This window comes from Vibrio sp. MEBiC08052 (assembly GCF_001506075.1).
Lineage (GTDB): Bacteria > Pseudomonadota > Gammaproteobacteria > Enterobacterales > Vibrionaceae > Vibrio.
Map to the genome: position 1 here is coordinate 2,576,938 of NZ_KQ947475.1, position 57,671 is coordinate 2,634,608.

42 protein-coding genes and 1 other annotated feature (2 of these 43 only partly in view) are annotated in these 57,671 nt (G+C 46.3%); of the genes, 17 read left to right on the forward strand and 25 right to left on the reverse strand.

Features of this window, described 5'->3' with window-relative positions:
* Together argA and VRK_RS21285 are read left to right on the forward strand one after the other, a co-directional pair.
* Nucleotides 1-960: the 3' portion of an amino-acid N-acetyltransferase gene (gene argA / locus VRK_RS11270; protein WP_059121458.1), read on the forward strand. 384 nt of this gene lie to the left of the window's left edge; 960 of the gene's 1,344 nt are visible here — the last part of the coding sequence; its start codon lies beyond the left edge, outside the window; it ends in the stop codon at nt 958-960.
* A gap of 248 nt (nt 961-1,208) precedes the next feature.
* Nucleotides 1,209-1,394, forward strand: coding sequence for a hypothetical protein (locus VRK_RS21285; RefSeq protein ID WP_059121459.1), 186 nt, complete (start codon nt 1,209-1,211; stop codon nt 1,392-1,394).
* A 58-nt stretch (nt 1,395-1,452) separates the two neighbouring features.
* Here VRK_RS21285 and recD read toward each other — a convergent pair whose 3' ends face one another.
* The 3 genes from recD to recC form a co-directional block, all read right to left on the reverse strand.
* The gene (gene recD, locus VRK_RS11280) at nt 1,453-3,537 is read right to left on the reverse strand and encodes an exodeoxyribonuclease V subunit alpha (protein WP_059121460.1); all 2,085 of its coding nucleotides are present in this window, start codon (nt 3,535-3,537) and stop codon (nt 1,453-1,455) included.
* Nucleotides 3,534-7,163: an exodeoxyribonuclease V subunit beta gene (gene recB, locus VRK_RS11285; protein ID WP_059121461.1), complete on the reverse strand. Its 3,630-nt coding sequence runs from the start codon at nt 7,161-7,163 to the stop codon at nt 3,534-3,536. The genes recD and recB overlap by 4 nt, the downstream gene beginning before the upstream one ends.
* Nucleotides 7,164-7,489: 326 nt before the next feature.
* On the reverse strand, nt 7,490-11,005 hold the full coding sequence (gene recC, locus VRK_RS11290) for an exodeoxyribonuclease V subunit gamma (protein ID WP_059121462.1): 3,516 nt from the start codon (nt 11,003-11,005) through the stop codon (nt 7,490-7,492).
* A gap of 137 nt (nt 11,006-11,142) precedes the next feature.
* On the opposite strand from recC, the gene VRK_RS11295 reads away from it, so the two are divergent.
* The 8 genes from VRK_RS11295 (at nt 11,143) to VRK_RS11330 (ending at nt 20,155) form a co-directional block, all read left to right on the forward strand.
* Nucleotides 11,143-12,039 carry a LysR substrate-binding domain-containing protein gene (locus VRK_RS11295; RefSeq protein ID WP_059121463.1) on the forward strand — a complete coding sequence of 299 codons (897 nt, stop codon included), beginning with the start codon at nt 11,143-11,145 and terminating at the stop codon, nt 12,037-12,039.
* Nucleotides 12,040-12,106: 67 nt separating this feature from the next.
* Nucleotides 12,107-12,418, forward strand: coding sequence for a YebG family protein (locus tag VRK_RS11300; protein ID WP_059121464.1), 312 nt, complete (start codon nt 12,107-12,109; stop codon nt 12,416-12,418).
* Nucleotides 12,419-12,621: 203 nt separating this feature from the next.
* Complete coding sequence (gene dapD, locus VRK_RS11305; protein ID WP_059121465.1) at nt 12,622-13,653, forward strand: 2,3,4,5-tetrahydropyridine-2,6-dicarboxylate N-succinyltransferase; 1,032 nt, start codon at nt 12,622-12,624, stop codon at nt 13,651-13,653.
* A 336-nt stretch (nt 13,654-13,989) separates the two neighbouring features.
* Nucleotides 13,990-15,003, forward strand: a complete 1,014-nt coding sequence (locus VRK_RS11310; RefSeq protein ID WP_059121466.1) for an adenosine deaminase — start codon at nt 13,990-13,992, stop codon at nt 15,001-15,003.
* 31 nt (nt 15,004-15,034) lie between these two features.
* Entirely contained in the window at nt 15,035-15,589 is a 555-nt protein-coding gene (locus VRK_RS11315; RefSeq protein ID WP_059122745.1) for a gamma-glutamylcyclotransferase family protein, read from the forward strand.
* Nucleotides 15,590-15,816: 227 nt separating this feature from the next.
* Nucleotides 15,817-16,818, forward strand: coding sequence for a substrate-binding domain-containing protein (locus VRK_RS11320; protein WP_059121467.1), 1,002 nt, complete (start codon nt 15,817-15,819; stop codon nt 16,816-16,818).
* Between the two features lie 172 nt (nt 16,819-16,990).
* Complete coding sequence (locus VRK_RS11325) at nt 16,991-18,136, forward strand: HD domain-containing phosphohydrolase (RefSeq protein WP_059121468.1); 1,146 nt, start codon at nt 16,991-16,993, stop codon at nt 18,134-18,136.
* A 303-nt stretch (nt 18,137-18,439) separates the two neighbouring features.
* Entirely contained in the window at nt 18,440-20,155 is a 1,716-nt protein-coding gene (locus tag VRK_RS11330; RefSeq protein WP_059121469.1) for an AMP-binding protein, read from the forward strand.
* 58 nt (nt 20,156-20,213) lie between these two features.
* On the opposite strand, the gene VRK_RS11335 is transcribed toward VRK_RS11330, so the two are convergent.
* Complete coding sequence (locus VRK_RS11335) at nt 20,214-20,420, reverse strand: DUF1127 domain-containing protein (protein WP_059121470.1); 207 nt, start codon at nt 20,418-20,420, stop codon at nt 20,214-20,216.
* Between the two features lie 100 nt (nt 20,421-20,520).
* Here VRK_RS11335 and VRK_RS11340 point away from each other — a divergent pair, with 100 nt between their 5' ends.
* On the forward strand, nt 20,521-21,459 hold the full coding sequence (locus VRK_RS11340; RefSeq protein ID WP_059121471.1) for a LysR substrate-binding domain-containing protein: 939 nt from the start codon (nt 20,521-20,523) through the stop codon (nt 21,457-21,459).
* Between the two features lie 131 nt (nt 21,460-21,590).
* On the opposite strand, the gene fusA is transcribed toward VRK_RS11340, so the two are convergent.
* Both fusA and radA read right to left on the reverse strand, forming a co-directional pair.
* On the reverse strand, nt 21,591-23,678 hold the full coding sequence (gene fusA, locus VRK_RS11345) for an elongation factor G (protein ID WP_059121472.1): 2,088 nt from the start codon (nt 23,676-23,678) through the stop codon (nt 21,591-21,593).
* A gap of 177 nt (nt 23,679-23,855) precedes the next feature.
* Nucleotides 23,856-25,235, reverse strand: a complete 1,380-nt coding sequence (gene radA / locus VRK_RS11350) for a DNA repair protein RadA (RefSeq protein ID WP_059121473.1) — start codon at nt 25,233-25,235, stop codon at nt 23,856-23,858.
* A 136-nt stretch (nt 25,236-25,371) separates the two neighbouring features.
* Between radA and VRK_RS11355 the strand changes: the two genes are divergently transcribed.
* On the forward strand, nt 25,372-27,720 hold the full coding sequence (locus tag VRK_RS11355; RefSeq protein WP_059121474.1) for a PilZ domain-containing protein: 2,349 nt from the start codon (nt 25,372-25,374) through the stop codon (nt 27,718-27,720).
* Between the two features lie 72 nt (nt 27,721-27,792).
* On the opposite strand, the gene serB is transcribed toward VRK_RS11355, so the two are convergent.
* Nucleotides 27,793-28,734 (reverse strand): phosphoserine phosphatase, encoded by a 942-nt coding sequence (gene serB, locus VRK_RS11360; RefSeq protein WP_059121475.1) that lies wholly within the window; start codon nt 28,732-28,734, stop codon nt 27,793-27,795.
* A 102-nt stretch (nt 28,735-28,836) separates the two neighbouring features.
* On the opposite strand from serB, the gene VRK_RS11365 reads away from it, so the two are divergent.
* Nucleotides 28,837-29,448, forward strand: coding sequence for a YtjB family periplasmic protein (locus tag VRK_RS11365; RefSeq protein ID WP_059121476.1), 612 nt, complete (start codon nt 28,837-28,839; stop codon nt 29,446-29,448).
* Nucleotides 29,449-29,491: 43 nt separating this feature from the next.
* Here VRK_RS11365 and deoD read toward each other — a convergent pair whose 3' ends face one another.
* From deoD to VRK_RS11400, 7 genes are all read right to left on the reverse strand, one after another.
* The gene (gene deoD / locus VRK_RS11370; protein ID WP_059121477.1) at nt 29,492-30,211 is read right to left on the reverse strand and encodes a purine-nucleoside phosphorylase; all 720 of its coding nucleotides are present in this window, start codon (nt 30,209-30,211) and stop codon (nt 29,492-29,494) included.
* Between the two features lie 35 nt (nt 30,212-30,246).
* The gene (gene deoC, locus VRK_RS11375; RefSeq protein WP_059121478.1) at nt 30,247-31,026 is read right to left on the reverse strand and encodes a deoxyribose-phosphate aldolase; all 780 of its coding nucleotides are present in this window, start codon (nt 31,024-31,026) and stop codon (nt 30,247-30,249) included.
* A 213-nt stretch (nt 31,027-31,239) separates the two neighbouring features.
* Nucleotides 31,240-32,502, reverse strand: a complete 1,263-nt coding sequence (locus tag VRK_RS11380; protein ID WP_059121479.1) for a NupC/NupG family nucleoside CNT transporter — start codon at nt 32,500-32,502, stop codon at nt 31,240-31,242.
* Between the two features lie 702 nt (nt 32,503-33,204).
* A complete protein-coding gene (locus tag VRK_RS11390; protein ID WP_059122746.1) occupies nt 33,205-34,017 on the reverse strand; it encodes a TatD family hydrolase in 813 nt (270 codons plus the stop codon).
* On the reverse strand, nt 34,001-34,144 hold the full coding sequence (locus tag VRK_RS21290) for a DUF5363 family protein (RefSeq protein WP_197413094.1): 144 nt from the start codon (nt 34,142-34,144) through the stop codon (nt 34,001-34,003). The genes VRK_RS11390 and VRK_RS21290 overlap by 17 nt, the downstream gene beginning before the upstream one ends.
* A gap of 19 nt (nt 34,145-34,163) precedes the next feature.
* Nucleotides 34,164-34,937, reverse strand: coding sequence for a peroxide stress protein YaaA (yaaA, locus tag VRK_RS11395; protein ID WP_059121481.1), 774 nt, complete (start codon nt 34,935-34,937; stop codon nt 34,164-34,166).
* Nucleotides 34,938-35,092: 155 nt separating this feature from the next.
* On the reverse strand, nt 35,093-36,520 hold the full coding sequence (locus tag VRK_RS11400) for an alanine/glycine:cation symporter family protein (RefSeq protein ID WP_059121482.1): 1,428 nt from the start codon (nt 36,518-36,520) through the stop codon (nt 35,093-35,095).
* 671 nt (nt 36,521-37,191) lie between these two features.
* Here VRK_RS11400 and VRK_RS11405 point away from each other — a divergent pair.
* Nucleotides 37,192-37,371, forward strand: coding sequence for a DUF3545 family protein (locus VRK_RS11405; RefSeq protein WP_038183314.1), 180 nt, complete (start codon nt 37,192-37,194; stop codon nt 37,369-37,371).
* 39 nt (nt 37,372-37,410) lie between these two features.
* Here VRK_RS11405 and VRK_RS11410 read toward each other — a convergent pair whose 3' ends face one another.
* From VRK_RS11410 to nfo, 3 genes are all read right to left on the reverse strand, one after another.
* A complete protein-coding gene (locus tag VRK_RS11410; protein ID WP_059121483.1) occupies nt 37,411-37,962 on the reverse strand; it encodes a hemerythrin domain-containing protein in 552 nt (183 codons plus the stop codon).
* Nucleotides 37,963-38,064: 102 nt separating this feature from the next.
* Entirely contained in the window at nt 38,065-38,742 is a 678-nt protein-coding gene (gene ung, locus VRK_RS11415) for a uracil-DNA glycosylase (protein ID WP_059121484.1), read from the reverse strand.
* A 265-nt stretch (nt 38,743-39,007) separates the two neighbouring features.
* Nucleotides 39,008-39,886, reverse strand: a complete 879-nt coding sequence (gene nfo, locus VRK_RS11420; protein WP_059121485.1) for a deoxyribonuclease IV — start codon at nt 39,884-39,886, stop codon at nt 39,008-39,010.
* 303 nt (nt 39,887-40,189) lie between these two features.
* On the opposite strand from nfo, the gene grcA reads away from it, so the two are divergent.
* A complete protein-coding gene (gene grcA / locus VRK_RS11425) occupies nt 40,190-40,567 on the forward strand; it encodes an autonomous glycyl radical cofactor GrcA (protein ID WP_059121486.1) in 378 nt (125 codons plus the stop codon).
* 102 nt (nt 40,568-40,669) lie between these two features.
* On the opposite strand, the gene thrC is transcribed toward grcA, so the two are convergent.
* From thrC to VRK_RS11450, 5 genes are all read right to left on the reverse strand, one after another.
* Nucleotides 40,670-41,953, reverse strand: a complete 1,284-nt coding sequence (thrC, locus tag VRK_RS11430) for a threonine synthase (protein WP_059121487.1) — start codon at nt 41,951-41,953, stop codon at nt 40,670-40,672.
* Complete coding sequence (gene thrB / locus VRK_RS11435) at nt 41,950-42,921, reverse strand: homoserine kinase (protein WP_059121488.1); 972 nt, start codon at nt 42,919-42,921, stop codon at nt 41,950-41,952. Before thrB ends, thrC begins: the two co-directional genes overlap by 4 nt.
* Nucleotides 42,922-42,925: 4 nt before the next feature.
* Nucleotides 42,926-45,388 (reverse strand): bifunctional aspartate kinase/homoserine dehydrogenase I, encoded by a 2,463-nt coding sequence (gene thrA / locus VRK_RS11440; protein WP_059121489.1) that lies wholly within the window; start codon nt 45,386-45,388, stop codon nt 42,926-42,928.
* Between the two features lie 27 nt (nt 45,389-45,415).
* Nucleotides 45,416-45,532, reverse strand: a sequence feature (Thr leader region).
* A gap of 185 nt (nt 45,533-45,717) precedes the next feature.
* Nucleotides 45,718-46,203: a putative 4-hydroxy-4-methyl-2-oxoglutarate aldolase gene (locus VRK_RS11445; RefSeq protein ID WP_059121490.1), complete on the reverse strand. Its 486-nt coding sequence runs from the start codon at nt 46,201-46,203 to the stop codon at nt 45,718-45,720.
* A 110-nt stretch (nt 46,204-46,313) separates the two neighbouring features.
* Nucleotides 46,314-46,718, reverse strand: a complete 405-nt coding sequence (locus VRK_RS11450; RefSeq protein WP_059121491.1) for a DUF3293 domain-containing protein — start codon at nt 46,716-46,718, stop codon at nt 46,314-46,316.
* Between the two features lie 314 nt (nt 46,719-47,032).
* Here VRK_RS11450 and arcA point away from each other — a divergent pair, with 314 nt between their 5' ends.
* Entirely contained in the window at nt 47,033-47,749 is a 717-nt protein-coding gene (gene arcA / locus VRK_RS11455; protein ID WP_059121492.1) for a two-component system response regulator ArcA, read from the forward strand.
* Nucleotides 47,750-47,809: 60 nt separating this feature from the next.
* Here the strand turns inward: arcA and arcB are convergent, their stop codons facing one another.
* From arcB to VRK_RS11470, 3 genes are all read right to left on the reverse strand, one after another.
* The gene (gene arcB / locus VRK_RS11460; RefSeq protein ID WP_059121493.1) at nt 47,810-50,191 is read right to left on the reverse strand and encodes an aerobic respiration two-component sensor histidine kinase ArcB; all 2,382 of its coding nucleotides are present in this window, start codon (nt 50,189-50,191) and stop codon (nt 47,810-47,812) included.
* A 90-nt stretch (nt 50,192-50,281) separates the two neighbouring features.
* Nucleotides 50,282-51,679, reverse strand: coding sequence for a GGDEF domain-containing protein (locus VRK_RS11465; RefSeq protein WP_059121494.1), 1,398 nt, complete (start codon nt 51,677-51,679; stop codon nt 50,282-50,284).
* A gap of 154 nt (nt 51,680-51,833) precedes the next feature.
* A complete protein-coding gene (locus VRK_RS11470; protein ID WP_059121495.1) occupies nt 51,834-52,778 on the reverse strand; it encodes a tRNA modification radical SAM protein MnmL/YtqA in 945 nt (314 codons plus the stop codon).
* Nucleotides 52,779-53,375: 597 nt separating this feature from the next.
* Here VRK_RS11470 and gltB point away from each other — a divergent pair.
* Nucleotides 53,376-57,671: the 5' portion of a glutamate synthase large subunit gene (gltB, locus tag VRK_RS11475; protein WP_059121496.1), read on the forward strand. 237 nt of this gene lie beyond the right edge of the window; 4,296 of the gene's 4,533 nt are visible here — the first part of the coding sequence; it begins with the start codon at nt 53,376-53,378; its stop codon lies beyond the right edge, outside the window.

Sequence of the window (57,671 nt, forward strand, 5' to 3'; positions counted from 1 at the left end):
AGTGGTAACTTTGTCATTGCCCAGCCTTTAGGAATTGATGATGGGATTGATTACTGTCACAGCGGACGAGTGCGCCGTATCAATATCGATGGAATCAACCGGGCTTTAGAACAAGGCTCTATCGTCCTGCTCGGCCCTATCGCCAGTTCAGTGACCGGCGAGTGTTTTAATCTGCTGTCGGAAGAAGTTGCCACGCAAGTCGCCATTCGTCTCAAAGCTGACAAACTGATCGGGTTTTGTTCCGAACAAGGTATTATTGATGAGCACGGCAATGCGATTGCCGAACTGTTTCCGGCCGATGTCGAAGCGCTACTGAATCGAATGGAACCCGATCCCGAAGACGAAGAGCAACAGGACAATCATACCGGCAGAGTTCGTTTCCTCAGAGCAGCGATTTCAGCTTGTCGTGCCGGGGTGCCTCGCAGCCACTTGGTCAGCTACAAAGAAGATGGTGCGTTGATTCAAGAGTTGTTCTCTTTTGATGGTATCGGGACTCAGGTCGTCATGGCCAGTTCAGAACAAATTCGTCAGGCGACCATCGACGATATCGGTGGTATTTTCGATTTAATTCAACCGCTGGAAGAGAAAGGCATTTTGGTTCGCCGTTCGCGAGAACAGCTTGAACAAGAGATTCATCGCTTCACCATCATTGACCGCGATGGCCTGATTATCGGCTGTGCTGCGCTTTATCCCTATGCAGAAGAGAGCATGGCAGAAATGGCATGTGTCGCCATTCATAATGAATACCGGGACAGCAATCGTGGACTGATGCTACTGAATCATATGAAAGGTCAGGCGAAAAACATGGGCATTAAATCGATGTTCGTGCTCACCACGCATAGCCTGCACTGGTTCAGAGAACAGGGATTTGTCGAAATGGATGTGAGTTCACTGCCAGCGATCAAACAAAACCTGTACAACTATCAGCGCCGTTCTAAAGTTTTGAGTCTCGAACTGTAATGGCTGTGAATGGTCAAAGCTTGGAAAATCACTTGATGCGACCAATCATGTTGCTACATCCAAGCCAGTTCATTGCACTGAAACTGAACAGATAACAAACAGCTTTACTCTCTTTTCAAATTGTGTAAAATTCCCCCAATCAATTGAGGCATGTGATTTTTGCAATATAGGTCACAGTATTTACTCAAGATGAGATGTAATGCAAGGATGCTTTTAGTCACTAAATTAGTCATTAAGAGCACAGAAATATGAAAACGGTTATCTGTAATTCACTCCAGAGCTTTTGGGATATGGGAGACCATCAGTTTTTAGAAGGTCATAACGTTCATTGCGTTTTCCCGATGAGCGAACAAGTGAAAAATTTTATTCTGGAGTTCAAGTCTCGTTATAAAATTCGCACCATCACATTTACATCAATCCCCTTAAGCCAATAAGTGATGTTCATCGATTTGCAGGCTAATTCCGGCATTTACCGGAATTAGCCTAAGCATATCACTTTGCCATTTGTTCTCTTAACCCACTCACTCGTTGTGTTTTTACCCGGACCGCAGCCTGCAAAATTTTGGGTGATGTAAACAGTGCCAACTGCTTCCTCGCCCGTGTAATGCCGGTATAAACCAACTCTCGCGTCAAAAGCGGTGTATGATCCGGTGGCAACAGCAGCAATGTAAAATCAAATTCACTTCCCTGCGACTTATGGATTGTCATGGCATAAGCGGTTTCATGTTGAGGAATCCGACTCGGCAGAAAACCCCGAACATGGCCGTCAAATTGCTCAAAATAGACCTTCAGCCGCTCGTCCTGAGGATCGCGCATACAGATGCCAATATCCCCATTATATAACTCAAGATGGTGATCATTACGGGTGATCATCACCGGACGACCTTCGTACCACGGCTCATCACTGTTACGAATCAACTGATGACGGCTTAAGGCGCGCTCAACTCTCTGATTGACGCCTGTAACACCAAAGTCGCCGTCTCTAACCGCACACAATAATCGACAGCGGTGAAATAAATGCAGCACATATGCCGCTTTTTTCTCAGGGGGCGTCCCCTCATCAACTGCGGATTGATCCGTAATCGCATGCAAATAATGAGCGTACTCCGCCACCAGTGTCTGTAACATCTGATGATAACTTTCGCTATCCAAATCATGAATTTGCACATCGGCGTAGCTTTGTTGAGTCAACTGCAGAAGCTGAGATACATCCCCTGCATTGACGGCTTTGGCCAGTTGTCCGATCCCGGAGCGAGCATGAAAACGGTAACTTTTCTGCAATAGACATAAACTGTCTGCCAGTGCCGGCACATCTTGATGAGGGAATTGTGGCTCAAATTGGTATCCCGTTAATCGGGCTAACTGAGCCATTTGACTCCGGCTGTAGCCCTGAGTCTGAAACGCACAGATATCCCCTAAAACCGCTCCGGCCTCGACAGACGCTAACTGATCCTTATCACCCAGAAGTACCAAGCGGGCATGATTAGGTAAAGCCATCAACAATTTATACATCATCGGCAAATCAATCATCGACGCCTCATCAACCACCAGCAGATCGACATGAAGCGGATTGTGCTGATGATGACGAAACTCAGCACTATTCGGAATTGCGCCTAATAACCGATGTAATGTACTTGCCTGAGCCGGTATCAGTGCTTTCATCTCAGGGGGAATGGTCAATCTTTCAACCGCCTGCCCGATAGATTCAGTCAATCGCGCAGCCGCCTTTCCGGTCGGAGCAACCAGTTTAATCACCAACTTTTGCTGAACCGAACTATTTTGACTTACCAATGCCGCCAGCAACCGCGCGACGGTGGTGGTTTTCCCCGTCCCCGGCCCACCGGAAATCACTGCGAAACGGCGACTCAACGCAATCGCAGCTGCGACTTTCTGCCAATTCAGACATACTGACTCCGGCACCAACGTATCCAGCCCCGAGAGTGCTGAACTACTTGATGCTTGCTGTAACAAGTCGTCAATCGACGCCCAGTCCAACACAGATTCCCGGACGACATCCAAAGATTCACAAACCAGACGCTGCCGCTCTCCCACCGATGCCACCTGCTGTAGTGCCTGAAATAAAGCGTCATAGGGACGGGGAAATAATTGATTTAATGTTTCAGCTAAATATTCAGTTTGCGCCGTGTCGATCGAGACGGGTGATGACAGCATCTTCAAGCGTAACGCCAACTGGTGTTCATAAAACCAGTAACGCTGGAGATAAAGTCGCTTTCCGTCAAAAATCAGTGGCAGATAGCTACCCGGCTCACCAATCAACGGACAGCGCTCAATCACCACCAACCAATCGAGGGATTCGACACACGCTCTGATCACGTGCAACTCAGCCACAGCATGGCCGAATAATAATGACGCAAATGCCACTCGCCCTTCGTCGTCCACCAACGGCACACAAATGTGTCCCCGGCCCAGTTCATAACTGACCAGCGCAGCTAACCAAGCCACCGCTGCCTGATCCTGTGAACACTGGTGAGCAATAAACCGGGCAAATTGTTGATCCAGCGGACGGATTACACGTTTTTCAGCTAACAATTTCAGCGACTGAGCCAGTTGTGTCATAAGTCAAGCTCCATCTGTCCTTCCTGCGTTGTCCGCATATTGTCATCTTCTCCGGCAAAAAAACGGTCTAATGCACTAATCAGGGCAAACTTTGGACGATGGGCAAACACCCCCGATGAGGTCTGCCCGTCCATACCACGCAGAAACAGATAATACACACCGCCAAAATGCTGTTCATAGGTATAGTCAACCAAACGACTCGCCAAAAAGCGATGCAGTGCCAACGTATAAATTTGATACTGAAAATCATATCGGTGTTCAACCATCGCCGCGTTGAGACGAGACGGACTATAATCTTCGACCTGATTTCCCAAATGGTTTGATTTCCAGTCCAGTACGTAATATCGCCCCTGATATTCAAACACAAGGTCGATAAATCCCTTCAGCATCCCTTCGACTTGCGCAAAATTCAGCTCCCCGGCTTGAGCGGATAAAGCATCGTATCGTTTCAGAATCCGGTTCAACAGCGGTGAGCGTAATTTATCGATCGGCAACAGAAACTCCATTTCAACCAAACGCTGCTGTGCCGGTATCTGCCCCAATCGCAATTTTTTACCATCTAATGGCGTCTGTAATACATGCGTGAGCATTTGCTGTAGCACCGGCTGCCAAGACTCGGCAATAGCGGCTGAGTCCATCAAATTTTGTATCATCGTGACATTCGCTGCACTGTCCGACCCCTCGGTGAATTCAATCTGCTCAAACAAACTGTGTAGAAATGTCCCCGCGGTAGCACCTTTCGGAAAGGTAAAAATCGTCTGTTCTTCAGGATCGAATAGATATTCGTCCACTTCTCCGGCCGAATCGAGATCGAATCCCGGCACTTCCTGCGTGGCATCGAGAAAAGTCCCATGTCCGGACTGCTTGACCAAATTAGAATAGCTGGTCATGCGCCAGGCCCGCTCAATCGGATGGCGTTTCTGTTGTGCCGTCAACGTTTGTTGCGGAGCATCAACCCGCGACAGAGGCGACTCAGGCAGTTGCGGAGGCACATCGACCACCGAGTGTCCGTCCGGATCACATTGCAATGCAATTCCCTGCCTCAACAATCCGGCATCACCGGGTTCGCCCTGCTGTAACAAATAACCAATTGCAGATAGATGAGCGCTGCTCGGTCCCTTGCCTGAACGCCCTTTCAATGAGGCAATCCCGACATAACAACCATACACAGAACGGGTTAAAGCCACATACAACAAGCGTAAATCTTCAGCCAGTCGTTCTTTTTCAGCTTTGGCGAGCGCCTCTTCTTTGCGGGTCATATCCAGTACAATGCGGTCCTGTGTTTCATCGTAGTAACGCGCTTCTTTGGCCTCACGAAAGCTCATCACAAACGGAAGAAACACCAGATCATATTCAAGCCCTTTCGACTTATGAATCGTCACGATTTGCACCAGATTTTTCTCTGACTCCAACCGCTGGATCGACGTTTCCGGATGACTCCCCTGTGCCACATCAATCATCGATTGAGTCAGCCATCGCAACAGACCATGGTCGCTTTCGATTTCAGCGCCCGCTTGCTGTAACAGCTCACCGATGTGCAAATAGTCCGTCAACAGTCGCTCTCCCCCCTTCAGGGCAAGCCAGCGCTCAGCAAGATGGCGCTGATAAAGCACTGCGCGCAACATTGGCAAAATACCGCGTTCTGACCAGATGGTTCGGTAGTGGCGAAACTCCTGTACAACCCAATCCCATAACGATTCATTGCGATTTAATGCATCCAAATCGTGAATCTCCAGCCCGAATAAGGGAGACGCCAGCGCAGCCCGTAACGGCCGTTCCTGCTCCGGTGTCAACACGGCCTGTAACAATCGCTGAATATCTACTGCAATGTCACTGGCAAAAACACTCTCCCGATTAGACAGATAGACACTGGCAATGTCCTGACGCGCCAATGCTTCTTTGATGAGCCGTCCTTCACGTCCCGTACGAACCAGTACGGCGATGTGTCCGGGCTCAATGTTTTTCTGTCCATTCTTGGTATAAAGGTGGCCTTCCCCATCCTGCGCAGCCTGTAGAATCATTTGGATTTGGGCGGCGGTCGCATTGGCCATGACTTGTTCGTATTCACCTTTGGTCATCACGGCATCCGGTTCAACATCCTCCGGCCACCAGTAAGTCATGGCGGGTTGCACCTGCTGGTACAGTTGCCATTGGCGTTGCTGCGCCTCGGGTGGTGCTGAGACCTGAATGAACGGAATATCCGCATCATGGAGAAAAGGACTGTCAGACGATGCAAACAATCGATTCACCGCATCGATCATCGACTGCCCGGAGCGCCAGTTAGTCGCCAAGGTAAAATGGGAACGTACCTGACGACGCGCTTTGATATAAGTGAAAATATCCGCTCCGCGGAACGCATAAATCGCCTGCTTCGGGTCACCAATCATCAACAAGCCACAGTCCGGATGCGATGCATAAATATGACTGAAAATATGGTATTGCAACGGATCGGTATCCTGAAATTCATCAATCATCGCGACCGGGTATAACATGCGAATCCGCTGCGCTAACAGGCCTGAGGTATCAAGATCTAAAGCAGATGAAAGCTGAGACAGCAAATCATCAAACGATAACCACTGCTGTTCAGACTTCGCTTTCGCCAACAAATAACGACAGGTTTCAATCGCATGGGCTTTCAACGGTGCTTCAATCGACACCGGTGTCGCAAGAAAGTCATCGATGATCTCAAATAACGGATGCTCCGGTGGTGTCCCGGTCGGCGTTTTCTCATACAGCACTTGTTGCGAAAAACGAGATAACTGTTCGGGAACCCGGTAACTGTCGGTCTCTGCTTCAGCCCATTGGGACACTTGCTCAATCCACTGCGGCCGGGATTTTTTGGTATAAACCCGCCTATTCACACCAGATTCGGCAATACATGCATCAATCTCAGACTGATACCGGCGCCACTGCGTCTTCATCTCAACGATACGTTGCAAGTTATCTTGATGCAGTTGTGCAAGGCTGGCATCCATCGCGCTGACAGAAAGAGACAGCGGATGACCACTCAGATAGGAGCCAATTTGTGCGAGTAAAGCGTTTGGTGTCGGCCATAAGTGACGAACTTCAGCAGCCAGCTCAACCGACAGCGGATAAAACTGGCGTCGCCAGTAATCCGCCACCACCTGTGCTTTGAGACGACTTTCATCGGTAATGAACTCATGATGGAAACGGCTGCCTGATTCAAACGCATTTTGCACTAACATCCGCTGACAGAAGCCGTGAATGGTATAAACCGCCATCGTATCCATCTCCCGCTCTGCCTGAAGCAAAATACTGTCAGCCTCAGTATGAGCAGGGATTTCATCGAGAAGGGATTGCAGCAGAGGGTCATCACTATGATGCCGGGCAAACGCCAGCCGGGCTTCATGAATCCGGGCACGAATCCGTCCTTTCAATTCTGCGGTGGCCGCTTCGGTAAATGTCACCACTAAAATTTGATCTACCCGCAACGGGGTAGCGTGTCGGTTCTGTGCGTCACCATGCCCCAACAACAGACGCAAGTAGAGCCCGGCAATCGTAAATGTTTTTCCCGTCCCTGCGGATGCCTCAATTAAACGCATCCCATGCAACGGAAATCGCATTGGTTCCAGCGGGATCATGGCATCAGATGTTGTGTGACTCATACCCGTTCTTTTCTCCAAGTTAACCGTCGGTTCAGCATAATGGAGTGTGATCTAAGCAATAGAATTGACATAAATCGATTCACGCCTGTTATGCCTGACAAGAGAGTGAGATCTGATTCACGGATAACTAACTCTTTCATCATTAATATCTCGTTCCGAGTTGAACACCACTCTCAGATGAATGGCATGTCCGACTCACCGAATTGTGGTCCCTCTGACCTGTGGCCGTACAGCAAACACCCTACACAAAATAACGATTTCCTGGCGGCCACCCACTTTCCTCTGTGCACCATCTCGAACTGATCGCTTTGGTGATATTGTGAACGTCACTGTTCGTCTGGATGCTTTTCTGCCCACTCTTTTGCCCAAAGCATGGGGGGCTGCAAAACCTGTGCGGCATAAGAACGTACCACCTGACTTAAAGTCTCTGACCACTGCGGCCAGACGCGGGCAATATACGCATTTTGCCCTTCACCGCCAACCACGCTAAAGTCATTACCGATGAAAGCCTCTTGCATTTTTTTCGCTGCTTTTTCCTCATCTTCATGCCATTCCCGCTGACGGTTGAAACCCGCTTCAATCCCAGCCAACGCCACTTGCGGAAAATAAGCTAAAGGCTGATTCATGCCTTCGATGTAGAGACGGACGAACTCTTCCAGATAGGTTTGGGCTTGCCGGGCAGCGATTGGCGGATAGTAAAGATGCTGAACCCCATTTTTGCGCTCATAACCGATAAGATGAGTCGGACAGGATTCACCCATCACCGCGACAGCAAGATGATCCAGCCATGCCGACAAATAATCCTGCGCCCGGATTCGACCCACCCGATAGCGCACCAGACCGGATTGAAAATAACGGGTCACCCAGCCGAGCAATTGAATCGGGCGCTCAGCGCCTAAAACCGTGGTGGTGAGATTGAGCTCACAGTCGGACTTCGGCTGCTGACACAGACTATCAATGACTTCTGTCAGCGCCAGCGCTTGTTCATAATTCTCTCGGAATTCAAGTTCACCAAAAGCCCCGACCGGGAGTTGTCCTTGTGCCCGTTTTGCTTGAATAAAATACTCAACCTGTTGAGCTTGCGACAATTGCGCAGCCGTGCTCGAATGACTTGTCTGCTCAGAAGCAGTGCGACGTGCCTCAAGCAGGATAGCCACTAATTCATCCAGCAGTTGATAACGGGCCAGACCATTGAGTGAAAACGGCTCTTCATCTTGTAATGACACCAACTCATTTTCGAACCAAACCCGTAAGCGACGGTTGAAAAAATACTGAACGGGCAAACGCCAGAAACGCTGTAGTTCAACAAAGTCCAGTTCCAACGGAAATGTCACATCCGCGAAAAAGTCAGGTAATGGCGACGTCTCTGCCATTGGCGAGGGTAACGCCGTCCCCGTCGCGGCCGGCAGCCACTCCCGGGCATAACTCCCATGTGGACCGGCAAATGCGTCAGGACTGTACGGCACCATCGGATGAGAACAAGTCAAGTGTTGGACCAGACGCTCACCGGAGATATCACTGGCAAACGCTTGATCCCCGTCCAGACAGTAATTCTGATGGCAATATGCCACCAGCTCACTCACCAGAACCGATGGCAAACTGATACTATTATCTTGCACAGAACGTCCGACATAACTGATATAAAGACGCTCCCGGGCGGAGAGCAATGCCTCCAGAAACAGATAGCGATCATCGTCCCGCCGCGAACGATCCCCGGGGCGAGCCTGCTCGATCATTAAGTCAAAGCCCTCGGCTGGCACCGTTCGGGGGTAAATCCCATCGTTCATTCCCAGTAAGCACACCACCCGAAAAGGAATCGAGCGCATCGGCATCAAGGTACAGAAGTTGACTTGGCCGGCTAAAAAACGCTGACTGACCCGGGCATTGGATAACTGCCCGGCAAGATAGTGATATAAAATGTCCGGAGCGATGGGTTCCTGATAGTGAGCGTCCTGCAATTGTTCCTGAAGGTGGTTGAGTGTATCGCGGATGTGCTGAAAGCTGACTTCCTCTTCCACCGCAGCAACAAAAAAATCATCGAGCAAGGCATGCAGTAACTCGCGCCATTCAGCAACCGGTAATGTCTGTCGCAGTTGCCGGCGGTAATCGCGAATCCGGCCGATAAACGCAGCCAGTTTTCCGGCCAGCTCAGCGTCGAGCCCCTGAATTTCGTTATACGGGGCAACATTGTGGTCACCCAGTTCCAGCATGGTTGCTGAATCGGACATCGCATAGCCGGCAAGCATTCGGTCAATCCCGAATTCCCACGTGTTCTGTCGCGTCGGCGGTAAATCGAATTCGCTCGCCGTCTGCTCATTCAATCCCCAACGAATTCCGGAGGCTTCAACCCAACCTTTTGCCTGTAAAAATTCGGCTTCATTAATATCAAAACGCGCCATCATCGTCGGGGTTTCCAACAATTCAAGTAACTCAGAAGCCAGACAACGGGAACGCGGCAGTTGGAGCAACCGCATGAAGGCCTGCAAAACCGGGGATTCTTGATCCGCAGTGCGATCAGAGATAGAAAAAGGGATATAGCGCTCGGCAGATGCATTGCCGAATACCGCTTCAATCACCGGACTATAAGTATTGATATCGGCAACCATCACAATCACATCGCGGGGGTTGATCTCAGGGTTGCGGTCAAACAGTGACAACAGTTCATCATGCAGCACTTCCACTTCTCTCAGCGGACTATGGCACTGATGGATCGATAAAGAATCATCACCGTTGTCAATCTTCTGTTTGTGCTCGCTGGAGGTCAGAATCTGATCGTCCTGATGCTCTTCGAGATGGAAGATATCGGCCTGAATCTGGTGTAACAGCGTATCCCGGGGGGGGACAATAAAAAACTCATGCTCTTCGCTCTCGATCTGCGACAGCAGATAAAGATTATCCCGGCCAAGTTTCCCCATCGATGCCAGCAAGCTATTGCCCACCGCATGTTGCAAATGCAGTTCATCCTCAAGATTAGCATCGATACCCCCTTTTAACGGTGAACGCTCATCACCGGTAACCCATCGACCTTCTTGTAATATAATCTGCTTACGCTTCAGACTTGCGACACGGGCCAGATATTTTCGGTCCCGGATTTCCCCCCAATAATGCTGACACGGATTGGTCAGCATCAGGTGGACATCCGTCTGCTCACCCAGTGCTTGCAGCGCATCCAGATAACGAGGCGGCAACGCCGTTATACCAAAAATAAACAACCGCTTGGGCAGCACCCCGTCCGGAATCTGAGTCTGTTGTAACTGTTCGATAAACTGTTGATACAAATTGCCCCGATGATAATGGGACTGCCCCAACCGCTTGGTGTCCTCAAACAAACGTTGCCACAATATCGGTTGCCACGGATGACGTTCAGCCAGTGATTCAATCGTTTTATCGGCTTCCCAACACTCGATCCAGTCGGGACGATAAACCAGGTAACCATCGAAAATATCGGCAATTTTTTCAGCCAGCTGAAAACATTTCAATGCAGAATCATCATCCGCCAGATACTGCTGCAACGGCATAAACTCGGCTTGGTCAAGCATCTCCGGTAAAAGCCGCATCAACTTCCAGGTTATGGCTTCTTTATTGAAAGCACTCCGCTTCGGTACCCCCGGTAACACACTGGCAAACATCTCCCAGATAAACGTCGCCGGCAACGGGAAATTAATGTTGGCCGTGATTCCCAGCTCCTGTGCCAGTGTCATTTTCAGCCACTGCGACATCCCCGGACTCTGAACCAAAATTTGCTCGGCTTCAAACGGGTGAGTCAATGGCTCACTTTTAATTAAATGAACCAGCAGGATCTTGAGCGTATCAAGTTGATTTGAATGATAAACAGTAAACAAGCGTTATCCGGATTGAGAAACCATCATTGTTGACTAGATTAGCATATTGCCTGCCAGCTTTCCCATGCCACCGACTTGAATAAAAAGATAAAATATCGAAAGATGTAGATTCTTATCCGTTGAAAACTGAATCCAATATGCTCACTCATATTACACTCCGCCAGTTGCACATTTTTACGATAGTCACCCGTAACAGCACCCTCACTGAAGCCTCAGAAGAGCTATTTCTGTCAAAAGCAGCCGTGAGTATGGCACTCTCAGAGCTGGAGAAACAGTTGGGACATGCCTTATTTGACCGGGTGAATCATCGCCTGATTCTCAATCAAGAAGGCCGCAAACTGCTGCCCTTAGCCGATGAACTGTTGAACCGGGCCAATAATATTCCCCGGCTGTTTGAGCATGAAAACCGGCTGCACGGACAGTTACGGATTGGTGCCAGTGATACCATCGGTAATCAAGTCGCGCCTTACCTGCTGAGTCATTTCCGGCAACAATATCAGCACAGTACCCAAACGTTATTTATTTCGAATTCCGCTCAAATTTGCCAAAAACTCGTCGATTACGAGCTGGATATTGCATTAATTGAAGGAAAAACGTTACATCCGGCCTTGGTGTCCAAACAATTTAGTCAGGATGAAATGTGCATCATCTGCGCGCCTGAACATCCGCTGACCCAAAAAGCTAATGTTCAGTTATCAGATTTTGAGCATAGCCAGTGGTTGCTACGTGAAGCGGGTTCCGGCTCCAGAGAATTTTTTCTCCGCACCATCGCGCCACGTCTGGAAAGATGGTATGAAGCATTTGAACTCAATACCACCGAAGCGCTGATTAACAGTGTATCTGCCGGATTAGGATTCGGCTGTCTGTCCCGACTGGCGGCAAAAGCAGCTTTACAAGATGGTCGGGTTGTCTCGTTATCAGTCCCTTTGGATATGCGCCGACGCTTCTGGCTACTGGTCCACAAAGAGAAATATCAAAATCCGCTCTTGAAATGCTTTATCCAGTTTTGCTTTGAATGGCGTCGTAATGAATAGACTTTTGATACTACTTACTGTATAAAATAACAGTATTTTATCATTCAACCAAAACAGAGGAATTACCATGGCTGTAATCGTCAAGTACGTGGTCGAGCGGAATGGAGAAGAAAAAATGACTTTTACCTCTAAAGCCGAGGCAGATGCTTATGACAAAATGCTCGATATGGCAGATGAATTGTTCACTTTACTCGGCAAGAGTGAATTACTGAACAGTGAAGAAAAGCAAGAAGAGTTGGCAATGTATCTGGCACAAAACAAAGAAGAAGTGCTGTACGCCTTAGGCGCCAAGCGCAGACCGACACAGGCCAAACCCAAGTCAGAAAAGAAATCAGCCCCCAAAGCAGCGGCTACAGACTCTGATGATCAGGCGGCCTGATAAAAGAATTTCTTTATAGGGTGATATATCGCTAAAACGACAACTCATATCAATTGACAGACGTTCTGCGATTGAAGACTTTCATCCTGTTGAGTGGCTCTTTATGATGGTTCCATCTGATTTCAATGCCCGCGTTACTTACGCAGACCATGGTTCAAAATCATGGACTAACGTCACAACGCGATTCATCAACGGAGAAAACAATGGCTTATTTTGCACTAGCGCTTGGCACAGCAACGAAAAACCGTGACGGAAAAATTATCGAAGCATATTTTCCAACCCCGATTCTTAACCCGAGTGATGCTTTGGTTTCCCAATTGACCCCAATACTCGATTATCAGGGGGGCAACGAAACATTTGAAATCACTCAGGCTCAGGCCGCGGAGCTGGCACAAGCGTTTCAGTCTGAGCAGGAAACCACCAGTGCAGCGTTTGCCACGCAGGCAGCGTCATCTGAACAGCCGCTCGTCGGTGTGATTCTGGCAAGCGATGATCAACCGCAAACCGTCGCAGAAGGGTTCCTGAAGCTTCAGTTGATTTCACACCGTTTAGTTCAGCCTCACGGTACCGTACTGGATGGCATCTTCGGTCTGCTCCACAATATCGCCTGGACAAATGAAGGGCCGATTGACTTGCCGGAGCTCCCGGAACGCCAAATGGAAGCCCGTCTGGCTGGTCGTGTCCTCAGCGTTGACTGTGTCGATAAGTTTCCGAAGATGGTTGACTACGTTGTACCGGCAGGCGTTCGGATTGCGGATACCTCACGTGTTCGTTTGGGCGCGCATGTGGGTGAAGGCACCACCGTCATGCATGAAGGCTTTATTAACTTTAACGCCGGAACGACAGGTGTCAGTATGGTTGAAGGCCGGATTTCTGCGGGCGTACTTGTCGGCAATGGTTCAGATATCGGTGGCGGTGCATCCATCATGGGGACGCTCTCCGGTGGCGGTAAAGTCGTTGTGTCTATCGGTGAAAACTCACTCCTCGGTGCCAATGCCGGGCTGGGTTTCCCGTTGGGTGATCGCTGTACGCTTGAATCGGGTTTATATGTCACTGCCGGAACCAAAGTCCAAATGCTGGATAGAGATGGCAACAAAGTTGAAGTGGTCAAAGCGCGTGATTTAGCGGGAGTCTCCGATCTACTGTTCAGACGTAACTCTCAGACCGGTCAGGTCGAGTGTCTTGCCAACAAATCAGCAGTAGAACTCAATGATGAGCTCCACAGCAATAACTAAATCAGCATGATGCATGAATTCATTTCGGGTGTATTCATCTCTCATTGATTAAAACGAAAGGCCGTCACTGATGTGTCGGCCTTTCTGTTATGACATTCGTCACTTGCCTCTCCATTGGATCTGCTCAAACTCGTCAACCCCTCACCATATCGAACCTGCTAGCAAAGCACAGATTCTTTGCCAGACAAGTGATGAACAAGACGTATTTTTTCAGTAGAATCCGTGGCACTGATATTATGGCGGGTCAAACAAATATATTACACACCGCTATCATCATCAAATATCATTGAATCACTTTGATTCTCTATTGATTACCTGATTGTTACAGAGGCAGATATGCAAAACTTTATCCAGAATCTACCCAAAGTAGAGTTACATCTTCATATTGAAGGCACACTCGAACCAGAATTGATGTTTCAACTGGCAAAACGTAATCAGGTCAATATTCCATTCAATACAACCGAAGAAGTTCAGGCCGCTTATCAGTTTACCAATTTGCAATCCTTCCTTGATATCTATTATCAAGGTGCGGATGTGTTAATTCATGAGCAGGATTTCTTTGACCTGACCTGGGCTTATCTCCTGCGCTGTCAGGCTGATCATGTCATCCATACTGAAATCTTTTTTGACCCACAGACACATACTGCCCGTGGAGTTGCATTTGAAACCGTGGTCAACGGTATCTTTGCTGCGTTAGACAAAGCCAAACAAGAGTTGGGCATTTCCAGTCAGTTAATCATGTGTTTCCTGCGTCATCTCAGCGAAGCCGATGCCATTGAAACCTTCAAGCAGGCCCTGCCTTATCAGGATAAAATCATCGGCGTTGGGCTGGATTCTTCGGAGCAAGGTCACCCACCGGAAAAATTTGCCCGGGTATTCAAAATGGCGCGGGATGCGGGCTTTATTCCCGTCGCTCACGCTGGGGAAGAAGGCCCGGCCAGTAACATCGACGACGCCTTAAATCTATTGGGAGTACAGCGGGTTGACCACGGGGTTCGTTGTGTCGAAGATCCACAACTGGTGCAACAACTGGCTGAAACAAGAATGCCGCTGACCGTCTGCCCGCTCTCCAATATCAAGTTGCGTGTATTTGACAATATGCAACAGCACAACATCGTCGAGTTACTGAGACAAGGCCTATGCGTTACAATCAACTCCGATGATCCGGCGTATTTCGGTGGTTATATGACTGATAACTTCATGGCAGTTGCCAACGCCCACGAGATGACTCATGCTGAGCTTGCTCAGTTCACACTCAATGCGATTGAAGCCAGCTTTATCTCAGCGACAGAAAAGGCGCGTATGGCATCAGAGGTTAAAGCCTATCTCAATCACACTGATACAGAATAAATAACGGCATCACAGCGGAGGCTTTGTGGCAATTTACATTTTTGGCTATGGCAGTCTGATGAATTCATCTTCACGACAGTTGACCGGACAGACCGGTGTAACCAGCCCGGCTGTGGTTGACGGCTTAACCCGGACTTGGGGAATGGTGGATGACAGTTATCAGGCTTCACCACTGGTTGTCCAGCCCGGAGACGGTATCGTCAATGGTGTGCTGCTCAATGTATCACCCCAAGAACTGACCCAGTTCGATCAGCGCGAACGGGGATATCAGCGTATTCAGTTGGATATCGCCGACATCAACACTGAATTGCCACTCTCCGCTCAAGATGCGGTGTGGGTTTATGTGAAGAGTGAGCCAATGGCACCGACTCATGAGAGCCCGATCCTGCAAACATATATCGATACGGTTCTTACCGGTTGTCTTGAAGTTTCAGAGGCCTTTGCTCACCTGTTCGTCAAGCACACTCATGGTTGGGAGCATCCGCTGGAGAATGACCGTCACGCACCTAAGTACGTCAATTACGCAGGGATCTCCCCGGAACACTGGCCAAAAATAGACCAAATCCTTACACAGGTTCTGGCCTGATAGTCCATGGCCTCTTCACCGAGGCCTTATTTTATATTGCCCTCACGAAAACGCAGACTTTTGCGGTCACCACATGTTTATACCAACCCCTTCATGATAGAATCCGGCTGTTTTACAGAAAAGATCACCAAGATGGCATCATCCGAAAACATACCCCATCTCTACGGGCTGTGATGTAATCATTTTGCTGCGTCATATTTTATCTGAATGATGTATAGAGGAATACAATGGCCACGATCAAAGACGTTGCACGTGAAGCCGGGGTGTCTGTCGCAACCGTTTCGCGTGTCGTCAACCAGTCCCCGAAAGCCAGTCAGTCATCGATTACGGCAGTCAAAACCGCAATGCAAAAATTAGGTTATCGTCCCAATGCCGCAGCCCGTGCACTGGTGAGTCAAAGTACCAATATTATCGGCGTTCTGGTCAATGATGTATCCGATCCATTTTTTGGCACACTGGTGAAAGCTGTCGATAAAATAGCCCACGCAAATGGTAAACAGGTACTGATCGGTCATGGTTATCATCATGCTGAACAGGAACGCAAAGCCATGGAGCTGTTGATCAACAGCCGTTGTGATGCGCTGGTCATTCATGCGAAAGCACTTACAGATGAAGAGCTGATCGACTATGCCCGTGAGGTCAAGTCGCTGGTTGTGATCAATCGTTACATTCCTGAAATCGCAGATCGCTGTATCTCTCTGGATAATTTTAAGGGAGCGTATCTGGCGACGGAATACCTGATTAAAAATGGTCATCAAAAGATTGCCTGCATCAGTTCTTCACACCTGATTGAAGATACCGACCAACGTATTCTCGGATATAAAGCGGCGCTTCATGATTATGGCATCTCACTGCCTGCCAGTTATATTGAGCAAGCAGAGCCCAATACCGAAGGGGGCGAAATCGCCACCACCAACTTATTGCTAAAATCGCTGGATATCACAGCTATCGTTGCCTACAACGATAATATGGCCGCCGGTGCAATTTTTGTATTGGAAGAAAACGGCTTAAAGTTACCGGATCAGGTCTCCATTGTCGGTTTTGATGATGCGTTAATTGCTCGCTATGTCAGCCCTAAATTAACCACGGTTCTCTACCCGATTCAACTGATGGGAGAACAAGCTGCACAGCTAGCGCTCAATCTAGCCAAAGGCACCCCATCAGAATCGCAACCGCTGCGTTTTTCACCGACGTTGATCAGGCGGGACTCGGTTAAAAAACAGATCTAACCACTCGCCAAAAAACCTCCGCGCTGAAAAGCTGCTCCGAACCTGCCGTTGTCACAACCGGAGAGAGTGGAAAGAATGAATTTTTTCGACCACTGACTGCTATTTTTATGCACAATTCTTCTAAACTAAAAAGTAAGGAATCGGTGAGAAAATCGTAGCAAAGGGTATCGGCATGAGTCATCTTGATCACAACGATGTTCAACAGACATCCCATCAGCGCAGTCTGAATGAACAGTTTGTTGAAATTCATGAACATATTCGCGAGCAACTGCCTCAAATCGCTCGAATCTCATTTGCCCTGTACGAATCATTTTCAGACCACTTAAAAACTTATGCCGACAGCACCCCGGACAATGAGATTTTAATCCACTACGAATATCCACTGAGTCAGCTCCCCGGACTGAAGACCTGTGCTGTTGAGCGATGTGATCGCTGTATCAACGAGCCGACTCGATCGCTGGAAACCGATACGCCGCACAATCAATGGCTCAAACAGCAACGTTTTGGCGCATCACTTGCCTCCCCGATGTATTATGACCATGAATTTATTGGTTTCATTTTTATCAATACTACCGAGGGGTATTGTTTCGACGAATCGCTCTGCCAGCAACTGTCAACACATATCGACACGATTCGTCAGGCAATTGAGCGTGAATACGAAACCATTCATAAGATTCTGGATATGACGGGTTTCATTCTGAAACAGAATCCGAAACATTTGGCTCAAAGCCGCGATCATCAAGAGAGAATGTATTATTTCTCCAAAATCATCGCCCGGGGCGTCTCACAACAATATCATCTGGACGATGAACAAATCGACCATATCACGCTCTTTTCTCGGTTGCATGATATCGGTAAGCTCTCGATACCACATCATTTGCTGTTAAAACCCGGAGGTCTGGGGGAGATGGAAAGGCGACAGGTCATCGGGCATATTGACAAAGGGATTGAAATTATGGAATCAGTCTTGTCACACGCCAACTGTCTACATCATGCCTGTATCCAGACACTGAAAGAGATAGTTTCCTACCACCATGAGTTGATGGACGGTAGCGGTTATCCGTTCGGTCTCAAAGCCGATGATATTCCGGTCTCCGCGAGAATCATTACTGTCGCGAATATTTTTGATGCACTGACCACCCATCGACCTTATAAACAGGCTCGCTCTGTCCCGTTTGCCTTACTGGAATTAGAGAAAATGGTTGCCGAAGGTAAACTTGATAAACATTGTGTCAATGCGCTGAGAAACCATCAGGAATTTTTAAAAGATATCACCCGAAAATACCCGGAGCCGGATCCCAGTCATTTCTCCGACTAAATCACCATTCCTTTATTTCAGCCATTGAGAAGCGGAGTAAGTAATTTTCTAACGCAACTTATCTCGAAATACATCACAAAAACGAATCGTATAAAGAACAAAGTTATCGAAATAATCTTAAAGTAAAGCTAACCCAATCAAAACTTTGAAATTCAATGAAACAACCAGTTAATCGCTAGCTATAAAATATAATACGAGTAAAGATAAAGGCCTGTGTCTGATGACGCCCTCCGAGTCATATATCGTGAGTTCACTTGGGCATAAGCGCCACCAAATAATACAGTCTAATAATGGATATACCTTATGCTCAACAAAGGACATCAAACACATACCGATTGCAGTTCGTTGGCGACACCCTACGAATGTTTACTCTACTGGGCTGAATCACGGCCTGATGATATCTATCTGAAACAGATCAGACATCGCCGCTTTGAGACGTATACATTTGCTCAAGTGGCCGACCATGCTCAAAGGTTGGTCAGTGCATTACATGAGCTTAACCTGAAACCTGAAGACCGGGTCGCAATCATTTCGAAAAATTGTGCTGAGTGGTTTATTTGCGATCTGGCAATTATGCTGGGCGGTTTTGTCAGCGTACCGATTTTTCCAACTGCCAACGCAGACACCATCGATTATTGTCTTACTCACAGTGAGTGCAAAGCAGCGTTCATCGGCAAACTGGATGACATGACAGCAGTGATGGACGTTCTGAATCACAAACCTGATTTGATCAGTATTTCCCTCCCGTATGATAGTGCGCCACACTGCCAATATCAGTACCACCAACTGATTCACGATCATCCTCCCACGATCGACAAACCGGAACATGATTCTCAATCACTCATGTCAATTGTTTATACATCCGGTACATCCGGTACCCCCAAAGGTGCGATGTTAAGTTATGGGGGGTTCGCTTGGTCAGTGAGTCAGTTAAGCCAGTGTATCGGAATCAAGCATCATGAACGGGTTTTCTCATATCTGCCGCTGGCTCATATTACAGAGCGCGTTTACATTTTTGGTTCTTCCATCTTCTGCGGATTACAAACAGCATTTCCGGAGTCTCTCGATACATTTATTGAAGATGTGAAAATGCATTGCCCGACACTATTCCTTTCAGTCCCCCGGTTATGGACGCTTTTTCAGCAGCGTATTCTGGATACCATCCCACAGAAACGACTTGATTTCCTCCTCAAAATCCCATTGATTCGAACCATCATCCGCAAGAAGGTTGCCCATGCATTAGGTCTGAATAAAGCAAGAGTTCTCGGCTGTGGTTCGGCTCCGGTCTCCCCTGATTTATTACTTTGGTACGATAAACTGGGTTTGCCGATTACGGAAGCTTGGGGAATGACGGAGTCCTTCGCCTACTCAACACTTAACTATCCTTATCAAAAATCCAAAGTAGGTAGTGTCGGCCTTGCCGGGCCCGGTGTAACGCTCAAGATAGCGGAAGAAGGTGAAGTTTTAGTTCAGAGTCAGGGGCTATTTACAGGTTATTACAAAAATGAACAGGCAACCCGTGAAGTCTTAACCGATGATGGATGGCTGAAAACCGGTGATATTGGCAAGATTGATTCGGAAGGTTATCTGTTCCTCGTGGGGAGGAAAAACGATACCTTCAAAACAGCAAAAGGTAAATTTGTCTCTCCGGTTCCGATTGAGAAAAAACTCTATCAGGCCAGCCGCGTTGAAATGCTATGCCTCATCGGTTTAGGTCTCCCCGGACCGATACTGTTGGTTGTCCCACATAACATTCCCAATTTCGATAAAGCCCGATATGAACGTTCAGCCAAACGTATCGTCGCAACGATCAATCAGGAATTGCAATCTCATGAACAAATCAAAGGGGTGTTAATGGTTAAAGATATCTGGAATATTGAGAACGGCATTCTGACACCGACATTAAAAATCAAAAGACACTTGCTGGAAAAACAATATCACCAACTGGGATTACACTGGCCAAAAGATAAACTTGTGGTATGGGAAGATGCGATCTCCGAAAATCGTCCATATGGCTAATCTCATGAATGATTTTCGGATACTTGGAGCAAAAGGCAAATACCGGAATAAAGGTTGATTAATCCCAGAAATATTTTTGACACTCTTTCCGGGCGTCTTCCCGACTCAAACCGACATCTTCCAACAGATGTTCCGGCAATTCTGATAATTGCCGGCGAGTCTGATAATTTTGCTGCCAGTGTTTTATCAAAGAGTAGATATTCTTAACCCAAAAACGATAAGTATCAATCAAAGGCGGTTGAATTTTATTGACAATCTCGTTCATAGTTTATCCTTGATATATGGTGTTTTCGTGGTTAAATAATTATCGAAAATGGTTCATGGCACAAACGATAAAATCTGACACTCAATTAAGGAAAACTTAAGTGAAAAGTCGCCTACCTCCTTTACAATCTGTCTATTATTTTTACATGGCAGCACAAGCAGGCAGTTTCAAAATTGCGTCCGAGCAGCTCTTTGTCAGTGCCGCTGCAATCAGCCAGCAAATTCGTCAACTAGAAGAATGGTTGAAATGTGAATTGTTCATTCGTCAGCACAGGCGTGTCCATCTGACAACGGAAGGACAAATCCTCTATAAATATGCCCAAAAAGGGTTTTCCGAACTCTATGCGGGCATACAACATTTAACTCAGGATCCGTCACCGAATCAGCTGTCTATTTCAACCCATCCGGCTTTCGCCCAACACTGGCTCGTCCCCAAACTTCAAGAGTTCAGACAAAAACATCCGGATATTATACTGCTGATCGATCCGAAAGATGCATTGGTGACGTTTCAGGATGATTCAGTTGATCTCTGTATTCGTTATGGACAAGGAAACTATGAAAATCTGACCAGTATCAAACTGATGGATGAAGTACTCTATCCCGTTTGCCATCCGCTCTATCAAAAACAGCATCGCATTGAATCGGTCAATGACTTATATCGTGTTGATTTAATTGAAGATATGATTCCAGATATGAGTTGGGAACTGTGGCTGAACTCTATCGGAGCACCAACCGGGCGTCCAACCCTTCAGTATGAGGGATCACTGTTTGTACTGGAAGGGGCGTTAGCCGTACAAGGTGTTGCCCTGATGAAGCACACTCTGGCCCATCGCTATATTCAGGAAGGTAAACTAATTCGCATTGGGCATCAGGCCATTCGTTCCCGTTACAGGTATTATATCTGTGCCCCAGAAAGCTACCTGCAAAGAAAAAAGGTCAAAGTCTTTATTGCTTGGATACAAGAACAAATTGAAACCTTCACGCTTTCGGGTTTAAACGAGCTTGATATTATTGAACAGACCATCATCGAACGTACATGAAAAGGTTCATCGTGGATTAGCGAAAACTGAAAATAATCACTATTGCTAAAATCGGTGGTTTCAGGATAACAACAAAAAGCCCCGTCAGCTTTTGCTACGGGGCTTTGACATTAAAGGGTTAACTCAAAGAATTACTTCTTAGCGTTACGTTCTTTAACTTCTGCAATCACTTTCTCAGCAACGTTTGCTGGACATGCTGCATATTTTTCGAACTCCATAGAGAACTGACCACGACCAGAAGTCATCGTACGTAGAGTACCGATGTAGCCGAACATCTCAGAAAGAGGAACGTCTGCTTTGATACGTACGCCAGTTACACCAGCTTGTTGGTCTTTAATCATACCACGACGACGGTTCAGGTCACCGATGACGTCACCAACGTGATCTTCCGGAGTGAACACGTCAACTTTCATGATAGGTTCTAGAAGCTGAGCGCCCGCTTTTGGCATTGACTGACGGAATGCGCCTTTCGCTGCGATTTCAAATGCGATTGCAGATGAGTCAACTGCGTGGAAGCCACCGTCGAACAGTTCAACTTCAACATCCAGAGTCGGGAAGCCAGCCAGCACACCGTGCTGCATCATGCCTTCAAAACCTTTCTCAACTGCTGGCCAGAATTCCTTAGGAACGTTACCACCAACAACAGTTGATTTGAAAGTGAAGCCAGAGTTTGGCTCACCTGGTTTGATACGGTAGTCGATCTTACCGAACTGACCAGAACCACCAGACTGTTTCTTGTGCGTGTAGCTATCTTCGATTGCTTTGGTGATAGTTTCACGGTAAGCCACCTGAGGAGCACCGACTTCCAGCTCAACGCCGTAAGTCCGTTTCAGGATATCTACTTTGATGTCTAGGTGAAGTTCGCCCATACCTTTCAGGATGGTTTCGCCAGAATCTTCGTCAGTCTCAACCTGGAATGATGGATCTTCTGCAACCATCTTACCGATCGCGATACCCATTTTCTCAGTTGAACCTTTATCTTTCGGAGAAACCGCGATAGAGATTACTGGTTCTGGGAAGATCATTGGTTCCAGAGTACATTCGTGTTTTGGATCACACAGTGTGTGACCAGTTTGAACGTTCTTCATACCAACAACTGCAATAATGTCACCCGCTTGTGCTGAAGTGATTTCAGTACGGTCATCAGCTTGCATCTCAACCATACGGCCGATACGCTCAGTTTTACCAGTTGCTGCGTTAAGAACTGTATCGCCTTTCTTCATCACACCTGAATAGATACGGATGAAAGTCAGCGCACCGAAGCGGTCATCCATGATCTTGAATGCCAGCGCTTTCAGCGGTTCTGCCGCGTCAACGATCGCTTTCTCACCAGTAGGCTCACCAGTTTGTGGATCAGTCAGGTCTTGTGGATCAACTTCAGTTGGGTCTGGCAGGTAATCAACAACTGCGTCCAGAACCAGCTGAACACCTTTGTTCTTAAATGCAGAACCACAGAAAGTTGGGAAGAACGCCAGATCACGAGTCCCTTTACGAATACATGCTTTGACTTGCTCAACAGTTGGTTCTTCACCTTCCATATAAGCCATCATCAGCTCGTCGTCTTGTTCTACAGCCGATTCGATCAGAAGCTCACGGTACTCTTCTACTTGATCAACCATATCTTCAGGAACTTCTTTGATTTCGTAGTTTTCTGGCAGACCTGAGTCATCCCATACGTAGGCTTGACGGTTCAGTACATCTACAACACCGACGAAGTCATCTTCACGACCGATCGGTAGCGTCATAACCAGTGGGTTCGCTGCCAATACGTTCTTCACTTGTTCAACAACGTTGAAGAAGTCTGCACCCATACGGTCCAGTTTGTTGACGAAGATGATACGAGCAACTTCGGATTCGTTCGCGTAGCGCCAGTTAGTTTCTGACTGAGGTTCAACACCGCCAGAACCACAGAATACACCGATACCGCCATCTAGAACTTTCAGTGAACGGTATACTTCTACTGTAAAGTCAACGTGTCCAGGAGTATCGATAACGTTTAGACGGTGGTTTTTCCACTCACAAGTTACCGCAGCTGATTGGATAGTAATACCGCGCTCTGCTTCCTGCTCCATGAAGTCTGTAGTCGATTCACCATCGTGAACCTCACCAGTTTTATGGATCTTACCAGTAAGCTTAAGAATACGCTCAGTGGTAGTGGTTTTACCCGCGTCAACGTGCGCGAAAATACCAATGTTTCTGTATTTCGATAAATCTGCCATTGTCTTACTCTGTTAATAAGGTATAAAGTGCGCGCAGAGTATATCATAATCCGTCAAGACTGATAGCCCCGCTCGCGGTTTGGTGAAAAATATTTTCTATCCTCATATTTGCAGGGATTTCCAATATTTTTGTTGGTTATTCATTTGAGAAACAAGTACATTTCCCAATCTGTGCAGTTACAGCTCATCAAATGCCTGAATCGCATCGGCCAATTTTTTAACCGCATGGATTTGCATCCCTTCTATCCCGCCTTTCGGCATATTTGCATGAGGGATAATGGCTTTTTTAAACCCATGTTTGAAAGCTTCATTTAACCGCTCCTGCCCGCTCGGTACCGGCCGAATCTCTCCGGCGAGGCCAACTTCACCAAAAATGACCACATCTTTGGGTAAAGCCCGGTCTCGAAAGCTCGACAATAATGCCATCACCAGTGCCAGATCTGCGCTGGTTTCGGTGACTTTCACGCCACCGACCACATTCACAAACACATCTTGATCAGCCATCATCAGACCACCGTGCTTATGTAAAACGGCCAGAAGCAAAGAAAGACGATTTTGTTCAAGGCCGACCGCCACCCGGCGCGGATTCGCAAGTTGCGAGTAGTCCACCAACGCTTGAATCTCGACCAATAGCGGACGCGTGCCTTCCCAGACGACCATCACAGAACTACCGGACGTTTCTTCTTCACCTCTGGATAAAAATATAGCAGAGGGATTGCTGACTTCTCTCATACCATGCCCGGTCATCGCAAAAACGCCCAGTTCATTCACTGCCCCGAAGCGGTTTTTGTGACTTCTTAACGTTCGGAAGCGGCTGTCTGTTCCACCGTCCAATAACACGGAGCAGTCAATAATATGCTCAAGCACTTTCGGTCCTGCCAGTGTCCCATCTTTTGTTACGTGACCGACAATAAACAGTGCAACATGATTTTGTTTAGCGTAACGGGTCAATGCCGTAGCGGATTCCCGAACTTGAGCGACACTACCCGGCGATGACTGAACATCAGCAACATGCATGACTTGAATTGAGTCAATCACCATAACCTTCGGTTGCTCTTGTTCTGCAATCTGGCAGATTCGATCAACACTGGTTTCGGATAACATTCGGAGCCGATCTTTCGGCAATCCCAAACGGGAAGCTCGCATCGCAACCTGCTGGAGCGACTCCTCTCCGGTGACATATAGCGTCGGAACCCCGTTGGCGAGATAACACATGACCTGTAACAATAACGTTGATTTCCCGGCACCGGGGTTGCCACCGATCAGGATTGCAGCACCGGGAACGACGCCACCGCCTAAAACACGGTCTAACTCTTTGAACCCACTGGTAAAACGAGGGACTTCTTGCAGGTCAATATCCGCCAGTGTTTGAACTTTGGCTTCAGTCACTCCGCCTGCATAACCACTCAATCGCTCATTCCGAGAAACCTGAGGAGATGCAGCCAAACGGACTTCCGTAATGGTATTCCATGCACCACATGCATTACATTGCCCTTGCCAGCGAGGAAAATCCGCACCACAATCATTACAAACGTATGCTCTTTTTGTCTTCGCCATATCCCCTCAACTCGACTATGGAATGTGATTCAGTATACAGTTTAATTCGACTGAACCCGAAAATAACAAATAACTCATTAAATAATTGACGAAAAAAGCCGATAATTATTTCAGAGCGTGGACATCATAAATAATTATGCAAAAAACAGAAATTAGATCTATCGCGGAAAAATTAATTCCAGCTTATAAGTCAGAGGATTTTGAAAAAATTCTGTCACAGATGACGGAAAGTGAACAGCCCTCTGTCAAATTGCTTGTAAAAATGGAGTTGAATCGAGTCATGGGGCCCTGCACCAAGATCGTCGATCTCCGTGGACGTGTTCAGGGTGAATGTCGAGAATACCTCCTGAATGGCCTGCGTCATTGGCTCGATGATGTCGCCTTTAATGACTACTACAAATATGTCAAAAAATTTGGCGGCTATACCGAAGGGGTATGGGAAGCACTTTATAATACCCGTAACAATTTTCGGGTCATGAAAGAAAGAAATACAGACAACCAACCCAGTCTTACCGATTCAAATAGCCCTTTTGAAGTAGAAACGATTCAATTAGGCTACGACCTAAAGCGCAGAGAGAACCGGATGAAGCTTGCTTCACAGGTTGATATCACATTATCAAATGGACAACTGGTTACTGCTGTCACACTCGACTTCTCCCCTTCTGGTGCAAAAATCAAAGTTCCCGCAGCTTTTGACTATAAATTGGGAGAAAGCATCCAGCTTCATTTCATGGAACTTGAGCAAAAACATCCGCATCTTGAAGCCCTACAATCTCCGATAGAGTATCGCATACTCGGTATCGATGAATCGCTAGAAAATGATGCAGTCAAGTTTCTTCGGCTGATCAAACTGACCGAAACGCAGGTGATCGAACAAGTCATTCAGGAACACCTGTTCAATGAAACCCAGAAAGCACGTCACGACAATCAAGACAAAATCATGCGGGCCAGAACCCGAGCCTACGAACATACATTTTTGAAACATGCTTGTCAGTTGCCGATGTTCTTTGAAGGGAATGAGCTCAAAGTTGTTCTTTTGACCGAAAGTAACCATGACATCTGGCAGTATTGGCATGATGAAAGAAATCAACAATCGCTGGGCAATCTGTTTAACCCGCAACGGATGTCGCTTCTTGCCAAGCAAGGAGTGAGCGAAAGTAGTAATACCCTCTATACCTTCAAACATGACTATCAGGAAAGATGTTTGTTTTTTTCCATGATGAAGTCAGAAGCAACACCTGAGTTGCGTAAATTATTTTGGCACATTGGTGCAAAGAAAGAATCGTGGCGCGCTTTTCGAATCTCAATGTTTGAACTCAGCACTCAGGAACGGGAAAGTCTTGCTACAGAATCACCGGAGCTGACCAAGCATCTTTCATCACTGACTCACTGCGGGATATTACAAGAAGTCAGTAATCCAGAAACCGCTTCAGATTATCTACTCGTCGATAAACCGAAAATGCCCAGTAGTGAGTTAAATATATTTCGTCATCCAAGAAAAGTGAACGGTTACCCTATTTCTATTTTCTTTGATGCCCGTTCTCAGCGCAAAGAGCCACGCTATCGGCTGAATTCTCCGGTTACAATCCAAACGACTCAAGGCGATTTCATCACCGGAAAAACCATTGATCTGTCCAAACGGGGGGTTTACATCACCCTTGAAACGCCTGTTGTCCTGAAGGTCGGAGATCCGGTCAATGTCGATTTTATTGAACTCAAACTCTATAACAAGAAATTACCACTGGGTCAGGTCCCCTATCAGGTCGCTCGAATTACACCGAATGGTCAACGCATTCAATTATCCATTCAGGAGGACAGTCACACCATAAAAATCATTCGTTTTTTCAATCGTTTAATTGAAAGCAACCGGGATAAGTTAATCGAAAACAACGAAGTACGCCCTACTTTGGCGCTACTCGAAGGGTTGCATCACATCCTCTTAGATAAAATTGTCTGCTCACCGATCTTTGTCGAACGTCAGGGGGCTTATCTCAAAACCACTGCGATTGGGATCAGTAGTCCACTGTCACCTTATCAGATTTTACTGGCAAAACTCGGGCACGGGGAAGGCTATATGTCTCTTGATCCGATTTTCAAAGGACATAGTAATACCCTGATCGCGCAACCCATGAAACATGTCGATGGCGCAAGGCCTCACTATTTTGATATCTATTTTTCCGTCAGAAAATTCGGTAGCCGGATCCAGTCAATTGAAACGCGCTTGTTATCTGATTTTACAACTGCCCAAGAACGAATTTCTTTCATTCAGGACTCATTAGTTATGGGAGATATTTATATTCTCAGATATTGTGCAATCCCTGTATTTCACCCTGTCGCGACATTGCTACGTTCCGATCTGGATGAACTTTCACTCATTAGTATGCATCACGCCAAAAGCATCGAAAAATCGATTGCTTCAATTGTCGGTTATGGTGAATTTTTCGATATCACCGAAGAAGTGCTACTCCGTCTGGAAATCAACTAGTTCGGCATCAGAAGAAGCGGCAAGATACGAGATGCCAATCGTATCTTGCTGCTCATCATGAAAACGGCAAGACTAAGAGTGCAATACCAAGCTTACGGATAAAATACAGAGAATACCACCCAGCTGAGCATAGCGAATCGCAGACTGAGCCTGAGCTTCGACTTTCGGTTTGGCATGAAACGCAACCCCCAATCCGGCGGCATCCATCATTACCAAGTCATTTGCACCATCACCGACCGCAACCGTATTGGCAGGTTTAAGACCATATCGAGTCGTCAGGCGGCGTAAAATGTCTGCTTTGGTCTGCGCAGAAACAACATCACCTAATACGTTTCCTGTCAGTTGACCATCGACAATTTCCAATACATTAGACTGCGCGAAATCCAACTCAAGCATCTCTTGCAAGTAATCCGAGAAATAAGTAAATCCACCGGACGCAATTGCAGTTCGCCAACCGAACTCTTTTAATGCCGAGATCAACTCCCGCAATTCCGGCATCAAAGGCAGCACCTCCCGAACTTGTGCAAGAATATTTGCATCAGCACCGGTTAACTGAGCAACACGTTGACGGAGACTCTGCTCGAAATCAAGCTCTCCCTGCATGGCTCGTTCCGTGACTGCTGATACTTCCGCTCCGACACCGGCCAACTTAGCAATTTCATCAATACATTCAATCTGAATCGCAGTTGAATCCATGTCCATCAGTAACAATCCAGGCTGGCTTAAATCAGGAATCGCCTCAATACTGGCATAATCAACCTGTAACTGTTGTAGACTCTGTTCATGAGATATCGTTAAATCTCCGGCCATTAAAGCTACATCATAGTAACCAACTCGCCAAATTCGATTGATCGGATTAAACATGCCGGTTAATTCATCAAGCTGAGTAAAAAAATCAGAAGACAGGGAGGCACTGTATAAAATCCAGTTCGCCTGAACATCTTGAATCCGTTGCTGCAACTGTTCAGCGAGTGGCGTTTTTTGTGTAATTAACAATGTCTTTTGCGAGTTCATGAAATTTACCTGTAATGAAAGTAACCCGACGTTAACCTATTGCAATTTAAAAACGCAAGTATCAATATGACTTCTGATAAAATTTCTTGTGGTTAAGGTACGATGAGTGGTTCCCTGTTCTCGCTACGTGTAGTTCTACGCATCATTGCAGTCCTCAGTGTCGTCATGATGTTTGTCTTTACGGCAGAAAACAGCGTGATGATTAGTAAAGGCAATGAAAAAATTCAGGCCAATCAACTGGAGACTCTGACGAAACTGCTGATCTCGCAAGCCTCGCTCACGGCCAGTCGCTTTTTAGTTGAGCAGGATGAAGAAAAACTGAAGTCTCTGACCAATCAACTGGCACGCGATCGATTAGTGTTTGACGCAACGATTTATGATGCTGAAGGTGTGCAAATTGCCGCAAGCGACTCAGCACTTAGTGTCCGGGATGTCTTAGGTCTGGATACACCGCTGAAAACAGCGAGTATTGGCAGACAACAGTTGGTTGAACCGGTTTTACACGACAACAACGTGATCGGTTTCATTCGCATTACTTTTGAAACGGGGAAAGTGACGGCTATATCCGATCACCATTATCGGAAAAGTGATCGTTATATGTATTTGATGATCTTGGCAAGCTTTACCAGCGGTATTCTGCTGACCTTATTACTCCATCGTCAAAAAAGACGAGCTCGTCAAGGTGAAAATTTGTTGTTAAAAAATGCAGGGTGAACACAGCCACCCTGCCCATTCAATTGCTCAACCAAGTCAAGCCTTACTGCGCATCACCTATCAGTACAGATTCAAGCGCAATCTCAATCATGTCGTTAAATGTCGTTTGACGCTCCTGAGCGGTGGTCTGTTCGCCAGTCTTGATATGATCGGATACGGTACAAATCGTTAACGCTTTTGCACCATATTCGGCAGCAACACCATAAATACCGGCCGCTTCCATCTCTACACCGATAATGCCGTATTTATCCATTACATCAAACATGTCTGGATCCGGTGTATAAAATAGCTCCGCTGAAAACAGGTTACCGACTTTCACATCAATACCGCGCACTTTGGCAGCTTCTTCAGCCGCTTTCACCATCTGATAATCAGCAATAGCCGAAAAGTCATGATTTTTGAAGCGAATACGATTGACTTTTGAATCAGTACAAGCCCCCATTCCGATGACCACATCACGGATATGTACATCTGAACGCACCGCACCACAGCTACCAACGCGAATCACTTTCTTGACACCAAAATCTTTAATCAGTTCGGTGACATAAATAGAACAAGATGGAATCCCCATGCCATGCCCCATCACAGAGATCTTCCGCCCTTTAAACGTTCCGGTATAACCGAACATGTTTCTCACGTCGCAAACTTGTACGACATCGTCTAAAAAGGTTTCAGCAATATATTTTGCTCTAAGTGGATCTCCCGGCATCAAGACGACATCGGCAAAATCTCCCATTTCAGCATTAATATGTGGCGTAGCCATCTTTTTCTCCTTAACTAACTATCAGATCACACTGATTAATATGAATCAGAACTCTGAGAAACTTCTGTACCTTCCAATGTTGCCAATAGATCATTCAACAAACTGGATGCACCGAAACGGTAGTGGCGGCTGTCAGCCCATGCTTCTCCCATCATTTCATCAGCCATTGACAGGTATAACGCAGCTTCCTGTGCCGTTCTTACGCCACCGGCTGGTTTAAAACCGACTTTATCGGCTACACCCAAATCACGAATCACTTCCAACATCATCTTGGCATACGCTGGTGTCGCATTTTCTGCGACTTTTCCGGTCGAGGTTTTAATAAAATCGGCACCCGCGCGAATCGCGATTTCCGAAGCTTGCTTAATGAATGCTTCTGTTTTCAATTCGCCTGTTTCAATAATCACTTTTAACAGTACATCATCACCACAAGCCGCTTTACATTGTTTGACCAAGTCAAAACCAACCTGCTCATTCCCGTTTATTAAAGCGCGATAAGGAAAAACCACATCAACATCATCCGCACCGTAGGCAACCGCAGCCCGGGTTTCTGCAACCGCAGCTTCAATATCATCTCGTCCATGAGGGAAATTAGTGACCGTCGCAATCCTGATATTCGGCGTACCTTGCTCTCGGAGCGTTTTTCTAGCAATAGGAATAAATCGAGGGTAAATACAAATAGCAGCCGTTGTTCCAAAAAGTGTCTGCGCACTCTGGCACAATGAAATCACTTTTTCTTCAGTATCATCGTCATTCAACGTGGTTAAATCCATTAAGGTTAACGCCCGTTGAGCTGCTGATTGTAATTCGTTCATACACCACTCCGTTTTTAATAAACCATCTCAAATCGACATCCGACTATTTTATCTCACCAACAAGTCAGGAATACAGGAGAATAACCTCTCTACCGATGACGCAATCGATTTGTATCTCATTCTATTATTGGCGATCGAAATCGTCACAAATAAAAAAGGCCTCAAGGTATCGACCCTGAGGCACATTCATAATCAGTGATCGCTCTATTCTCACTAAAAGGAGAGGAAGAATCCGGCAATCGTTGCAGCCATCAGATTAGATAATGTTCCGGCAATCACTGCTTTCACACCCATCCGAGCAATATCATGTCTGCGATTCGGTGCAATTCCACCCAAACCACCTAACAAAATAGCAATAGAAGATAAGTTCGCAAAACCGCATAAGGCGAAAGAGATAATTGCTGTTGTTTTCTCTGACATCACATGTCCTGTTGCAGCAACAACCTGAGCCTGATCACCAATATAAGGCACAAAGTTGGAATAAGCGACAAACTCATTCAAGACGATTTTCTGCCCGATAAATGAACCGGCCGTTGTTGCCTCAGCCCAAGGAACACCGATGATAAAGGCTAATGGTGAGAACAACCAGCCAAGGAGTAGATTTAAAGAAAGTTCAGGCATTCCAAACCAGCCACCGATACCGCCAAGCATACCATTGATTAAAGCAATCAAGCCGATAAATGCCAGTAACATTGCACCGATATTCAACGCCAGTTGCATCCCTGTGGATGCACCGCTTGCTGCCGCATCAATCAAGTTCGATGGTTTGTCGTTGCCTTCATCAAAATCCGTCAGTTCCTGACTATGTGGTGTTTCGGTTTCTGGTTTCATAATTTTCGCAAACAGTAAACCACCCGGTGCGGCCATAAAAGAGGCTGCAACCAGAAACTCCAAACGAACACCCATTGCAGCATATCCGGCAAGAACACTACCAGCAATCGAAGCCAAGCCACCACACATGATGGCAAACAGTTCAGACTGTGTCATTTTCGGCACGTAAGGACGTACCACTAATGGCGCCTCGGTTTGACCAACGAAGATGTTTGCAGCAGCAGACATGGATTCCGCACGAGAAGTACCCAACGCTTTCTGCAATGCACCACCAATAATTTTAATGGCAATCGGCATAATACCAATGTAGTAAAGCACCGCAATCAGAGAGCAGAAGAATACCACCGCCGGGAGAACTTGAAACGCGAAGATGAAACCCAGCCCATCAACCGAGAAGTTCACTAAGTTGCCGAACAAGAATCCTGTACCATCTTTGCCGTAGTTAATGACGTTCTGCACACCAGCGGTTAATCCCGCCAGAAGATCGCGTCCCCAAGGGTTATAAAGAACAAAACCACCTAATAAAAATTGGATGGCAAAAGCTCCGCCAACCGTTCTAAAATTGATCGCTTTACGATTATCTGAAAGCAGAAAGGCAATTCCAATTAGAACAACCATTCCCACTAAGCTCATAAACAAGCCCATAGTTTATGAATCCTTATACGTGAATTATTCGTTTGAGTGGAGGAAGACGTTTCGGTGGCGGATTATACGATGCCCCAAATCAAAAGCAATTACGGGTCACACATTTATCCACAAAAGAAAAATCATTCACCACAATTATTGATACTAATCACAAAAACTGCCAAACCGAAAGCCATTCAACATCATCAGTTAACAAAAAATCAACATCAAGCAAATAAAATCATATGCAATAGAAACACAATACGACAATTTGCAGATATCAAACGATTGCACCAAAAAATAGAATCAGCCAGCAAAAATAACTATATCAGATAAACCACTTGAGAATTTTGTGGCATATCAAACATTACATTATATAGAAATATCAACTATTTGATCGTTGAACCTTCTATCCTTGAAATTGCACCAAAATGAAACAAAAATAAATTAAATTACAAAAATAAACGATGCAATTCACAAAAAAACCGCACCTTTCCTCATAAAATAGGTTGTTTTTAACAAAAAACAAACACAAACCGTTAAATATCATATTAGGTATTAAGAAAAATGTGACACATACTAAAAAATGAACTTTTGGGGAAGGTATAAAGCCAATAAACGGCTCACCTCTCTGAACATTAAATAATTAATAGTGTGAATGAGTGAGAAAGATAGGCCAATCGAGATACAGAGTGGAAATACAATGTGACTGAGCGCCTCCAATCAATCCGGTTTAAGGTCAAAGATCTGATGGCTGTTCTGCCATAAGCGCTCTGCAATATCTGCCACGACACACTCCCTCAGTTGCGCCAAAACTTGCAAAACCAACGGTAAATATTTGGGATGATTCGGCTGCCCCTGCAATCCGCACAGAGGCATATCGGGGGCATCCGTTTCCAGCACTAAAGCCTCAATCGGAAGTTGAGCAACAGTTCGACGCGTCTTTGCGGCCCGTGGATAGGTAATCACGCCACCGATACCAATTTTAAATCCCAATTGGATAAATGCCTGTGCTTGTTGTTCACTGCCAGAAAATGCATGTAATACTCCACCGTGGGTAAACTGATGCTGTTTGAGCAACTGTAACAAGCGTGACTGCGTCTTACGACTATGGAGAATCACCGGTAATCCGGCATTCTGAGCGATACTCAGTTGAGCAATAAAGATCTCTTCCTGAATCACCGACGGAACATCGACGACAGCATCCAACCCACACTCTCCGATCGCGACACAATTCTCATCAGAAGCTGCCAGATGCTCTTCTAAAAACGTCACCCGTTCAGAGCAAGTCATTTCAGCACTATCGGTATTTAAAAAATAGGGATGAAAACCAAGGGCATAGTATAATTGCTGCGGTGCGATAGTCGTCAGTTCTTGCACGGCATCCCAGTTGCTGATCCCCACCGAAGGAATCAGGAGACGTGAAACACCGGCATCAGAAGCCTGCTGCCAGTGCCACGCTATTTCAGACTGAAATGGCTCAAAATCAAAATGGCAATGCGTATCAAACAGTCGAGGCTTAACTATCTTTACCATCTTTTTGCTTTGCATTGCTCGTCTCACTCCGATAAGGCACGCAACTTCGTTTTTGTGCCGGTGTTAAGCCCATACGCTGACACCAGTTATCGTAACGAGCCAGACAACGTTTCAACCAACGCCACATCAGCCTGTCCTCCGAACAATTACTGTTCTTCTCGTTTGAAAACTAACTCTGTTGCAGTGGACTCTCCGGCATCATAGCGATACCCGGCGACATCGAATTCCAACAATTTCTCTACAGATGAAATCCGATTCTCAACAATATAACGAGCCATCATGCCTCTCGCTTTTTTTGCATAGAAACTAATCACTTTATATTGACCATTTTTACAGTCTTTAAACACCGGCGTGATCACTTGAGCATCCAATCCTTTAACATGAACTGCTTTAAAATACTCGTTTGATGCCAGATTCACCAGAATGTTATCTCCCTGCTCTTGAATGGCCTCATTCAGCTTGTCAGTAATCACATCGCCCCAAAACTGATAAAGATTATTGCCACGAGGATTGCTCAGTTTCGTCCCCATTTCCAACCGATAAGGCTGCATTAAATCAAGGGGCTTCAGTAAACCATAAAGGCCAGATAACATCCGCAAATGTAGCTGCGCATAATCCAGATCACCATCAGAAAGGCTCTCTGCTTCAAGCCCGGTATACACATCACCTTTAAATGCCAGAATCGCTTGTCGAGCATTCTCAAAAGAAAATTGTTTATTCCACTCGGCAAACCGGGCGACATTCAACCCGGCAATCTTGTCACTCACTTTCATCAGTGAAGCGATATCGGCAGGGTTAAGCTGGCGACAGACGTCGATTAAAACTTCTGAATGGTCAAGCAATTCAGGCAGCGTATGTTTATCGGTCTTCAAGGGCGACTCATAATCTAGGGTTTTAGCGGGGGAAACGACGATTAACATACTCTATTCCTTTCTCTGCTGATCAATATTGATTGTTATATGTGTGACGAATCAGATTCACAGTGAATCCGATACTTTCTATTGCATAGCGTACAAAAAAAGCCATGCATTGTCTGCATGGCTTTCTCAATCCTTACTATCGGTTTTACCAATAATTAATCTTTCGACTTTTCCCAAATGCCTTCTTCTAGCTGAGATTGCAATTCAGGGTAGTCCTTCACATTAAAGGTTGGTAGTTTGCCGGCTTTCAACTGGCGGTTATAATCTTTTGCCAACTTCACGACGATGCCGGATAACAACAGAATCGCAATCAGATTGACAATTGCCATCAGTCCCATCGACACATCAGCCATCGACCAAACAGTCGGTAATGTCGCTAAAGAACCAAACATGACCATCGCAAGGAAAACTACCCGGAAAATCGCTAAGCCTTTTTTATTGTTGTGTTCAAGGAACACCAAGTTTGTTTCAGCATAAGAGTAGTTGGCAATAATTGACGTGAAGGCAAAAAAGAAAATAGCAAAGGCAACAAAAATACTGCCCCATCCACCGACCTGAGAGTCCAGCGCACGCTGAGTTAATTCAATCCCGGTAATTTCACCATGCGGCACATACTCACCCGACATCAAAATAATCGCAACTGTGGCAGAACAGATCACGATAGTATCAATAAACACACCCAGCATCTGTACATAGCCCTGAGACGCAGGGTGCGGTGGATATGGTGTCGCCGTTGCAGCAGCATTCGGTGCAGACCCCATCCCTGCCTCATTTGAAAACAGTCCACGTTTGACGCCATTGATCATCGCTTGAGCAATCATATAGCCCAGACCTCCGGCAGCTGCTTCCTGAAAACCAAAAGCACTTTTAAAAATCAGGCCAAATACTGCCGGAAGCTTATCAAGGTTCGTCAACAAAATGAAAATCGCAATCGCCAAATAGGCCAGAGCCATCAACGGGACGATTAATTCAGCCGTGCGAGCAATTTTCCGAATACCACCAAAAATCACAAACGCGGATAAAATCACAATTCCAGTCCCGATATACACTGGTTCATAGCCAAACGCAGTATTCATAGCATTGGTAATTGAGTTGGCTTGCACCGCATTGAAAACCAGACCGAATGCAATCATCAGGAAAATGGAGAACAGCACCCCCATCCAACGCATTCCTAAGCCTTTTTCCATGTAATAAGCAGGACCACCACGATAGTTACCATCACGATCTTTGGTCTTATATAATTGCGCCAATGTACTTTCGGCAAAGGACGTCGCCATCCCGACCATCGCAGTCATCCACATCCAAAAAATAGCGCCCGGCCCACCGGCTGTGAGTGCCACGGCAACACCTGCCATGTTTCCGGTTCCGACTCTGGCGGCAAGACTGGTACATAAAGCCTGAAAAGAAGAAATGCCCGCAGTATCTGATTTACGGCTATTTTTCAACACACTGAACATATGGCGGAAATGACGAATTTGAATAAACTCAAGTCGGACGGTAAAGTAAATTCCGACGCCCACCAATAGATAAACAAGGATTGACCCCCAAAGCAGGTCATTTAATAAATTGATTAAGTCTGTCACAAGAACCTCTTTAAGAGTTCAGAGCACAAATTTGCTCTACACCATCACTTGATATTTCCCTATCTTATAATAATTTATTAGCAACAGTCCCTGTTGTTCCTAGCATATATATCCGAATAAATCGCAAACACATTCACTCAGCGCGGAAGATAATGCTATCGAACAAACAAAAAATCAATACACAACACTGTCCGAAAAAGCTATTTTTATAATCATACTCCTAACAATTCCACACAAATAAAAAACAAAAAACCAACATTTATTTAAAATAATGCTTTACAAAATTGCTAAAAAAAGCGAATTTTAGAGCGACAGAGGCGTTGTATGATTCAAGCGTTTCACCAATGTTGACAGTTACCTAAGGCGTTACCGAAGACAAGTCACCTGATTCGCTTGGAACATCACCTCAAAATTGACACATTCAGTTGTCCATCACTCAAGTTTGTTAACAATCTCAGAAAAATTTGTAGTATGCTCGTGACGTCTGATAGCACAAAAAACGTACAATTTTATTTTCCTCAGCATAAAAACAGGGATCTTTGTTCAGAAATAAGTCATCAAATCGAAACAAATGAGAAACATATCATAGATATACTTACTTCAGTTGTGATATTTAAGACTCATACAGAGCAGATTTCGTCATAGAGCATACATAATAGAAGAGGCTAATTATGGATGATTTGCACTTTGAAGATTTACTTGAAAAAGAGATTAGTAAAATCCGAGTAACCCGCTCTAAACCAACAAAGCGAATGTGGAGAGAAATAGAAGCGATACGCGATAAACGCCGATTACAGAAAGAACTGATGGAGATGGATATCAGTCTTGAACTCGATGATATCGATATCTGAGAGAATAAAAAGGTTCCCGGAGGGGAACCTTTTTACTTATTACTTACCTTCCAACATCTCTTCTCTAACAAGCTGAGCGAGCTGTTTATATCGGTCCGCAATGGTCTCACCGAAAACGGGATCATCTTCGTTTTGCGTCCATTGCCCTTCAACATGCTGCCAATCCTCAACAGTAAAGGTCTGCTTAATCAGCGGCAAAATGTCTTTTTCTTCCAGATCCAAATGACGTTTCTGTTCCACAATAAAATCAGATAACTGATTGATAAATACATCCTGAGGAACAATAACGTCCTGCAAAATCATATCAATCACGCCAAGAAACTCATGTGTTTTTTCCGACAGATTACGATGGTCAGCTTCCAGATCAGCGATATACTCCCTTTCCCCGTACTTTTCCATATAGTACTGGTAGATTAAATCCTCTTTTGGATGGTGCGCGGCTTCGGAATGTGAACACAAATAATCGACAATCTCTTTAATCAGGGAGTAATTGACGGCCTGTTCATTCTGAAGTCTTTGCAACTTCCGCTTGAGGATGGCTAATAAACGGGCCATGTAGCCATGTTCCCGACGAATCCGTTCTATCATCATGTCGCCTCTCCGGTTCATAATATGATAAACAAATTGTATATAACTTGTCGGGAAACTGATTTGATTCTGGTCGTAAAAAATACAATTTCTCTCTGAGGTGATTTAGTCCAGAATTGGTTGCCAGTTGACAGGCGTCTCGCCATGTTCTTGAAGATACTGATTTGCTTTAGAAAAATGTTTACAGCCAAAAAAGCCGCGATGAGCCGATAACGGAGAAGGATGAGGCGCGGTTAAAACACAATGCTTTTTGCGATCAATAAAATGACCTTTTTTCTGCGCATGAGATCCCCACAGAAGAAAAACAACGTTTTGCCGATGCTGGTTAATTTCCGCAATCACTTTGTCTGTAAATGTCTCCCAGCCGGTACCCGCATGAGAATGGGCTTTACCTTGTTCAACGGTTAAAACCGTATTGAGCAGAAACACACCTTGCTCAGCCCAACTTTTCAGATAACCGTGTTCCGGTATCGAAAAACCGGGAACATCTTGCGCAAGCTCTTTATACATATTGACTAAGGAAGGGGGTGCTTTTATGCCCGGCAACACGGAAAAACAGAGCCCATGAGCCTGACTCGGCCCGTGATACGGATCTTGTCCGAGGATGACAACTTTCACGTCACTGAATTCCGTATAGCGAAAAGCGTTAAACACATCCTTCGCTGGCGGATAAACCACCTTTCCTTGCCGACGCTGTTGCTCTACATAAGCAAGCGTTTCTTGAAAATAAGGCTGCTGTTTTTCCGTACCGATTACATCGTGCCACGTCAGTGAGTTTGTCATGAACCATCCTAAAGTAATATCGAGAATGGTTCTATTCTACTCATAAACAGAATCGAGTTGCACCTGCAAAGATGTCAATTCGTTTTATCGACCACGCGGTGGCACACCGCGATGGCGTCCCCCCGGTCCGGAGACATGACGGTTCGGTGTCGGTAAAGGAGATGACGGACGGGATATTGAATGGGTAATGTATGACATAGCAGCCTCCAGAGACACAATGTCTAAAAATGAAACACCCAATATCCCATGAAAAAAATATGCCAAGTTATGCAGGGACGGTATTTGAATTAACAGTTGCGGAGTAGTCGCGTAAAGTCTGGATTTCTTGCGGCCATAATTCCGGTTTAATTGTCTCTAAAATCAATGGGATATTATTAAAGCGTGGATCTTTGGCAATATATTCAAAGCAAGCCCAACCGATCATCCCTTCCCCTAATGCATGATGACGATCAACCCGACCACCCAGATCGATTTTTGAATCATTAAGATGCATTGCTCTGAGGTAGTGCATCCCAACACGTTGATCAAACTCAGCAAACGTCTGCTGACAAGCGGTTGCCGTTCTCAGATCGTATCCAGCGGCAAATAAGTGGCAAGTATCCAGACACACACCGACTCGTTCCTGATCATCGACCAACTCGATAATTCGAGCCAGATGTTCAAACTGCCAACCGAGATTACTGCCCTGTCCTGCCGTATTCTCAATCACGGCAATCACTTCAGGTACCTGTTGATGAGCGAGATTAATGGATGCAGCAATCGTTTCCAGACACGTATCTTCACTGATCTGGTTAAGATGACTGCCAGGATGAAAGTTCAGTAGGCGTAGTCCGAGCAACCGACACCGCTCCATTTCATCAACGAAAGCAGCACGCGATTTCTCCAGCTTTTCCGGATCCGGTGCACCCAAATTAATTAAATAGGAATCATGCGGCAGAATATGTTGCGGCTCAAACCCATATATCCGGCAGTTCGTCCGAAAGGCATCAATGGAACTTTGCAACAACGGTTTGGCCTGCCACTGCCGCTGATTCTTGGTAAAAAGCGCAAAGCTATTCGCCCCAATCTCATATGCACGGAGTGGTGCATTTTCAACACCACCGGCAGCAGAAACATGGGCACCGATAAATTTTTGTTCTTGCATTAAATCGCCTCACATCAATCAATTGCGCAGTTGTATTCACTTCACTGAATATATTTTGTTGTAAATTTACAACATTTATTGATTTAAAAATTATTTTAAATATTAAAAAAAATTTAAATTCATATTTTTTAATTACTTATTGATAATAATCAACAAAAACGATTAATCCGAAGATAATTTGGTTGTTATTTTTTGACCTATATCAATGTAATAAAAAAGGTTATTTGCTATATAATACTTAGCTCAACTTATTTTGAAAGTTAACACCAATCAGCGCCACAATCAGTGGATGAGGAGAAAGCAATGCTTCAAGGTATCCAAATTACAAAAGCCGCGAATGACAATCTGGTCAACTCTATCTGGTTACTTGACCAAGAAACAAACGAAGCACGTTGCATGGCAGCAACAGCCGATTATCAATACGATCAAGTTATTCCCGTCAGCGATCTGGGTGAGTATGAGTCTCGTGAGCTCGCCATTGAGAAAGCACCGCGTATCGAAGGCGGTCAGCATCTGAATGTCAATGTTCTCCGTCGTGAGACACTGGAAGATGCAGTTGCACATCCAGAAAAATATCCACAGTTAACCATTCGTGTATCTGGTTATGCAGTGCGTTTTAACTCACTGACTCCGGAACAGCAACGTGACGTCATTGCACGGACTTTTACTGAATCGCTATAGTTCATGATGATCTAAGCGTAATAAGTAATAAACAGCGACACGCTTGAGTTCTTCGACAGACCATCAAAAACGGCACCTTTCGGTGCCGTTTTTTCATGATGTTTATGACTGAACGCGACGTAAAATCGTTTTCAGAGCTTCAAAATCATCATCAAGTTCTTCAGAAAGTAGTGCCATTTGAGCATGTTTTGCCAATGGTCCCGGCAGCGGGATATCTGTCTCCAGAATCTCATCGACAACTTCTTTAAATTTCGCAGGATGAGCGGTACATAAGAATAATCCTGTCTCTCCCGGTTGGAGTTGCTGAGCTAAGGTTCGATAAGCAATCGCACCATGCGGCTCACACAAATAACCCAAATCATAAAGCTCACGCACGGATGCCGCACTTTGCTCATCAGTAACCGCACCTTTGCCGAGTGTTTCTAAGCCCCACCCCTGAATACGGCACAACTCTTCGATTCGTGGCCAGTTGTTTGGCTGACTCACATCCATTGCATTAGATGTCGTAGCAATTGTAGCTTTAGGGTCCCATTTACCGGTTTCCAGATAGCGTGGCACGGTATCATTGACATTCGTTGCGGCGATAAAACGCTGAATCGGCAAGCCCAATGCTTTGGCTAGCATTCCAGCCGTTAAATTACCAAAATTACCACTTGGCACGGAAACAACCAGATTTTCGCGCTCTGCTTTGCTCATTTGAGCCGCAGCTTCAAAGTAATAACAGATCTGTGCCATTAACCGACTGATATTGATTGAGTTGGCCGAATTTAACCCAATTTCATCACGCAACGCCTGATCATCAAAGGCTTTTTTCACCAAAGCCTGACAAGCATCGAAATCACTGTGAATGGCAACCGTATGGATGTTTTTACCCAGTGTGCAGAATAACTTTTCTTGCAACGGACTGATCTTACCTTTCGGATATAAGATCACTACCTGAATATTCTCCATACCATAAAAAGCATGCGCCACGGCTGCACCGGTATCCCCGGAGGTTGCTGTCAGAATAGTGATTTTGCCACCATCCGATACGGCCGCCAAAGACTGAGCCATAAAACGACCACCAAAGTCTTTAAACGCTAATGTCGGACCGTGGAACAGTTCCAGTGCATAAACTTGATCTTTCACCTTCTGAATCGGTGCCGGAAACTGAAACGCATTCTCGACCAAAGCCTTCACCGCTTCAGGAGACAGCTCATCACCAATCAATGCAGACAGAATTTTGGCACTGCGAGAGGTAAAATCTTCAGCGAGCAATCCATCAATATCATCAAAACGCGGGAGTTCTGATGGAAAAAATAGTCCTTGATTACGGCCAAGCCCCTGACGGACAGCCTGACCAAAAGAAACCTGTTCATCATTCTCTTTAATATTATAAAGCTTCATAGCTTACTTCCTGTCTGTTTGGAGCCTTGCTTATTCAGGCGACAAATATGGACGAATCCATTTTCATTCTGTACATAATTCTGTTCGAGCCATTGCGCGACACGTTCTGCGACATCACGCTCCCGGCAAACACTAAACAAAGTCGGGCCACTTCCGGAAATACCCGTGGCTAAAGCACCGGCTGAGGACGCATACTGACGAGCCGCAGCAAAACCGGGTAAAAGTTTCTCACGATACGGTTCAGCAATCACATCTTTAATCATTTTTGCCGCCAACTCCGGTTGATTCGAGTGACAAGCATGGATAAATCCGGAGAGGTAGCGACCGTGTGCAATGATATCCTGACGCCGATATTGAGCCGGTAAAATTGCGCGAGCTTCAGCCGTTGAAACTTTGATTCCCGGATAAGCCATCACCCAGAACCAATCATCAAAACAAGGAACTTCTTGACTGATAATCCCCAGCTCTTCAATCATCAGTTGTACACCGCCAAGGTAGCACGGCGCCACATTATCATAATGAACGCCACCGGAGATCTGACCTTCCATTTCGCCCATCAGTGCAAGCAGTTCCGTCTCATTCAAAGGGTTACCATGAAACTGATTCAGTGCATCCAAAGCAGCCACAATCGAACAGGCACTCGATCCGAGTCCTGAACCAATGGGCATATTCTTCTCAAGCGTCATTTCAAGCGGCTTTAAATCAACCGCTTTCTTTTTCAGTTCCCGGCCAAAAACCATCCAGCAATCATAGACAATGTTTTCTTGCGGGTTGGTCGGCAGTTTATCGACAAAGCGCCCGACCGCTTTGAGAGAAAAAGAAGATTCACTGCTTTTCACTTCAACACGGTCGCCGAGCAATGTACCGTCCACCGGAGAAACCGCCGCGCCCAGAACATCAAACCCGACGCTGACATTACCGATAGAAGCCGGTGCATAGATCACCACACTTTCTTGTTGTGTGCTCATAAAATTAAACCCCTAATTTCCAACCGAGTGTCCGCATCACATCCGCAAAGACACCTGCGGCCGTGACTTCTGTACCTGCGCCATATCCTCTCAGCACCAGAGGAATCGGTTGATAATAACGGCTATAAAATGCCAGTGCATTCTCGCCATCTTTGATTTTAAACATCGGATTATCTTCACTTACCTGTGCAATACGCACGCGACAGCGACCATCGGCAATTTCTCCGACATAGCGTAATACTTTACCTTCACTGGCTGCTTTTGCATAAAGGGATGCAAAATAATCATCCGCTTGAGGTAAACGCGCCATAAACTCATCGATACTGCCTGAAGCATCAAAACCCGGTGGCAATGCTTGATCAATGTCGATATCACTCAGTTCAAGCTTCATGCCGGCTTCACGCGCCAAAATCAACAGTTTGCGGGCAACATCCATGCCTGACAGATCATCCCGGGGATCAGGTTCGGTAAACCCTTTGTCTTTCGCGACTTGAGTCGCCTGACTTAACGTCAATCCTTCATCCAGTTTACCGAAAATAAATGAGAGCGACCCTGACAGAATCCCATTGAAACGCTCTAATTCATCGCCGGCAGCAATCAGATTCTGGAGATTTTCAATCACAGGCAGGCCGGCACCGACGGTTGTTTCATACATCAGTTTACGGCGCGAGTTTCTCGATACCTGACGCAATTGCTGATAGTACGCCATACTCGCTGTGTTGGCGCGTTTGTTCGGAGTGACCACATGGAAACCGGCATTGAGAAAATCAACGTATTGATTGGCAATCACTTCACTGGAAGTACAGTCAACCAGGACCGGATTAATAATATGATTTCGTTGTACCAAAGCGATCAGCCGAGCCAGACTGAATGACTCAGTGGCACCTTCCTGTAAACGCTGACGCCAGTTGTCAAGCGGAAGTCCTTCTGCATCCAACAAGCAACCTTTACTGTTGGCAAGGCCGCATACCCGGATGACAATATCTTTTGATGCTAACTTCTCTTGTTGACGATTAATTTGATCAATCAGTTCACCACCGACGCCACCGACCCCAACCACAAAGACATCCAGATAGTGTTTTGAGTTGAACAAATTCTCATGACACGCTTTGATCGCTTCAGAAATCTTATCTTCCGGAATCACCGCTGAAATCGCGCGTTCAGATGACCCTTGGGCAATCGCGACAATATTGACGTGAACTTCAGCCAGAGATGAGAAAAATTGTGATGCAATACCACGCGCGGTTCTCATCCCATCACCAACCAGCGTCACAATTGCCAGATCATCCATGAAATCAACAGGTTCCAACAAACCATCTTTCAGCTCTAACTCAAACGTTTCAGACAGCGCTCGTTTGGCATTCTCTTTATCCTGAGATTCGATACAAAAACTGATTGAGTATTCAGATGAAGATTGGGTAATCAATACAATCGAAACCCCTGCAGAAGACATCGAACCAAAGACTCGGCTGGCCATCCCGACCATTCCTTTCATTCCGGGACCAGAGACGTTGACCATAGTTAGATCGTTCAGCGTGGTAATGCCTTTGATTGGCAGCTTGTCTTCACCGGTATCTTGGCCGATGAGCGTACCGGCACCTTGCGGATTGAAACTATTTTTAATCAGACAGGGAATATGGAAACGGGCAATCGGGGCAATAGTTTTGGGATGTAACACGGAAGCACCGAAATAAGAGAGTTCCATGGCTTCTTGATAACTCAGCGACTTGAGTAGTCGGGCATCATTCACTAAACGTGGATCACAGTTATAAACGCCGTCAACATCAGTCCAGATCTCACAGCATTCAGCCCGTAAACAAGCGGCTAAAACAGCTGCAGAATAATCTGAACCATTACGCCCTAAACAAACCAGTTCACCTTTCGGATTACCCGCAGTAAAACCGGGCATGATATGCACATGATTTTGAGGTAGTGGTGACCGTTTAAAATTTTCCGTGGATGCATCAACATCAACCATCGCCTCGAGATAACTACCGTTGGCTCGCAAGTATTTCACCGGATCAATCAGACTGACATCATAGCCTTTTGCTTCGAGAACCGCTTTCATCAATTGGATTGAGATGCGTTCACCTTTACTGATAATCCGCGCATTGACATGATCCGGGCACGCACCTAGCAGTCCGATCCCGTGGACATAACTTCTCAGCTGGGACATCGACTGACGGACCGTCTCGTCAAATGCTTCTCCCTTGAGGTTGGGTAATTCAGACTGAATGTCCTGATACAAACTGTGAAAAGAGGATTCCAACTCATTAATCTGTAATCCGGCCTCTCCGATTGTCTGGGCAGATTCAATCACTGCAACCAACTTGTTAGTCGTTTTCCCCGGTGCTGAAAGCACCACAGAAATATCTTCTTGTTGGGCATTGTTGGCGATAATCTGTGCAGCTCTAAGAAAACGGTCGGCATCCGCCAGAGATGACCCACCAAACTTTAATACACGCATCCCTTCCTCCAGTGTGATTAAATAATATAAAAAAAGGCCTGTATCTTGTGGGGATACAGGCCTTTTTTTGAAGTTTTTTCGCTCAGCAGCCTGCCCCAACATTGGTGGTGTCGGTAATAATAATGGTGGTGGTGCTAATCATTACTATAGGCTGGCTAAATGTCATATAAACTTCGACTCAATAAGATAACGTTTTCTTACGTTTACCTTATTATGAGGGGGAGAGTCAATCAAAAATTATATTTTTTTACCCGTTCGAGAGAAATTACGCTCAAAATAAGATTCTTTATAACTTTCCCTGAATGTTTCCGAACTCAATCATAAGTGAATCAGTTAACTTCTAACGGTTGCTCTGAAATCAGAATTCCATTCCAGTCGGCATAAATATAATCTCCGGGTTGAATCATCTGATTCATGATAGAAAGTGTCACATTAACCTGACCGGCATCCTTTTTCTCGGTTTTAAATGGGCAGGCCCCTAAAGCTTTCACGCCTAAGTCCAGCTCTGACAATGCCACGACATCTCGGACAGCGCCATAGACAATGATCCCTTCCCAGCCGCTTTTTACGGCTTCGAATGCCATCATATCTCCCATGAGTGCTTTCTTACATGAGCCGTGTCCATCAATGACTAACACTTTCCCCTTACCATTTTGCTGCAGTATATCTCTCACTTTCGAGTTATCGTGGTAACAACGAATCGTGACAATTTCTCCCCAAAAGGCATCTCTCTGCCCAAAATTTTGTAAAGGTAGGTCAAGCAAAGTCACCTGAGACTCGTACTTGTCGCAAAGATCTGGTGTTATATCTCTCATCATTCCTCCATGATATCTCATTCTAAATTTGGCTACAGACGGATCACTATCCACCTCGTCATACTTGGTCACAGGTCAATCTCAACCGTTCTAACGAAATAAATATTCAGTCATCCGGACACATAAATTCTTTCGGACAATACTCCCAATTCATCACATCTGGAATCAATACAGGAATGCAAGAAAACCGTCTCATTCTGGACATAAAATATAGCATTCTGTTCAAACTTTCGGCCTAAATTCAAAGCTAATTCAAGACAAATTGCAACAGCAAAACTTTCTTCTACCCACTCAAAAGCAGCATCACCGGCTAAAACAGGGGCCCACGGATAGCTGTTGAACTGCTGACATAGTTGTTCATTATTCGCACGGTTCTCTCGATAAGACAATCGACAACTTTGTGGGTTCCATGCTGTGATGATAGAAAACTCAGGGCTTGGAAACGGCAGAGAAAAAACAAAATGCGTCGATGCATAAGCTTGCCACAGCCAATCATTAATCTGATATTTTCTCATTATATCAACCCTATAAATATACCGATGTTTCAAGCGTTCACGTCTATTGACATAAATCAACAAACTGTTGGGTATTAACAATCTATCGTTGTTACCATGCTGTTAACAATATAAAATCCACCGCAACAAACGGTAAAAACAGACAAGGTTACGGAGCACCTTGCAGGACACATCCACGGATGGCGGGCAATGAGCATGTTGTATTCTATGTGAATACTTTGATTTTTTATCAACATATCATTACTGGTGTGTTATATATTACCAATAATAAGTTCTATATTTAGTACAAATTTTTCATAAATTAGGTACCGCCGATGCAAACCCCGCAGATTCTTATCGTAGAAGACGAGCAAGTCACTCGTAACACTCTTAAGAGTATTTTCGAAGCAGAGGGATACGCTGTATACGAAGCTAGTAATGGCGAAGAGATGAACCATATTCTCTCAGATAAATCCGTAAATCTGGTGATTATGGACATCAATTTACCGGGCAAAAATGGACTACTCCTCGCACGAGAGCTAAGAGAACAAGCCGACGTTGCGCTGATGTTCCTGACCGGTCGTGATAATGAAGTCGATAAAATTCTTGGCCTAGAAATCGGTGCCGACGACTACATCACCAAGCCATTTAACCCGAGAGAACTCACGATTCGTGCCCGCAACCTCCTGAGCCGATCCATGAGTTCAAATACCACACATGAAGAGAAACGTTCAGTCGAGCGTTATGTTTTCAATGGTTGGGAACTGGACATCAATAGTCGTTCGCTGATCAATCCCGATGGTGAAAGCTATAAGCTGCCTCGTTCTGAGTTCAGAGCACTGCTGCATTTCTGTGAGAATCCCGGCAAAATTCAGACGCGTGCCGATCTGCTGAAAAAAATGACGGGGCGTGAGCTCAAACCTCATGATCGCACGGTTGATGTCACGATTCGCAGAATTCGGAAACATTTTGAATCAATTCCGGGTACACCAGAGATCATCGCAACCATCCACGGTGAAGGTTATCGCTTCTGTGGTGATATCGAAGAATAACCGTTTCGTGTTACATACTGATCAAATCAGCCTCCTCATGCGGAGGCTTTTTTCTATCCGTTATTTTTCGCTGAGCCATTGCCGAAGCAATTGGATATCTTGCGAATATTCAGTCTTTATCTCTTCAACCCAATCGGTAATATTTTCCCACCAAGCCGGTGCTTGTGGTGATTGTGCTTTTTGTGCCACCGCTTGAATCCGAGCCAAACCGATGGAACCCGCCGCACCTTTGATTTTATGCGCTTCAGAAACAATCCCATTTTGATCTTTGGCGACCATATTTGAATCCAGAATTTCCAGATAATCCGGCATCATCGATTCGAACATCGTAATACTGTCCAGAACCGGCTGTTTCCCGACAATATCGACATAAGCGCTCAACATATCCAGATCAAGAATTCGGTGATACTGTTCCTTTTTCTTATCGGCTTCTGGGTCTGGATAAGGTGTATCCACCACATGGTCTACCCGATGCACCGTCTCCCGCTCAGGTTCATGCTCCGCGCCGAAATAACGCTGAATGACATTCTGGACGGCTATTACTGAAAGCGGCTTACTGATGGCATCATCCATCCCTTTTTCCAGATATTCCCGCTTATCTTTGAGCACATTGGCCGTCAAAGCGACCAGTGGCGGTAACGGGTAGTCCTGCCCATATTGTTCGCGATAATACTGAGCGATATCAAAACCGGTCATATCCGGCAACTGGATATCCAGCAAGACTAAATCATAACGATCTGGCACAAAAAGTTTTTTCGCTTCTTCACCACTCATCGCCACCGTAATGGAATGGCCTAAACTTTCCAGCAGCGATTTGGCAACCGTCACATTCAATTCAATATCTTCAACCATAAAGATGTTGAGTTTTTTCTGCGTTACAGGAGAGCTCGGCATCAGTAGTGCCTCATCAGCTAAAGGCACGTTCAGTGAAATGGTAAATGTACTGCCAAACCCTTCTTCACTACTCACGGTAATGTCACCATCCATAAGGTTCATCAGTTGCCGTGATACAGCCAGACCAATACCGGTTCCGACAGCATGAAGATTATCCTTGCCCGATTTCACCTGATAATACATGGCAAAAATCTTATCTAATTCTGCTTCGGCAATCCCAATCCCCGTATCTTCAATATCCATGACGATATGTGCACTATCGTCCTCGATCTCGGAACTGACGGTCATCACGATGCCACCTTCCCGGGTAAACTTCATCGCATTACTGATCAGGTTCCAAAGTACCTGTCGTAACCGGGTGCCATCGACCATCACCACGTATGACAGTTCGGTCAGTCTTTCCAGATCAAAACGCAATCCTTTCTGTTCTGCCATTAATGCAGCCAGACTCTCAATTTCCGTGACAAACTCACCCAGATTCAACGGCTGCGGGAAAAGCTCGAGTTTGCGCTGATCAAATTTATCCATATCAATAATATCGTTGAAAATATTGCCTAATGTCACCGCGCTGACATGAATAGTTTGCAGATATTTCCGCTGTTCCTGAGTCATGGTTGTATCCAATAACATACGACTCAGACCGACAATCCCATTCAACGGGGTTCTCAGCTCATGGCTGATAGTGGCAATAAATGTGGTTTTATCGCGACTGGCTTTTTCCAGGGACTCTTCATGACGCTTACGCTCGGTGATATCCCGGCCAAACCCAACCAGGCCCAGATGACGTCCTTCTTTGCTGTAAAACGGCACTTTCCTGATTTCAAAATAGTTTTTGCGCCCATCAGGGTATTCCAGCCACTGTTCATAGGTAATCGCGCAATTTTGCGAGAACAACTGCTGATCCGTTTCTACAATTGGCTGCGCAATTTCTTCACTGTAAACATCCCACGGCGTCAGCCCGACCAACTCTCGCTCTTTTTTCCCGGTCAGCTCTTCCATCGCCCGGTTACAACCGGAGAAAACACCATCGGCATTACGGTAATAAATCAAATCAGGAGAAGCATCGATAAATGATCGTAATAATGCTGTTCTCTCAGCAAGCTCAAGCTGAGTCTTTTCCCGCTGATAGACCTCGTTTTCCAGATCTGCCATGGCTTCTTCGCGCGCTTCTTCGGCTTTGATCCGCTCTTCAATTTCCTGATTCAGTTTGACAATATTCTGCTGTAACTGGTAATTCAGCTCTTGATCGCGAGAGCGCATATCTTTCAATTTTGCGACCAGTTTGGATAAGCGCTGTCTCGATTCTTCCAGTTGATCTACCACGACAGAAAGAAAATAGACCGCCCAAGGGGTAATAATTAATCCGAAAAACACCGAACGGATAATATCGATATTATCAACATAACCATGCAATGCGAGGGTAATCCCGACCTGAACGACCACCGCCAACGCCACCAGCGCAAGGGCTAAAAGAATTGAAAAACGGAGAATCCCCAGCTTAACCAACAAGTCCACATAATACTGAGCCAGATTTTTCATCGGTTTCATTAAAAACGCTCCAGACAACGATATCGCGCTAAATTCGGCAGGAATAACAAGTTCGGACCAAGGCCGTCCAAACGGTGTGCAGGCAATTCATCATCGCCTGCCCAAAGATTCATAATAGACACATGTACGGTTACGTCCCTGCATTTTGGCCTGATGCAGTGCCTGCTCCGCGTAGGCGACAAACTGTTCTGACGACTCATCGGTTTTCGGTATCAGAGAGACAATCCCCATGCTCACCGTAACATGGTTCGAGACATCCGACACCGGATGAGGCAATTGAATCTGTTTAAATTCGGAATGAATTTTTTCAGCAACCCAACAGGCACCATCAATATGGGTATTCGGCAAAATAAAGGCAAACCGATCACCGTCATAGCGGGCGATACAATCTGAAGAACGGCTCATCACCCGTTGCAGAGCCAACGCAACCGTGCATAGAGTCTCATCACCTTGCTCATCACCATAATGTTGGTTGTAACTCTCAAAACAATCGACATCACACAAAATGACCGCCAATGGCTGCTTTTCCCGGATATGAATGTGCCATAGCGTATCCAACGTTTCATCGAAACGCTGCCGACTGACAATTCCTGTCAGTTGATCAAAAGAGTGAATGTGATGTGCATTGATCAGCTGCGCTGAAGGTTCACCGGAATACCAGGCGGTAATATCGCGGATAATCAACAGTGCCAGCACTTGATTGGTCGCCGGTGAACGATAAACAGATTTGACCACATCAAACCATTGCCGGGGTTCTCTGGCTAACTGATCAATGTAGCGAATGGGTTGCTTGGCAACGAGGTCTTGTTCGGTCAACGTGAACAGCTGTTGAAAAAAGGGCGCCTCTTGTGTCGGCCAAGTGAGCCGCTGATCAGTCACTTGCGTCATCTCCTCCTGACCCAACAAATGTGCAAACGACAAATTACAAGAACGGCAGCAACCATCATCCTGAATGACCGCGATCGCATCCGGAGAAGCATCCCAGAGCTGTTGCATCAGATCATCACTTTGAATCGTATCCTGCTCACCGATGACTTCAGCGCGTTCATGATGAATCAGCATTTGTACCATCCAGGCCGTTTGTCCTTGAAACACCGTGTCCTTGACCTGAAATTCAATCTGGACGGAGTGCTCTTCACCGACCGGCCAGTCAATGAACTGGCGGGAATGTTCCTGATAACTTTTATCGATGAGTTCAGAGAAATACTGGCGCTGAGAAGCACTCACCCAAGGAGAGAACTGGAAAAGACGACCATGCGTTTGCAGTTGGAGAGCATGTTGCGCCAGCTCGTTGGCAAACAAAATTTGGTGGTTTTTCCGTGACATCATTAATAACGCACATGGCACATGGACAAACATATCATGCAAATGACGAACTTTTCGGCGGTATAGCATCCATAAGGCAATTCCGGCAAGTACAGCAATGATACTCCCCATCCCAAGCGCAATTTCCAACTGAGTATAATGCTCCCATGTCAACTGCGACATCGCTATTACCTTCTGTTAACAATTCTTCTTATAAGAATAACAAGTTATTTCATAAATACTCTATATGTTTGAGTAAGATATCTAACTGTGTCACTGAAAAAATACCAACAACCGCAAAAACAACTAGCCGCTCCCCTGATTTATTCTTTTTCTGTCACTTTATATCTTGCTCATGAGGAAAAACAAATGCTTCGCCGCTCAAGGATCCCTGCCCTCCCTTTCGGTTCAGGTCACGTTCTATTTCCGTCATCGCCAACCAGCGATTTTCACACCATAACGGAGCGAGCAGAGTTGGCCTGCGGGCGGATGCCGAGACCCGGTGATAAATCACATCGGCCGGTGTTCTGCGAATCATATCACTGGCAGTTTCAACATAGTGAGATAATTCCGGTGCATGAAGTCTGCCGGCACGCCAAGACTTAGCCATCACACTCCCCTCGACAATATGTAACCCATGTAGCTTAATACCGTCAGTGCCCGTATTCAGCACCTGCTCAAGCGTCTCAAAATTATCCTGCTGCGATTCACCGGGAAGCCCGACTATCAGATGAGTGCAAACTTTCAGCCCCAGCGCCCGGGCTTGTCTGGTGACCTGATCATAGCAGGAAAAATCATGGCCCCGATTAATCCGTTTCAAAGTGCGTTGGTGCGCGGTTTGCAATCCCAGTTCCAGCCATATTTCATAACCTTGTTGTTGATAATCGGCCAGCAGTTCCAACACCCCGGGGGCCACACAATCCGGACGAGTACCGACACACAAACCCACCATATCTGCTGTGCAAAGCGCTTCTTCATACATTTGCCTGAGCCGTTCGACCTCGGCATAGGTGCTGGTATAGGCTTGGAAATAAGCCAGATATTTTTTGGCGCGCGAGACTTCGCCTGCGCGCGCTGTCAGTTGCTCACCAATACTTTGATGCTGGGTCTGTTCATCAGCAAATGAAGCCACATTGCAAAATGTGCATCCACCCCGGCCAATCGAGCCATCCCGGTTCGGGCAACTGAATCCGCCATGTAACGTTAACTTATGGACCCGTTCACCATAACGACGTTTCAGATCTTGCCCTAATGTATTCACCAGCTCATGTAACTGTTTCAAACCCGGCCCCGAAATAAATATTCAATTGTATCAATGACAAATGTCGCCAAACTCATTCGAGCACCGGTCCCTAACCACGTCATTCCACAGAAGAAACAACAAGCTGCTACGAAATAAAATTACAACATCCTGATAATTTCACTCATTTTAGAATAATCAATTCAGGGACGCCCTAACCCACATCAATAAATAAACACCCATTCAATGTTAAATAAAGGTTAATACTTATCCCATTTGCAATCGATTAACTTGCATAAAAATTCCATTGCTTTGCTATTGGATTTTATGTCACAAAAATGTAGGATAGTTTCAGTTTTGTTCGTATTTGTCATATTTGGAGACGATAGAACGGATGAAACTTCGGTGATAAGCAAACCTACCAAAATAAAGCACTAGTTGTATATAAAGAATGACCTGTATATCACCAAGGATTGTTTTTCCCACCCTATTTCCGGTGGGAGACGGAACGGATTCAGGCCGACACCACCCGTCGGCTTTGAGACACAATAAAGATAAAAAAAGGACCAGACACACCATCACCCGGGAGAAGTATTCTCCGGTCAGTGTGCGTCTTTATTGAACTGGAAGGATGTATCAATGTTAAATTCATCAGGGCTATACACGCCCGAACTGGAGCATGACGCCTGCGGTATCGGCTTTGTCGCCCATTTAAAAAACCGTAAATCCCATCAGGTTGTCACTCAGGCACTGGACATGCTGGCCCGAATGGAACACCGCGGCGGTCAGGGATGTGACCCATGTAGCGGCGACGGTGCAGGTATTCTCCTACAAAAACCGCATGAATTTCTGCTCGAAGAAACCGTTAAACTCGGGATTCGTCTGCCCTCATTCGACCAATACGGGGTGGGTGTGGTGCTATTTCCGAAGGATGAGTACAAACGCGAACAGTGCCGTGACATTCTGCAAAGAAATGCCAAGCGTCTGGATTTGGAAATTCTCGGCTACCGGGTTCTCCCGACCGATAACCATATGTTAGGTGCTGATCCACTCAGTACCGAGCCACAATTCGAGCACGTCTTTATCAGTGGTGGCCCCGGTGTCACCCCTGAAGAACTGGAACGCAAACTCTATGTGCTGCGTAACTATACGGTGCGCGTCTGTCTGGAAAGTATCTCCAATATCGGTGATGACTTTTACATCAACTCGATGTCATATAAGACGCTGATCTACAAAGGACAGTTAACCACCGAGCAAGTCCCGCAGTATTTCCTCGATCTGCAAAATCCGACCATGGTGACAGCGCTGGCATTGGTTCATTCTCGTTTTTCAACCAATACCTTCCCCAAATGGCGTCTGGCTCAGCCTTTCCGTTATATTGCCCATAATGGTGAAATCAATACGGTTCGCGGTAACCTCAACTGGATGAAAGCCCGAGAAGCCATTCTAGAATCAGACCGGTTTACCCAAGCAGAAATCGATATGCTGTTACCGATCTGTCAGGAAGACAGCTCCGATTCATCCAACTTCGATATGGTGTTAGAACTGCTGGTTCTCTCAGGTCGTAGTTTGCCTCATGCGCTGATGATGATGATTCCGGAAGCATGGCAGGAAAACAAAAAAATGGATGCCAAGCGCCGCGCATTCTACCAATACCATGCCAATGTCATGGAGCCGTGGGACGGCCCGGCTTCAGTCTGTTTCAGCGACGGTGTGATGGTTGGTGCCACCTTGGATCGCAACGGCTTGCGTCCTTCCCGCTACACGGTGACGAAAGATGATTTCCTGATCATGGCGTCAGAATCAGGCGTGGTCGATATCGCCGCAGACAATATTCAATACCGGGGTCGCCTCCAGCCCGGCAAAATTTTTGTTGCTGATCTCGAAGAAGGCCGGATCATTTCCGACGAAGAGATCAAAGAGAGTATTGCCAATGCACAGCCTTACGAGCAGTGGGTTGAGGATAACCTGCTCAGCCTCAAAGGGCTTCCTGAAGCAGAAACCGGGCACAGTCAACCGAAACCGGAACGACTACTCCACCGCCAGCAGGCATTTGGGATCACCAGTGAAGAAGTTAATCAGATTATCCTGACACTGGCCCAAACCGGCTACGAACCCTTAGGCTCGATGGGTGCAGACTGGCCGCTGGCCGTACTGTCTCATCAGTCCCAGCATTTATCTCACTATTTCAAACAGTTGTTTGCTCAGGTCACCAACCCACCGATCGATCCGATCCGGGAACGGATGGTAATGTCACTGAACACCTATCTGGGCAAGGATCAAAACTTGCTGAGTGAGTCACCGGCACACTGCCGTAAAGTTGAACTCGAATCACCGGTGATTTCCAATGCGGAACTGGAAAAACTCAGAGCAATTGATAATGAGCACCTGCAAGCGAAAACGCTGGATATCGTTTTTCAGGCCAGTGGTGAACCGGGCAAACTCGAACGCGCACTAAAACGTATTTGTCAGTATGCGGAAGATGCGGTTATCGATGGTTATTCGATTATTTTGCTGACCGACCGTGCGGTAAACTCAAACCATGCCGCTATTCCGGGGATGCTGGCTGTCGGTGCGGTTCACCATCACCTGATCCGTAAAGGACTACGGGCCAAATGCGGTATCGTTATCGAAACGGGCGATGCACGGGAAACCCACCACTTTGCGACGTTACTCGGTTATGGTGCCAATGCCATCAACCCGTATCTGGTGACGGAAACCATTATCGATCTGCAACAGAAGAACAAACTGGATTCGGAAGCGGATATCCATACGCTCTTCGACAACTATCGCAAAGGGATCAATGGCGGCCTGCTGAAGATTTTCTCGAAGATGGGGATTTCAACCCTTCAGTCTTATCACGGTGCACAAATTTTTGAAGCGCTGGGGATTAGCAAAGCTGTTGTCGATAAATACTTTACCGGGACGGTTACCCGGATTCAGGGACTCACGCTGGACGATATCGCCAAAGAAGTCCTGATCCGTCATCGCCTCGGCTATCCGTTACGCGAAATTCCGCTGCAAGTCTTGGATGTCGGTGGGGTTTACCAGTGGAAACAACGGGGTGAACAACACTTGTTCAATCCGGAAACTATTCACTTGCTGCAACACTCAACCCGCAATCAAGACTACGCGCAGTTCAAAGCGTATGCCGAAGCGGTTGATCGTCAAGGTGACAAAGCCGTCACACTCCGTAGTCAGCTTGAAATGGTAAAAAATCCGGCCGGGCAGATTGCACTGGATGAAGTTGAGCCGGTCGAAAGTATCGTCAAACGTTTTGCCACCGGTGCTATGTCATTCGGTTCAATCTCTTATGAAGCACACGCCACTTTAGCGGTTGCGATGAACCGCCTCGGTGCAAAATCGAACTCCGGTGAAGGGGGTGAAGATCCGATCCGCTTTGACAAAAAAGACAATGGTGACTGGGAACGCTCCGCCATCAAACAGGTGGCTTCAGGCCGTTTCGGGGTTACCGCCTATTATCTGACTAATGCGGATGAACTCCAGATCAAAATGGCTCAAGGGGCGAAGCCCGGTGAAGGCGGACAACTCCCCGGAGATAAAGTCGATGATTGGATCGGTGCGACTCGCCACTCCACCCCGGGGGTCGGTCTGATTTCACCACCACCGCACCATGACATTTATTCTATCGAAGATTTGGCCCAGCTAATTTTTGATCTGAAAAATGCCAACCGTGCCGGTCGTGTCAACGTTAAACTGGTTTCTGAAGCGGGTGTCGGCACCATCGCTTCCGGGGTTGCCAAAGCCAAAGCGGATGTGGTGTTGATCGCCGGTTATGACGGTGGCACGGGCGCCTCCCCGATTTCATCGATTCGCCATACCGGTCTGCCATGGGAGCTGGGTCTGGCGGAAACCCACCAGACCTTACTGAAAAACGGGCTGCGCAACCGAATCGTCGTTCAGGCTGACGGACAGATGAAAACCCCACGGGATCTGGCGATTGCCACCTTGCTCGGCGCAGAAGAATGGGGCGTTGCCACCGCTGCACTGGTGGTTGAAGGCTGTATTATGATGCGCAAGTGTCACAAAAATACTTGTCCGGTCGGCATTGCCACGCAGAATAAAACCCTACGAGAACGGTTTGACGGTCGCGTTGAAGATGTAGTGACATTCTTCCGCTATATGGCACAAGGACTCCGCGAAATCATGGCTGAACTCGGATTCAGAACCATTGATGAAATGGTCGGTCAAGCCAACAAACTGAAAGTCAGAAGCAACATCGAACACTGGAAATATCGCAACCTTGACTTAAGTCCGCTATTACATATGGAGTCACCCAGAAGCGGTGATGGCATTTTCTGCCAGACCACTCAGAACCATGCGCTGGAAAATATTCTCGACCGCCAGCTCATTGAGTTGGCTCAACCGGCATTACAAGACGGAAAAGCCGTTCAGGCTGAGTTTCCGATCTGCAATACCGACCGGAGTACCGGCACCATGCTCTCGAATGAAATTTCGAAAATCTACCGCGATCACGGCTTACCTCAGCCAATGCACGTCAAATTTACCGGTTCAGCCGGTCAATCTTTCGGTGCCTTCCTGAGTAAAGGGGTTGAGTTTGAAGTCGAAGGAGATGCGAACGATTACTGGGGCAAAGGGTTATCCGGCGGCACACTGATTCTTTATCCGAATCACAATGCTTCTCTGGTTGCCGAAGAGAATATTGTTGTCGGTAATGTCTGTTTCTATGGCGCAACTTCCGGTGAGTCTTACATTAGAGGAAAAGCCGGTGAGCGTTTCTGTGTCAGAAACTCCGGTGCCCGCGTCGTGGTGGAAGGAATCGGTGATCATGGTTGTGAATACATGACCGGTGGCGTGGCGATCATTTTAGGTTCGACCGGTCGCAATTTCGCAGCCGGCATGAGTGGCGGTGTCGCTTATGTCTGGGATACGGATGGTGATTTCCATAACAAA

Coding starts and splice junctions, on each gene's coding strand:
- VRK_RS21285 (WP_059121459.1), top strand. CDS start 1,209: ATGAAAACGGTTATCTGTAATTCACTCCAGAGCTTTTGGGATATGGGA.
- recD (WP_059121460.1), bottom strand. CDS start 3,537: ATGACACAACTGGCTCAGTCGCTGAAATTGTTAGCTGAAAAACGTGTA.
- recB (WP_059121461.1), bottom strand. CDS start 7,163: ATGAGTCACACAACATCTGATGCCATGATCCCGCTGGAACCAATGCGA.
- VRK_RS11295 (WP_059121463.1), top strand. CDS start 11,143: ATGCTCACTCATATTACACTCCGCCAGTTGCACATTTTTACGATAGTC.
- VRK_RS11300 (WP_059121464.1), top strand. CDS start 12,107: ATGGCTGTAATCGTCAAGTACGTGGTCGAGCGGAATGGAGAAGAAAAA.
- dapD (WP_059121465.1), top strand. CDS start 12,622: ATGGCTTATTTTGCACTAGCGCTTGGCACAGCAACGAAAAACCGTGAC.
- VRK_RS11310 (WP_059121466.1), top strand. CDS start 13,990: ATGCAAAACTTTATCCAGAATCTACCCAAAGTAGAGTTACATCTTCAT.
- VRK_RS11320 (WP_059121467.1), top strand. CDS start 15,817: ATGGCCACGATCAAAGACGTTGCACGTGAAGCCGGGGTGTCTGTCGCA.
- VRK_RS11325 (WP_059121468.1), top strand. CDS start 16,991: ATGAGTCATCTTGATCACAACGATGTTCAACAGACATCCCATCAGCGC.
- VRK_RS11330 (WP_059121469.1), top strand. CDS start 18,440: ATGCTCAACAAAGGACATCAAACACATACCGATTGCAGTTCGTTGGCG.
- VRK_RS11335 (WP_059121470.1), bottom strand. CDS start 20,420: ATGAACGAGATTGTCAATAAAATTCAACCGCCTTTGATTGATACTTAT.
- fusA (WP_059121472.1), bottom strand. CDS start 23,678: ATGGCAGATTTATCGAAATACAGAAACATTGGTATTTTCGCGCACGTT.
- radA (WP_059121473.1), bottom strand. CDS start 25,235: ATGGCGAAGACAAAAAGAGCATACGTTTGTAATGATTGTGGTGCGGAT.
- VRK_RS11355 (WP_059121474.1), top strand. CDS start 25,372: ATGCAAAAAACAGAAATTAGATCTATCGCGGAAAAATTAATTCCAGCT.
- serB (WP_059121475.1), bottom strand. CDS start 28,734: ATGAACTCGCAAAAGACATTGTTAATTACACAAAAAACGCCACTCGCT.
- VRK_RS11365 (WP_059121476.1), top strand. CDS start 28,837: ATGAGTGGTTCCCTGTTCTCGCTACGTGTAGTTCTACGCATCATTGCA.
- deoD (WP_059121477.1), bottom strand. CDS start 30,211: ATGGCTACGCCACATATTAATGCTGAAATGGGAGATTTTGCCGATGTC.
- deoC (WP_059121478.1), bottom strand. CDS start 31,026: ATGAACGAATTACAATCAGCAGCTCAACGGGCGTTAACCTTAATGGAT.
- VRK_RS11380 (WP_059121479.1), bottom strand. CDS start 32,502: ATGGGCTTGTTTATGAGCTTAGTGGGAATGGTTGTTCTAATTGGAATT.
- VRK_RS11390 (WP_059122746.1), bottom strand. CDS start 34,017: ATGGTAAAGATAGTTAAGCCTCGACTGTTTGATACGCATTGCCATTTT.
- VRK_RS21290 (WP_197413094.1), bottom strand. CDS start 34,144: ATGTGGCGTTGGTTGAAACGTTGTCTGGCTCGTTACGATAACTGGTGT.
- yaaA (WP_059121481.1), bottom strand. CDS start 34,937: ATGTTAATCGTCGTTTCCCCCGCTAAAACCCTAGATTATGAGTCGCCC.
- VRK_RS11405 (WP_038183314.1), top strand. CDS start 37,192: ATGGATGATTTGCACTTTGAAGATTTACTTGAAAAAGAGATTAGTAAA.
- VRK_RS11410 (WP_059121483.1), bottom strand. CDS start 37,962: ATGATGATAGAACGGATTCGTCGGGAACATGGCTACATGGCCCGTTTA.
- ung (WP_059121484.1), bottom strand. CDS start 38,742: ATGACAAACTCACTGACGTGGCACGATGTAATCGGTACGGAAAAACAG.
- nfo (WP_059121485.1), bottom strand. CDS start 39,886: ATGCAAGAACAAAAATTTATCGGTGCCCATGTTTCTGCTGCCGGTGGT.
- grcA (WP_059121486.1), top strand. CDS start 40,190: ATGCTTCAAGGTATCCAAATTACAAAAGCCGCGAATGACAATCTGGTC.
- thrC (WP_059121487.1), bottom strand. CDS start 41,953: ATGAAGCTTTATAATATTAAAGAGAATGATGAACAGGTTTCTTTTGGT.
- thrB (WP_059121488.1), bottom strand. CDS start 42,921: ATGAGCACACAACAAGAAAGTGTGGTGATCTATGCACCGGCTTCTATC.
- thrA (WP_059121489.1), bottom strand. CDS start 45,388: ATGCGTGTATTAAAGTTTGGTGGGTCATCTCTGGCGGATGCCGACCGT.
- VRK_RS11445 (WP_059121490.1), bottom strand. CDS start 46,203: ATGAGAGATATAACACCAGATCTTTGCGACAAGTACGAGTCTCAGGTG.
- VRK_RS11450 (WP_059121491.1), bottom strand. CDS start 46,718: ATGAGAAAATATCAGATTAATGATTGGCTGTGGCAAGCTTATGCATCG.
- arcA (WP_059121492.1), top strand. CDS start 47,033: ATGCAAACCCCGCAGATTCTTATCGTAGAAGACGAGCAAGTCACTCGT.
- arcB (WP_059121493.1), bottom strand. CDS start 50,191: ATGAAACCGATGAAAAATCTGGCTCAGTATTATGTGGACTTGTTGGTT.
- VRK_RS11465 (WP_059121494.1), bottom strand. CDS start 51,679: ATGTCGCAGTTGACATGGGAGCATTATACTCAGTTGGAAATTGCGCTT.